Raw genomic sequence first — 52,520 nt, 5'->3', positions numbered from 1 at the left:
TCCTGGAGACCTGACCGAAACGACTTGAATGCCCCCAACAGGGGTAGTACGTCCGCCGTGGGATCCACCGTCACCGTCCCCCAGACGCGCACGATGAGCGGAGACGAGCTCTCCGCCGACGACGCGTGGGAGACCCTGCGCAAATACGGCGTGTGGCACTTCGCGCGCGACTCGCTGATCAGGTTCAGGTACGGCGACGGCATGAGCCACTCCCGGGCCCTCGCCTTCCAGATCTGCCTGGCCATCATCCCCGGCGCCATCGCGCTGGTCGGTCTGAGCGCCGTGACCGACCAGGAGGAGCTGGGCCGGGTGCTGGAGCTCACGCTGCGGGCCCTGGCGCCCGGAGACGGCGGTGAGGCCGTCGCACAGGCGCTGGAGGGCGGCAACCGCACCAGGGACGAGCTGGCGCTCTGGCTGGGTCTGGGGACCACGCTGGCGGCCCTGACGACGGCCATGGCGCAGTTCGAGCGCGGGGCGAACCGGATCTACGGCGTCGAGCGCGACCGGCCCTTCCACCGCAAGTACGCCAGGGCCGCCGTCCTCGCGCTGACCGCCGGGGTCTGCATGATCACCGGGTTCACGGTCCTGGTCGGCGGCGGCGAGCTGGGCGACGCCATGGCCGAGGTGTTCGGCTGGGGTTCGGGCGCCCGTCAGGCGTTCGGGTTCGCCCGCTGGCCGCTCGGCTTCCTGCTGGCGCTGGCCTCCACGGTGATCATGTTCAGGGCGTCGCCCCGGCGCAGGCAGCCCGGCCACACGTGGCTGGCCGTGGGCGCGCTGGCGGCGCTCGGATTATGGATCCTCTTCACGCTGGCCCTGGCCCTCTACACCGAGTACAACGGCACGTTCGGCAACACGTACGGGCCGCTGACCGCCGTCATGGCGCTGCTGCTGTGGTCGTTCCTCAGCTCGATCGCGCTCTTCCTGGGGCTGGCGTTCGCCGCGCAGCTCGAGGCCTGCCGGGCCGGCTGCCTCGCGCCCGCGCACCCCGACTCGGGGCCGACCGCCGAGGAGGAGCGCGAACCCCTGGTGGGCGACGTCGGGTCCGCCGTCTTCGCCGCCGTCCGAGGGCTGTTCGGCAGGCGCCTTCCGGTGCGTGACCCCGAACCGGACAAGCAGGACGATCACCAGCACACCTGATCCGATTGACATGCAACCGCACGGCTGCCTATGGTCGAACATGCAGCCGAACGGCTGCATGAAGGATGGCGGTAGATGGACGAGGTGTTCAAGGCGCTGGCCGACGCCAGCCGCCGCAGGCTGCTGGACGGTCTCAACGCCCGCAACGGGCAGACCCTGCGCGAGCTGTGCGCCGGGCTCGACATGGCCAGGCAGTCGGTCAGCAAGCATCTGGCCGTCCTGGAGGCGGCCAACCTGGTGACCACGGTGTGGCGTGGCCGGGAGAAGCTGCACTATCTCAACGCCGTGCCGATCAACGCCATCGCCGACCGCTGGATCAACCGCTACGACCGCAGGCGGGCCGGCGCCCTGGCCGACCTGAAGACGGCACTGGAGGAGACCCCCATGACCGATTTCGTGTACACGACGTACATCAGGACCACCCCCGACCGCCTCTGGGAGGCGCTGACCGACCCCGCCTGGACCAAGCGCTACTGGGGGGTCGAGCTCGAGTCCGACTGGAAGGCCGGCTCGACGGTGACGTGGAGGCAGTTCGGGGTCACGGTCGAGGACCCGGAGCAGGTCGTGCTCGAGTCGGAGCCCGGCCGCCGCCTGGTCTACACCTGGCACACCTTCACGCCGGAGTTCGGCGAGTCGGTCGGATGGAGCGCCGAGCGGCTCGCCGAGCTGGCGGGGGAGCCCAGGTCGACCGTCACCTTCGACATCGAGCAGGTCGGGGCGATGGTCAAGCTGACCGTCGTGCACGGCGGGTTCGTGCCGGACAGCGCCGTGCGGGCGGCGGTCAGCGAGGGCTGGCCCGCACTGCTGTCCAACCTCAAGACCCTGCTGGAGACCGGCGAGACGCTGCCGGAACAGGAAGGTCAGTAGACCAGGGCCTGGGCCCCCTCGGCGACCGCCTCCTCGACGAACGCCGGCGCTCCGGCGATGCGGACACCGTCGATGAGATCGTCCACGGTGATGCTCCTGCGGGCCGCGCACTGCGTGCAGAGCGTCACGCGGCCGGCCGCCAGGACGGCGTCGAGCAGGTCGGTGAGCGGCGCGGCGTGCGGCAGGCCGAACTCCTTGGCCCGCCCCGGCAGCGCGAACCACGACGCCTCGCCGGTCAGCCACAGGGAAACGGGTACGCCGCTCGCGAGCGCGGCGGCCGCGACCGTGAAAGCCTGGTTGCAGCGCTCGGGGGCGTCGGCCCCGGCGGTCACCTTGATCACCAGTGATCGTGCCATGTCCGCCACCCTAACCCCCCGGCAGGCCCGGCCCCACTAGTCTTTGACACCATGGAAGAACCTGAGGTGCACCCCGACCTGGAACACATCTCGTTCCTGCTGGGGCGGTGGGAAGGCGCCGGCGTGGGCGGCTACCCGACGATCGAGAGCTTCAACTTCGGCCAGGAGATCGAGTTCGGGCACAACGGCAAGCCGTTCCTGAGCTACGTCAGCCGCACCTGGCTGCTCGACGACGCGGGAGACCGGGTCAAGCCGCTGGCCGTGGAGTCGGGATACTGGCGGGCGCAGCCGGACCGGCAGATCGAGGTCGTGCTCTCGCATCCGACCGGGGTCGTCGAGATCTACATCGGCGAGGTCGTCTTCCACAAGATCGAACTACGCACCGACGTGGTGGCGCGCACCGCCTCGGCCAAGGAGTACACCGCGGGCCACCGGCTCTACGGCCTGGTCAACGGCAACCTCATGTGGGCCTACGAGATGGCGGCCGTCGGCTACCCGCTCACCGACCATATGTCGGCGGAGCTGAAGAAGGTAGCTTGAGCCGATATGAGCACGCCTTTCACCGCTGACGCCATCGAGGCGATCAAGCGCCACATGAACGACGACCACTCCGAAGACGCGCTGATCATCGTGCGAGGGCTGGGCGACCGGCCCGAGGCGCGGAGCGCCGTGACGAGCGACGTGGACGCCGAGGCCATGGAGTTCACCGTGGACGGCGCCGAGCGCGTGCGGGTGCCCTGGGGCGAGACGTTGACCGAGCGGGCGCAGGTGCGCAAGGCCGTCGTGCGGCTCTATCAGGAGGCGTGCGAAAAGCTGGGCATCGAGGCCAGAGGACCGCACTAGGGAATTGAAAAGGGCCCCAGGCAACACTCCGCCTGCCGTGCAGGCGGGCCGGATGGACCAAGGCCGGGATGTGGATCCCGCCCTCCGGCTGCCAGGGGCCCCGGTGGTTGCCTCGTTTTCGCTGAACGTGCACGAGACAACAGTCCGCGACGTTAGCGGACAACCACCTCGCTAGCCCGACTATGACTATCCATTATTCGGACCACCTCCTTTCCGCGTACCCAAGAAGCTATGCGCTCGTCCTCGAGATGGGCAAGTGAATATCACCGCGCCGTAGACTCGGGGCATGACGGAGACGCAGTGGCATGAAGAACTCCGCGCCAAGGGCTACCGGGTCACCCCGCAGCGCCAGCTCGTCCTCGAAGCGGTCAAGGAGCTGGAGCACGCCACTCCCGAGGAGATCTGCGTCAAGGTGCGGGAGACGGCGCGCGGGGTCAACATCTCGACGGTCTACCGCACGCTGGAGCTGCTCGAAGAGCTCGGCATGGTGACCCACACCCATCTGGGGCACGGCGCGCCGACCTACCACCTGGCCTCCGAGGCCGACCACGTCCACCTGGTGTGCCGGGGTTGCGACGAGGTGATCGAGGTCCGCCCCGAGCTGGCGGAAGGGCTGGTCAGAGGGCTCGACGAGGAGCTGGGCTTCATGGCGGACGTGCACCACCTGACCGTCTTCGGACGTTGTCGCAACTGCCGATAGCCTGGAAGGCATGCGTAGCCCTCTGCTCGACCTCCCAGGCGCCGTCCCGGCGGACGGCCCGGACTCCGACGTAGCCGCGCACTACGGCGACCTGTTCGCCGAGCAGCGCGCGCTGGCCAAGGGAGAGGCGGTCGTCGACCGCAGCAACCGCGAGGTCATCCGCATCTCCGGCGCCGACCGGCTGAAATGGCTCAACGACCTGACCTCGCAAAAACTCGACTCGCTGCGGCCCGGCGAGTGGACGCAGACGCTCGACCTCGACCTGCAGGGCCGCGTGCTGCACCACCTGACGCTGGTCGACGACGGCGAGAGCATGCTGGCCCACGTCGAGCCCGGCACCGCGCAGAGCCTGGTCGACTATCTCGACCGCATGCGGTTCATGCTGCGCGTGGAGGTGTCGCGGGTCGACGACCTGGCCGTGCTGTCCACGGCCGGCGAAGACTTCCTGGTGCCGCGGGCCGAGCTGGGCGATCACCTGGGCAAGCCGCTGGCGGGGCTGTGGGCCTACGAAGCGCTGCGGATCGAGGCCCACCGGCCGCGGCTCGGCTTCGAGACCGACCACAAGACGATCCCCCACGAGGTGGGCTGGATCGGCGCGGCCGTTCACCTGAGCAAGGGGTGCTACCGCGGGCAGGAGACGGTGGCCCGGGTGCACAACCTGGGGCATCCCCCGCGCCGCCTGGTGTTCCTGCACCTCGACGGCAGCGTCGACACGCTGCCTCCGCACGGCGCGCCGGTGATCTTCGAAAGCCAGGAGATCGGCGTCGTCGGCTCGGCCGCCCGCCACCACGAGCTCGGCCCGATCGCGCTGGCCGTGATCAAGCGCACGGTGCCGGTGGACGCGTCGCTGCTGGCCGGCGGGGTGGCCGCCGCCCAGGAGGTCGTCGTGCCGCCCGACGCGGGCCGCAACGTCACCATCGACCCGACGCTGCGCCGGCGCATCCGCTAGTCACGTCTCCAGGACGAGTGTGATCGGGCCGTCGTTGACGAGTGACACCTTCATGTCGGCCCCGAACACGCCCGTCTCCACATGCGCGCCCAGCGCCCTCAGCTCCTCGACCACGGCCTCCACGAGGGGTTCGGCGACCGGGCCCGGGGCCGCGGCCTGCCAGGTGGGCCGGCGGCCCTTGCGGGCGTCCCCGTACAGGGTGAACTGACTGATCACCAGGAGCGGCGCGGACACGTCGGAGCAGGACTTCTCTCCGTGCAGGATCCGCAGGCCCCACAGCTTGGCGGCGAGCTTGGCGGCCTCGGCGCGTGTGTCCGGGTGCGTCACGCCCACCAGGACGAGCAGGCCGGGCTCGGTGATCGACCCGACCGTGCGCCCCTCGACCTCGACCGAGGCGGAACTGACTCTCTGTACGACTGCTCGCATGACACACCATTCTGGACCAGCGCAAACCCTTCATACACTCAGGTGAAAGGGGAAATGAGATGTCGATGATCGTAGAAGTCGTCCGATCCGGGTTCGTGGAGTCCACGCATCAGGCCCGCGTGCTGACCGTGGACGCCGCGGGGCGCCCGGTGGAGACCAGGGGCGCGGTGCACGTACCGGCCTCGCCACGGTCGTCGATGAAGCCGCTGCAGGCGCTCGGGATGCTGCGCGCCGGGTTGCGCCTGGAGGACGAGCTGCTCGCGCTGGCCTGCGCCTCCCACTCCGGTGAGCCGTTCCACGTCGACGGCGTCAGGAAGATCCTGGCGGGGGCGGGGCTGGAGGAGTCGGCGCTGCTGTGTCCCGAGGACTATCCGTTCGACCGGGCGGCGACCGAGTGCGGGCGGGTCTACATGAACTGCTCGGGCAAACACGCCGCCATGGTGGCCACGTGCGTGGTCAACGACTGGCCCTTGGCGACGTACCTGGAGCCGGCGCATCCGCTGCAGCGGGCGATCAGGCAGACGGTGGAGGAGCTGACCGGCGAGCGGGTGGCCGCCTCCGGCGTGGACGGGTGCGGGGCGCCGCTGTTCTTCGTGTCGATGCTGGGCGTGACCAAGGCGTTCCGGGCCTTCCCGATGTCGTCCGCGGACTCCTACGAGCGCAAGATCTTCGACGCCATGAGCACCTACCCCGAGTGGACGTCGGGCACCGAGCGGGCCGAGGCCAAGCTCATGCGCGCGCTCCCCGGGCTGATGCTGAAGGCGGGGGCGGAGGCGTTCGACGCGTTCGCGTTCGAGGACGGGCGCGCGGGCACCGTCAAGATCGAGGACGGCTCGATGCGCGCCCGCGTCCCCGCCACGGTGGCGGCGCTGCGCTCGGTCGGCCTGGACGCGCCCGAGCTGGCCGAGCTGGCCGCCCCGCCGGTGCTCGGCGGCGGGCGGCCCGTCGGGGAGCTGAGGATCCGCTAGAGCGTGCGGAACTGGCGGCTGGCGGAGATGGCTCCGGAGGTCGTCGTGGTGAACGTGCGCATCGACCCCGCGAACTTCGACAGGTCCCACTCCGCCGGCCCGTGGTACCAGTACAGGTTGTCGCTCTGGTGGCCGTTGCCCGTGACCGAGGCCACCACGCGCGACCAGTGCTCGACCCCGTCGAAGATCACGGCGTAGGGCAGGTAGCGGGAGAACAGCTCCACCCGGTGCTGCTCGGGCACCTCGCCCAGCTCACCGGAGAACAGGTACTGGCGAAAGCCCATCGTGTGCGCCAGCGCCGCCGAGCCCTTGGCGGTCTTGGCCGGCATGTACTGGCCGCCGACCGCCAGCGCGGCGCCCGCGATGACCAGGGCCAGGCCCAGCAGCCCGTACGTGGTGAACCAGGCCAGCGCCACGGTGGCCAGCAGCCCGGCGCCGATGAGCACCACGCCGATCGTGGTCCACCTGGTGCGCTCGGTGTCCGGGCGGCGGGCGAACCAGCCCTGCCGGACCACGTCGGCGTAGAGCGCGTCGCGCACCTTGCCCAGGTGGCTGGCGAACGAGCCGGAGAGCTGCGACAGCAGCACCGCGTCCCGGCCGTCGAAGATGGCGTCGTAGAGGGCGCGCTCGTACGGCAGGAGCGTGTTGACGGGCGCGCTCGGCAGCCTGACCAGCATCCAGTCGGGCGCGTCGTACGTCTGCCGGGACTGCTCGTCGATGCGCAGGTAGCCGCGGACCGCGAGGTCCACGATCGTGGCGGTCACGTCGACCACGTCGGCCTGCTCGTCCACCAGCGTGCCGATCTGGCCGGGCCGCACCCCGTCGGGCGGGGAGAAGTGACCGTTCTGCACCGGATCGACCGCGCCGCTCTCGTGACCCGCGACCCGGGCGTCACGGCCGCGCGTCCAGTAGAGCAGGACGATGCCGCCGAGCAGCAGCACCAGCAGGCCGGCCAGGGCGCCGCCGGTGACGGTGTCGAGGGTGAACGCGGCGGCCAGCGAGAAGCGTTTCTCCAGGATCGGCTTGCCGCCGCTCGATCCCTTCGGGTAGCCGACGACGACGGTCAGGGCCTGGCCGGAGGAGATGTTCTCCTGCTCGAAGTCGGCCTGGGTGGCCGAATGGTCCATCGAGGCCGAGGTGCAGCCGATGGCGGAGGTGAGTTCGCCCGCGAAGCAGGACAGGTTCTGCACCTGGCCGGGGCCGTTGACCTTGACCGTGGCCTTGGTGACCTGCTGGTTCCAGCCGTTCACCGCGAACCAGCGCAGCTCCTCGACGCCGCCGGAGGTCGTCACCGCGCCCTTGACGTCGTACTCGACCGTGCCGTCGCCCTTCACGGTGAGGACGTCGCCCGCGAGGGTGCCGCCCTTGACGTTCGAGATCTGGTAGACGCGGTCGTTGGCGTCGTCGTAGCGCGTCCTGGTGATGAACGTCCGTTTGAGCTCCCCGGACGAGCCGCCGATCTTCTCGACCACGTGGAGGGTGCCGTCCTTGCCGAGGGTCATCGTCACGTCGTCCGTGATCCCGGCCCCCGCTGCCAGCGCGGGGCCGGCGGTCAACGTCAGAGCGGTGGCCCCTAGAGCGGCCATCGTGAGTCTGAAACCCATCATGGCGGCAAATCGTAGCGGTTTGTCACAGCGTGATGCTGGTCGCCGCTCGCTGGACGCTCTCCGGGGCGGCACCCTGGCCGGGGTTCTCGAACGCGAGCGCCTGGTTCGCGGCGACGAACGGGCGCAGGCGCTCCTCGTAGCGGCCGAACGCCGTCTCCGGGTCCCTGTTGAGCTCCTCCGCCAGCACGTACGCCCCCACCATGGCCAGGCTCGTCCCCTGCCCCGACAGCGGCGAGGCGCAGTAGCCCGCGTCGCCCACCAGCGCCACCCGGCCCGTGGACCAGCGCTCCATCTTGACCTGGGCCATGGAGTCGAAGTAGAAGTCGTCGGCCTTCCACATGGCCTCCAGCAGCCTGGGAGCCTCGTAGACCGCGGAGCAGTGCCGCTCGATGAGACGCCTCTGCTGTTCGAGGTCGCGATAGTCGTATTCGATCACGCCGGCCCTGAAGCCCAGGTTGACCCGCATCACGCTGGTGTCGCGGTCGCTGAAGAGCGCGCCGCCCGCCTCGCCCTCGGTGAACCAGGTCTGCCAGTGGTCGAGGCCGAGGAAGTTGTCGGCGCTGTAGATGGAGACGTACGTGCCCATGTGGTGCAGGAACCGCTCCTCGGGCCCGAAGGCCAGCCGCCGCACGTTGGAGTGCAGGCCGTCGGCGCCGACGATGACGTCGTAGCGGCCCTGGCGTCCGCTCTCGAACGTGACGTGGCCGTCCTGGGTGAGGGTGGCGATCGAGTCGTCGTACAGGTATGCGGCGTCCGAGGCGCCGATGAGAACGCCGTTGAGGTCGTCGCGCATGATCTCGACGTCGGGGCCGTCGAACCGGCCGCCGCTGAGCGTGGCCTCCTCGTCGCGCATGAGCTCGTTGCCCGCGGTGTCCACCATCGACATGCCGCGCATGGTCGTCCGCAGCTCCCTGATCCGGTCGAGCACGCCCATGCGCGCCGCCACGGTCAGCGCCGCGCCCCTGATGTCGATGGCCTGGCCGCCCTTGCGCGGCGCCGGCGCCCGCTCGACGAGCGTGACGTCGTGCCCACCCCGACGCAGCCAGTGGGCCAGGACGGGACCGCCGACGCTCGCTCCGGAGACGAGAACCTTCACGATGTGCTCCCTGCTTGTTGACGTTGTACGCAGAGCTGAATGTACGTTGTACATACAGCAGACAGCAAGGCTATGATGACAGGATCTGTACTAGTACAGGGGAGTGGTGATGAGTTCGAGCGCGCGCATCGTGGCCGACATCAGGCAGCGCATCGCGGACGGCCGGCTACGGCCGGGGGAGCGGGTGCCCTCCACCCGGCAGCTCGCCCGAGACTGGGGCGTCGCCCTGGCCACGGCCGCCAAGGCGCTGACGCTGCTGGCACAGGAGGGCGTCGTGGTCGCCGAGCCGCGCGTGGGCACGATCGTGGCGGAGACGCGCGGGGGCAGGGCGGTGCGGCGGCCGGGCGCGTCCGAGGGCGACCTGACGCGCGAGCGCATCGTGCGCACGGCCATCGAGATCGCCGACGCCGAGGGGCTGCCGGAGCTGACCATGCGCGGCATCGCGAGCCGGCTGGGCGTGGCGACCATGTCCCTCTACCGGCGGGTGGGCGGCAAGGACGACCTGGTCATGCTCATGGTCGACGCCGTGTTCGCCCGGTTCCCGCTGCCCGCCGGCCCGCCGCCCGGCTGGCGGGCCAGGCTGGAGGCGTCGGCGCGCGTGCAGTGGGCCGCCTACCGCGCCCATCCGTGGCTGGCCGGGGTCACCCCGCTGACCAGGCCGCTGCCCGTGCCCGGCCTGCTCCAGCACACCGAGTTCGTCATGGAGGCCCTGCAGAGCACCAGGCTCGAGGCCGAGACCAAGCTGTACGTGCAGATCCTCGTCTACAGCTACGTGCAGGGCGTGGCCGCCCACATCGACATGGAACGGCAGGCCAGGGCGGCCACCGGGCTCACGGACGAGGAGTGGCTGAGCCGGCAGGAGGAGCTCATGGGGGCGGTCACCCGGTCGAGCCCCGCCTTCCGCCGGCTCCTGGAGGAGCTGGGGGACTTCGATCTGGACCTCGACCGGCTCTTCGAGTTCGGCCTGGGTCCGTTGCTGGACGGTCTCACCCGGATGATCGAACCCGGCTAGGCCCCGGGTCGCGGGAGTGTCAGTCGGAGATCTGGATGCGCAGGCGGCGGAAGCCCCGGCCCTTGCTCTCGATCTTGGCGACCTTGATGCGGCCGATCTGCTTGGTGGAGGCCACGTGGGTGCCGCCGTCAGCCTGGGTGTCGAGGCCGACGATGTCGACGATGCGCACCTCCTGGACGCTCTCCGGCACCAGGTTGGTGGCCGTGCGGACGATGTCGGGGATGGCGAACGCCTCCGGCCGGGGCAGCACCCGTACGTCGATGCGCCGGTCGGCGGCGATCTCGGCGTTGCAGGCGTCTTCCACGGTCTCCTTGAACCCCGCGGGCACCTCGGGCAGGTCGAAGTCCATGCGCGCGCTGAGCTCGTCCATGTTGCCGCCGGTGACGAGGCAGCCGTAGTCCCTGAACACGACCCCGCACAGCACGTGCAGCCCCGAGTGCGTGCGCATGAGCGCCGAGCGCCGCGCGTCGGCCACCGCCGCCTCTACCACGGTGCCGACCGGCGGGATCGGGTCGCCCTCCGCCGGGATGAGAACGAGGTCGTCGCCCTTGCGCACTCCCGCGATGCGGGTTTCGACACCTTGCCAGATCAGGACTCCGTGATCCGCCGGCTGGCCGCCACCGCCCGGATAGAATGCCGACCGGCTCAGCACGATCCCTTCGGGCGTGGCGTCCAGGACGACGGCTTCGAACTCGCGCAGGTTCTGGTCCGACAGTTCCAATCGCTGCGTGCGTCCGTGGAGGTCGTGAGTCATATCGGCAGCCTAGTGCCCCGGGGTGTTCATGCGTGGCCCGATGAATCGTCCGCGAATCGCCCCGGTTATCGCGATTTTGGGGATTTTCTACGCAATATCGGGATGCGCTGCCGACGGGCCGGAAAAACCCCGCGCCGCCGTGAGCGCCAAGCCGGAAGCCACGCGCGTCGCCGTGAACTCCAAGCCGGCGGCGCCGGTGATGATGTTCGTGGGCGACAGCTTCACCGTCGGGTCGGGGCCGGTGCCGACGTGGCAGACGTACGCGTCGGAGACCGCGCGCCTGCTGGGCTGGCAGCCGGTCATCGCGGGCGCGGGCGGCACCGGCTTTCTCAGCAAGGGGCGCGTGGGGCGGACGTTCCAGCGTTCCTTCGAGGTGGAGCTGGCCTGGCGCCCGGCCCCCGACCTGCTGGTCATCTCCGGCGGCCACAACGACCGCCGCTGGAGCACCGCACACGTACGCCAGGCCGCCCAGCGCCTGCTGGCCGAGGTGCGCGCCCATTGGCCGGGCACCAAGGTCGTCATGGTGGGCCCGATCTGGCTGGAGGGCGCGCCCGCGAAGGCGTATCGGGTGCGCGACGCGCTGGCGGAGGCGGCCGGCGGAGTGGGCGTGCCGTTCCTCGACCCCATGAGCGAGCGCTGGCCCGCGGAGGCGATCCTGCCCGACGGCGTGCATCCCACGCACGCCGGGCACGAGCGCATCGCCACCTGGCTGGCGGCCGAGCTGTCGTGATCTCTACCAGGGGCCGTAGGGGCCGCTGTTACCCCGGCCGCCCATGCCCTTGACGGCCGGCTTGACGTCCACGATGTAGATCGTGGCCGCCACGACCGCCGCGATGGAGAACAGGCCGAGACCGATGCCCATGAAGTCGGCGCCGCCGACGAGCATGAAAGTGATGAGGTAGCTGTAAGCCCCCGCAGCGGAGAACAGCGTGGCCAAGCCGAGGATCAGCAGCCAAAGGTTCTTCTGCAGTTTGCCCGCCGAGACGAACGCGTCGGCCGGCACCCGGATGGCGTGCACCAGGGCGTAGACCGACATGCCGAAGATGACGGCGGCCAGCACCAGGAAGAGAAGGTTGAAGAGACCGTTGATCATGTTCATGTTGTTGGCTCCGCCCAACGCCGCGATGAAACGGCTTCAGCCTAATAGGCGCCCCCGACAGGCGGGCAACCTCGATGGGAAAGGCCCGCCTCCCGATGGGAGACGGGCCCAGTCGTCAGGTCAGGCCTTGGGCTTGGTGGTGCGGGGCTTCTTGACCGGCTCGACGGGCTCGGCGACGGGCGGCTCGGCGGCCACCGACACCTCTTCGAGCTCGAGCGCGGCCTCACCGCTCGCCTTGCTGACGACCTTGCGGCCGCGCGTCGCGAAGTCCTCGTAGACCTCGGTGGCCTTCAGGGTGATCTGGTCGGCGTACACGCGGGCCTTCTCCGGAAACTCCCGGGCGATGCCCTCGGCCTTGTCGGCGTATTCGCGGGCCTTGACCGGCAGGTCCTTGGCCAGGTCGTAACGGCGCGTCTGCAGCCGCTGAAGCTGCTCGGGCAGCTCACGCAGCTTCTCGACGGCGAAGTCGCCGACACCCGCCACAGCGTAGAACGGCTTGGACTCGGTGAGCTTCTTTACCTCGGTGGCCAGCGTCATGGGTTAACCTTCCTTGGTTTCGTGGGTGACGTCGCCGTTGCGTGAGGTCGTCGCATAGGGCTCAAGTGCGGCGAGAAACTCCTCGGGCAGCGGCTCGTCGTCCGAATCGGAGTCGTGCCGGGGGCGAGCGTTCTGGGAGGTCTGCTCGTCTTCGGCGCGCTTCTCCTTGCGAAAAGATTCGTAGATGTCGATCAGCACCTGGCGTTGCCGTTCGCTCAGAAGTGCGTCGGCCCTGATCGCGGTGATCACGTCGCTCGGCGGCTCGCGGTCCTCGATGAGGCCCGCCTGCACATAGAGCGCTTGCGAGGAGATGCGCAGACCTTTGGCGATCTGGTTGAGGATCTCCGCGCTCGGCTTACGCAGGCCGCGCTCGATCTGGCTGAGGTAGGGGTTGGAGACCCCCGCCGCCGCGGCGAGCTGGCGCAGCGAGATCTTCGCCTGCTGCCGCTGGTCGCGGATGTATTCGCCGATCGAGCCGACTTTGGGTAGTGCCATGCCTCATAGTCTGCCCTGCGGTGCTTGCAATTGCAAACGCGGTGATTAACTTTTGCAAGCGTTAGAGCTGGATGACCCACAGGAAGGGCGCGGAGGTGAGCAACGTCACAGAGAGCGTGATGAATCCGTAGCGCACCGACGTGGCCAGCTCGGGATCCGGCTTGATCAGGCGGTTCACCCTGGCCATGACGTTGTGGGCATGCACGCCCAGCATGCCGTGCGGGGTCGGCATGGCCCCCGCGGTGCCGAACCGCAGCAGCGCCGTGGCCAGCCTGCGCGGTGAGCAGTAGCGCCGGGCCCGGTCGTCGGCGGCCATCTCGATCAGCAGCTCCACCTGCGCCTGCGCGTCCGCGACCACCCTCGACCAGGGCAGTGCCCTGCGCAGCGCGGCGAACGGCAGCAGCACCAGGTCATGGCGCTCGCGTACGTGCGCCGCCTCGTGTGCCAGCACGGCCGCCAGCTCGTCCTCGGACAGGAGCTTGAGCGCGCCCTCGCTGACCACGACCTGCGAGCGCAGCCCCGGGACGCAGTAGGCCGCGGCGCTGGGATGGGCCAGCACCCGCACACCCGGCACGCCGGGGTTGTCGTGCGAGATCAGCGCGAGCAGCATGCGGTGCCGCCTGCGCGCCCGCAGCGCCTGCACGCCCGCGGTGAGCAGCACCGCGACCAGCACGGCCAGCGCGGTGAGCCCCGCGATGAGGGCCAGCACGTGCAGCGGGTCCCAGGCCTGGGCGGGGGTCTCGCCCTGCGCGAACGCGATCAGCCCGGGCAGCACGCCGGCGCCGTAGGGCTGGACGGCGTAGGCGAGCATCGCGCCGGTGGTGGCCAGCCCCCACGTCACGCCGAGGGACTGCCAGAGAATGATGGCCAGCCGGGGGGCGCGAGAGGTCCACCGGGCCGTGGTGAAACGCCAGGAGCCGACCGCGCACGCCGTGGCGAGCGCTGCCAGCGCCGCTGCCGTGATCACTCTTCCTCCAGCTCCGTGAGGGCTCGGCGCAGGATCTCCGCCTCGGGCCCGGAAACGGCCTGGGCGAAGCGGGCGAGGGCGGCCGAGCGGTCACCCGTCAGGTCCAACGCCTCAAGCATAAGCTCGGCGATGTACGCGTCACGGCTTTCCGCCGGTTGATACCTCCACGCGCGGCCGTCGCGGGTGCGCTGGAGGAAGCCCTTGCGGGTGAGGCGGTCGAGGACGGTCATGACCGTGGTGGGGGCAAGATCGCGGTCGGCTATCAGCCTGCCGACCTCGCGGGCGGTCAGCGCACTGCTCTCCGCCCAGAGGATGTCCATGATGCTGCGCTCAAGCTCGCCAAGACCCTTCACGTCATTCAGGGTAGCTCTACAACGCGTCGAGCTGGCAAACGGGTCCGGTCGGCGCCCGTGTCGCGGTGCTTGCCAGGGGCCCCGGTCGCTGGGACGGTCGGTGACATGGAGATCACGCTTGTCCAGGGAGACATCACCGAGCAGCGGGCCGACGCCATCGTCAACGCCGCCAACTCCTCCCTGATGGGCGGCGGCGGTGTGGACGGCGCCATCCACCGCCGGGGCGGGCCCGAGATCCTCGAGGAGTGCAGGAAGCTGCGCGCCTCCCGATACGGCAAGGGTCTCCGGACCGGTCAGGCCGTGGCCACGACGGCCGGCCGGCTGGCCGCGCGCTGGGTGATCCACACGGTCGGCCCCGTCCACGCGAGGTCGGAGGACCGCTCCGCGCTCCTGGCCTCCTGCTACCGGGAGTCGCTGCGGGTCGCCGACGAGCTGGGGGCCACGTCGGTGGCCTTCCCCGCGATCTCGGCCGGCATCTACGGCTGGCCCGTGGACGACGCCGCCCGCATCGCCGTGGAGACGGTGCGGGCGGCGGAGACGAACGTGGCGGACGTCCGGTTCGTGCTGCTCGACGGCGCGGCCTACGCCGCGTTCGAGGCGCGCCTGTGAGTCAGGGCGCCCACGGCGGCGCCACCGCCCACGTCACGTCCTGGTCGTAGCCGGCGGGGGAGTCGAAGGCGTGCGAGCCGCTCGGCACCGCGATGTGGACGGCCTCCGCGTAGTGCCGGACGGCGTGGTTCGAGATGTTGTACGACGCCAGCGTCACCCCCGTGCCCCCCGCCCGCGGCGGCTGGGCGCAGAAGGTGGCGTCCTGGTCGAACAGCGCCGTCCCGTCGCGCGCGTCCTTGCGTACCCGGAAGTCGGCGTGCCGCAGGTAGTGCCCGGAGAAGTTGCGCGACTCGAACGAGTAGCAGCTCCCGTCGGCCAGCCCCCGCCGGACGAAGAAGGTGGCGTCCAGCTTGAGCCCCTGCGCACTGGCCGCGGTCACCACGTCCGTGCGCGCCGGCGAGTCCTGGTGCCGCAGGTAGCGGTCGGTGAAGCCCGGCGTGGTCACCCGCAGCGACTGGGCCGCGCCCACCGTCAGGTCGGCGCCGCTGCGCCACCACGGCGTGGCCGGCAGCCAGGTGACGTCCGCGGCGAACGAGGCGGCCGTGTCCCAGGCGTTCGGGCCGCCGCTGCGCGCGATGTGGACGGCCTCCCCGTAGTGACGCAGGAAGTGCCCCGGCTGGTTGAGCGACTCCAGCGACACGCCTGTGCCCGCCTGCGCGGCGCGGGTGCAGAACGTGGCGTCCTGGTCGAACAGGGCCGTCCCGTCGCGGGCGTCCTTGCGCACCCGGTAGGCGGAGTGACGCAGGAAGTGGCCCGGGAAGTTGCGGGACTCGAAGGAGAGGCAGGCGGCGTCGGCCAGGCCCTGGCGTACCCAGAAGGTGGCGTCCTGCCTGAGGGTGTCCGCGCCGGCCGCGGTGACCACGTCCGTGCGGGCCAGGCCGTCCTGGTGGCGCAGGAAGCGGTCGGTGTGGCCGGAGGTGGTGACGCGGAGCGAGACCAGGCCGCCCGCCGTCAGGCCGGTGGCGGATTGGACGACCGAGCGGTTGACGGCCCGTACGCGGTCGGCGTTCATCTTCATGACCCTGCGGTCGTACGTCCACAGGCCGTTGACCTCGTTCTCGACGTCCGTCGGCTGGGTGTAGACGGAGGCCGACAGGCCGTTGTTCACGATCAGGGGCTTGAGCTGCTCGTTGATCGAGACGTACCGGTTGGTGAGGGCGGTCGGGTCGGGGGTCATCTCGTACGCGAAGCCGGTGCCCGGCCACTGGTGCCCGGGGCTGAGCAGGCCGAGGCCGCCGAACTCGCCGAGCACGGCCACCCGGGTCGCGCTGGGCCGCTGCGGGGTGCCGGGGCCGACGTAGATGTGGTCGTCCACCACGTCGCCGTTGCCGCCGTCGAAGCCGCAGCAGTTGGAGCCCGAGTTGTTGTTCACCAGGCGGGTCGGGTCCCAGCTCTTGACCAGGTCGGCGATGCGGGCGGGGTCGTACTCGCCCCAGCCCTCGTTGAACGGCACCCACTGCACGATCGAGGTGATCCCGCGCAGGTGGTCGACCACGCGGCGCAGCTCGCTCTCGAAGTTGGCCCGGTCGGCGGCCGAGGGGGTCGTCCCGGTGCGCATCGAGGGCATGTCCTGCCAGACCATGAGTCCGAGGCGGTCGGCCCAGTAGTACCAGCGGGCGGGCTCGACCTTGACGTGCTTGCGGACGGTGTTGAAGCCGAGCGCCTTCTGCTGCTCCAGGTCGAAGCGCAGGGCCGCGTCGGTGGGGGCGGTGGAGATGCCGTCGGGCCAGTAGCCCTGGTCGAGCGTGCCGAGCTGGAAGACGAACCTGCCGTTGAGCGTCGGGCGCAGGACGCCGCCGACCACGGCCTTGCCCACCGAACGCATCCCGAAATATCCGGTCACGACGTCGCCGCCGCCGGTTCCGGTCAGCGTGACCCTGAGGTCGTACAGGAAGGGGTCGTCGGGGGTCCACAACCGCGCGTTCGGCACCGGCACCCGCAGGTGCGCGCCGATCGCGCCGGTCGCGGTGCCGACCACGGTCCCGCCCGTCATGACCTCGGCCCGTACCTGCTGCCCCGACGCGCCCGCCGCCTGCACGACGAGGTCGAGCTGCCCGGCCGCCACGTCGGGCACGGTGTCCAGGCGCGTGACGCTCGCGGCGTTGACCGGCTCCATCCACACGGTCTGCCAGATGCCGGAGTGCGCGGTGTAGAAGATGCCGCCCGGTGAGCGGCGCTGCTTGCCGATGGGGGCGCCGGTGGTGTCCACGGGGGCGTACACGCCGACGATGAGCTCGTTGGAGCCGGCGCGCAGAGCCGGGGTGACGTCGAAGCCGAAGGGGTCGTAGCCGCCGGTGTGGGCGCCGACCGAGACGCCGTTCACCCAGACCCGGCTCTCCCAGCTCACCGCGCCGAAGTTGAGCCGCACCCGGCGGCCCGACCAGGTGTCCGGCACGGTGAACGTCCTGCGGTACCACATGCGGTCCTCGTGCCGCTGGACGCGCGACAGCCCCGACTCGATCGGGTACGGCACCAGCACCTGCTCGGCCAGGTTCTGCCCCACCGGCGGGGTGGTGATGGCCCCGGTCCCGGCGAACTGCCACAGGCCGTTGAGGTTCTGCCATTCCTGGCGGACGAGCTGCGGACGCGGGTACTCCGGCAGCGCGTTGGCCGGTGTCACCTCGGCGGTCCATGGAGTGGTGAGCGGGGGCGCGGCCAGCGCCTCCTGCACGGGTAAGGCGACGACTGCTCCTGAGAGGACGACCACCGCGACCATGCGGCGGGCCCAGCCTGAGAACCTGCTCATTTCGGCTCCTTGACGAGGACCGTGCTGACTCCCCCGACCGAACTTGAACGATTTAGAGCGCACTGTGACCATATAACGGAGATCACCTGTGCGAAATAGACCATTTATGAGGGATCTACGGCCGACCACGGCAGGGTCAGCTCGCCCAGCCGCCACCTGCCGGAACCGCCCAGCGGCGGGTGCGCAGGCACCGGCCAGGAGCTCGCCAGAGCCTGTACGGCGGCCAGCCATCGCTGCCGCCGCCCATGGACCCCATAAGGGGCACTGACCGCCCACGCACGGTCGAAGTCGGTCAAGAACGCATGAATGCGCTCACCCGGCACGTTCCGATGGATGAGCGTCTTCGGCAGCCGGTCCGCCAGGTCGGAAGGCCGCTCGAAGGCCGCGAAACGCGCCGAGAACGTGATGGTCAGGGGTCCTTCCGGCGAAAGCCCCACCCAGACCGCCCGCCGCCCGTTCTCGGACGAGGTGCCCTCGACCAGGACGCCGCCGGGGGCCAGGCGCTTCGTGAGCGCCTCCCAGTAACGCCAGGCGTCCTTCTCCTCGTACTGCCGCAGCACGTTGAAGGCGCGGATCAGGGCCGGCGGGCGGGGGACGGGCAGCTCGAAGCCGCCGAGCCGGAAGCTCAGCCCCTCCCGCTCGTACGGCTTCGCCACCGCCACCCGGGCCGGGTCGATCTCGATGCCCACCACCTCGACCCCGGGCGCCACCCGGCGCAACCGGGTGAACAGCTCCAGCGTCGTGGTGTGCGAGGCGCCGTACCCGAGGTCCACCACGAGCGGCCGCTCGGCGCGGCGCAGCGCGGGCCCGTGGACGGCCGCGATCCAGCGGTCGCACCGCCGCAGGCGGTTGTGGCCCGTCGTCCCCCGGGTGATCGCCCCGACCGGTTTAGCCACTTACGCGATGCACCTTGTGCTGCGCGGCCTGGGCACGGGGGCGGATGACGAGGCGGTCGACGTTCACGTGGGCGGGACGGGTCACGCACCAGGCGATCGCGTCGGCCACGTCGTCGGAGGTCAGCGGCCCTGGCACGCCCTCGTACACGCGGGCCGCGGCCGCCTCGTCGCCCCTGAACCGGGTCACCGCGAAGCCCTCGCTCCGCACCATGCCGGGCGCGATCTCGACCACGCGCACCGGCTGCCCGACGAGCTCCAGGCGGAGCGTCTCGGTCATCGAGCTCTGGGCGTGCTTGGCCGCGCAGTAGCCGCCCCCGCCCTCGTACGAGGTCAGTCCCGCCGTCGAGGTCAGCATCACCAGCACGCCGTCGCCCGACTCGACGAGTTTGGGGATCAGCGCCTGGGTCATGCGGAGAGAACCGAGCACATTCGTGTCGTACATCCGCTGCCAGTCATCCAGCCCCCCGTCCGCGACCGATTCCATACCGAGCGCTCCGCCGGCGTTGTTGACCAGGACGTCGCAGCGCTCGAGAGAGGAGGCCAGCGCGTCGACCGACTCCTGAGAGGTCACGTCCAGCGTGACCGGCCTGATCGAGGACACCTCCGCGGCCAGTTTGTCCAGCCGGTCGCGGCGCCGGGCCCCCGCCACGACCTCGAAACCCTCGGCGGCGAGCCGACGCGCGGTCGCCTCCCCGATCCCACTGCTCGCACCGGTCACCACAGCCGTTTTCCGCATGCCCCTCATCCTGCCAGGAGGTGATTGAGGCGGTCGTGTACCCCCAGTTGTGACTGCATGTCGGGAATGTCGAAAAATTCCTGATGGTTATAACCCGCTTGGAGGTGGTGTCGAGTGAGGCGACGACGGGTCAACCGGGTCGCGACCATCAGCATGCACACGTCACCGCTGGACCAGCCCGGTACGGGCGACGCCGGCGGCATGAACGTGTACATCGTCGAGTCGGCCAAACGGCTGGCTCAACTCGGGGTGGAGGTGGAGATCTTCACCCGGGCCACCGCCCGTGACCTGCCACCCGTGGCCGAGCTCGCCCCCGGCGTCCTCGTACGGCACCTGACGGCCGGCCCGTACGAGGAGATGGACAGGGGCGAGCTGCTCGGCCAGCTCTGCGCGTTCCTGTCGGAGGTGCTGCGCACCGAGGCCATGTACGAACCGGGCCGCTACGACGTCATCCACTCCCACTACTGGCTGTCCGGCCAGGTCGGCTGGCTGGCCAAGGAGCGCTGGGGCGTGCCGCTCGTGCACACCATGCACACCATGGCCAAGGTCAAGAACCTGCTGCTCGCCCAGGGCGACAAGCCCGAGCCCAAGGCCCGCGTGGTCGGCGAGGAGCAGGTCGTCGAGATCGCCGACCGTCTCGTGGCCAACACCGCCGACGAGGCCCGCGAGCTCATCGACCTGTACGGCGCCCCCGAGCAGCGCGTCGCCGTCGTCAACCCCGGCGTCAACCTCACCGTCTTCCAGCCCGCCTCACAGGGCGCGGCCCGGCACCGCCTCGGCCTGCCGCAGGACGCGCACGTCCTGCTGTTCGTCGGCCGCATCCAGCCGCTCAAGGCCCCCGACGTGCTGCTGCGCGCCGCCTCCCGGATGCTCATCGACGACCCGTCCCTGCGCGGCCGGCTCGTGGTCGCGTGCGTCGGCGGCCCCTCGGGCAACGGTCTGGCCAGGCCCTCCATCCTCACCGAACTGGCCGCCGAACTCGGCATCTCCGACGTGGTACGCCTCGTGCCGCCCGCTCCCCAGCAGGAACTGGCCGACTGGTACCGGGCCGCCTCCGTCACCGTCGTCCCCTCCTACAACGAGTCGTTCGGGCTGGTCGCCCTGGAGTCGCAGGCGTGCGGCACGCCGGTGGCCGCCGCCGCCGTGGGCGGGCTGCGCACCGCCGTACGGGATGGGGTGTCGGGCCTGCTCGTCGACGGCCACGACCCGGCCGACTGGGCGCAGGCGCTGCGCCGCTTCACCATCTCGCCGCGCTGGCGCGACCAGCTCTCACGAGACGCCCGTACGCACGCGGCCGCGTTCGGCTGGCAGTCCACGGCCTCGAACCTGATGGACGTGTACGCCGCCGCCGTCGCGAACCTGCACAAGATCCCCGTAGCCCTCAACTTCTGACCCGACCTTTGTTCTACCGGCCTTCTATCCTGGTCCGCATGCGCGATGTCGTGGAAGCCGCACTCAAGGCCGCGGACGTCACCTATGACGAGCCGCGGCCAGGTGCGTTCCTGGTCAAACTGCCCGGACAGCACAAGCTCGCCACCATGACCTGGCTGATCGTGGGGGAGCGGGTGCTGCACGTCGAGGCGTTCTTCTGCCGCCAGCCCGACGAGAACCACACCGAGTTCTACCGCTGGCTGCTGGGCAAGAACGGCTCGATGTACGGGGTGCACTTCTCGCTCGACCCCGTCGGCGACGTTTACCTGGTGGGGCGGGTTCCCCTGGCGGCGATCACGGCGGAGGAGGTCGATCGGCTGCTGGGGTGCGTGCTGACGTACTCGGACGACTGGTTCGACCGGGCGCTGGAGCTGGGCTTCGCCTCCTCCATCAGGCGGGAGTGGGAGTGGCGCGCCAGGCGCGGCGAGTCCCTCGCCAACCTCCAGGCCTTCGCCCGCTTCGCCGACCCCGACCGCTGAGTCACCCCGCCACCTCCTCCCCTGAGGCCTTCTCGCAAACCATAGGATTGGCCGCATGGCGACTTTGGTGCTGCTAAGACACGGCGAGAGCGACTGGAACGCGAAGGGCCTGTTCACCGGCTGGGTGGACGTGAGCCTCTCGGCCAAGGGCGAAGACGAGGCCCGCCGAGGCGGCAAGCTCCTCCAGGAGACCGGACTGCGCCCGGACGTCGTCCACACCAGCCTCCTGAACAGGGCCATCCAGACGGCCAACCTGGCGCTCGGGGAGGCCGACCTCCTCTGGCTCCCGGTGAAGCGGAGCTGGCGCCTCAACGAGCGCCACTACGGCGCCCTTCAGGGCAAGAACAAGGCGCAGACCCGGGAGGAGTTCGGCGAGGAGCAGTTCATGCTCTGGCGCCGCTCCTACGACGTCCCCCCGCCCCCGATCGCCGACGACGACGAATACTCCCAGGCCGGCGACCCCCGCTACGCCCTGCTCCCGTCCGAGCTCATGCCCCGGACGGAGTGCCTGAAGGACGTCGTGGACCGCATGCTGCCCTACTGGTACGACGAGATCGTCCCCGACCTGGCCGCCGGCCGCACGGTCCTGGTGGCGGCCCACGGCAACTCCCTCCGCGCCCTGGTCAAGCACCTCGACGGCATCAGCGACGAGAAGATCGCCGGCCTGAACATCCCCACGGGCATCCCCCTGGTGTACGAACTCGACGCGGACTACCACCCGACGGTGCGCGGGGGCCGATACCTGGACCCCGACGCCGCCAAGGCCGCCATCGAAGCCGTGGCCAACCAGGGCCGCTGACCTCGGAGGCCGACTCCGCGCCCGGGGAGTGGGGCAAGCTCCACACCCCGGCCCGTCCTGCGGTGACGCCTCACTCCGGATCCGGCAGGTGCATCGACGCGAGCCTGGCCGGGTCGCTCACGGCCGCGATGCCGACGATCCGGCCGTCCACGACGGTGAACGCGATGACCGAGAGCGGGCTGCCGTCCGCACGCCAGGACACGATCCCGGGAAGGCCGTCGACGAGCACCGCCCGCCCCTGCGTGCCCGCGCCGGCGGGCAGTCGCGAGCCGGCGGCGACCTTGGTGGCGCCGAGGACGACGACCGGACCGTCGGGGGTGTCGATGGTCAGCTTCACCTCGGGGTCGAGCACGCGCAGCAACCCTTCGAAGTCGCCGTGCCGAGCCGCCGCCAGAAAGGCCTGGACCACCTCACGCTGCTCCCGTGTGGGTGCCGCCGGCCGCTCGGTCGCCCGCACCTTCCTGCGGGCGCGGCTGGCGAGCATCTTGGTGGCGTCGGTGGACTTTCCGAGGATCCGGCCGATCTCGTCGAACGGCACCGCGAACAGGTCGTGCAGCACGAACGCCAGCCGCTCGCTCGGTCCGAGCGACTCCAGGACGGCCATGAGCGCGAGCCCGACCGAGTCGGCGAGCGCCACGTCGTCCTCCGGCACAGGGTTGTCGTCGACCGTCACGACGAGTTCGGGCAGCCGGTCGTCGTAGGACGCCTCGGGGCGGGCCTGGCGTGATCGCAGGACGTCGAGGCTGATCCGGCCGACCACCGTGGTCAGCCAGCCGGCGAGGTTGTGGATGGTCGCCGTGTCCTGCCGGGAGAGCCGCAGCCAGGTCTCCTGGACCGCGTCCTCGGCGTCGGCGTGCGATCCGAGCATGCGGTAGGCGACCGCGCGCAGCCGGTCGCGCTGCGCCTCGAACGCCTCCCCCACCGGGTCCGCCGGGCTGGTGTCGGACATGTTGTTACCTTCCTCGGATCCGCTCCGTCATCGGTCATGACGGGCCCGGACGGGCACAGGTAACCGATGAAGGAGCATGACCGATGGAAGCACGTATGAAGAGCAGGGCGAACCCCGACGTGGTGACGGCGATCCAGCACCTCTACAAGGCGATTCACGCAGGTGGCGTCGACCCGCTCGTCCTCGGGCTGGTCCACCTGCGCGCCAGCCAGATCAACGGCTGCAGCCCGTGTGTCTTCGCCGGGATCGCGGCGGCCAAGAAGCAAGGAGAGACCGACGAACGGCTGCACAACGTGGTCACCTGGCGCGAGACGCCGTTCTACACCGAGGCGGAGCGAGCCGCGCTCGCGCTGACCGAGGCCGCCACCCGGATCCAGGACGGCGCGCCAGGCGTGACCGACGAGATCTGGGACGCGGCCGCCGCCCACTTCGACGAGGAGCAGTTGTCCGCGATCAACCTGGAGATCGCGCTGACCAATTTCTTCAACCGGATCAACCGTACGATCCGGGAGCAGGCCGGCAAGACCTGGTAGGCCGGGCGGGGCGTCATCCCCGAATCACGTAGCCGAAGCCCGCGAATTTCGCCAGATGTGCGGTGGCGACGCTTGAGCTGGGCGAAGGCCTTCCTCCGCCCAGCTCGGTAACCGGTCTGTCCGCAGACGATGTTAGGGCCACGGCGAAGGGCTCTTCACACATTCAGCGGATCCGGGACCGCTGTGGAGCACTAATTCCTACGCGGCGGCCAGCTCTTCCACTGAGGCGGCTGATTGGTGTCCTCGATGAACCGCTTGGCCTTGTCCACACAGTCAGGACAGATCGGCTCATCGACCGACCTGGCCACAGCTTCGGGCTTGGCCGGGCGCAGTGTGCCCAGGACCGTGAATCCCGGTGGAAGCCGGGTTTCAGGATCGATCAGCACCGTCTCGACCTCTTTCGGGTCGTAGCTGAAGGTGCGCTTGCACGTGTGGCACCGGCCCGTCGTCTGCGCGTGTTCGTCCGCCATCGGCCCTCCCATCGGCCCTCCCATCGGCACCGTACCGGCCCTCAGCATCGCGCATCCCGGACGGCTTCTCACTTCCGGACTTGCTGGCGTGGCGGCCCTTCGGGGCCGGGGAGCGCGAGGGGCCGGAAGGCCCCTCGCCGGGGGTGTGGGGGCGTGCCCCACAGGACACAGCCTGGGTCCGGGCCGTTGAGCCGAGGACACGCGATGTCAGGCCGGGCGGGCTCCGGTGACCAGGTAGACGACGTCCTGGGCCACTCGCACCGCGTGATCCGCGTACCGCTCGTAATACCGGCCCACCAGCGTGATGTCGATCGCCGGCTCCACCCCGTGCTGCCAGTCCTTGGCCAGGATGTTCCGGAACAGCCTCCTGTGCAGCCGGTCCATCGCGTCGTCGTCCTGCTCGAGTTCGAGCGCCGACTCCACATCCCGCGAGGCCACGCAACTCCCGGCCTTGGTGACCAGGTTCTCCGCGATCTGGCCCATCTCCAGGATGGTCGAGCGCAACTCCGGCGGGATCGCCGAGTCCGGGTGGCGCAGGCGGGCCACCTTGGCGACGTGGACGGCCAGGTCGCCCATGCGTTCCAGGTCGGTGCCCATGCGCAGCGCCGTGATGACCATTCGCAGGTCCACCGCGACCGGCTGCTGCCGGGCCATCAGTTCGAAGATGGACGCCTCGATGTCGGCGAAGGTGGCGTTCACTTCCTCGTCCCGGGAAATGACACTCTCGGCGAGCCCGAGGTCGGAGTCGAGGAGGGCCGTGGTGGCACGGGAGATGGCCGAGCGGACAAGCCTCGTCATCTCGACCAGCTTGTCGGTCAGCAAATCAAGTTCTTCATGGTACGCGTCGCGCATGCCGTCACCGTACGTGCCGCTCGATGAACGAACCCCTACTGCCAGATGAACTTTCCAGGAAAGGGTCGTTCATCCCCTGATGAGAGGGTCTGTCCCTGGGAAAACGCCGCCTACCATCGGAGGCATGAGTGAGATGGCCATGAGCTTCGCGGCCCTGGCCGGGTTCGTCGTGGGCGCCCTGGCGGTCCTGTTCTACCGCAATCAGATCGAGGCTCCGAGCCGGACCGGTGCGACCGACAGCGTCGAGACCGGTGCCGCCCTGCCTCAGGGCGTGGCGTCCGTGCTGGCCGTGCTGCCTTCGTCCGCCGTGGTGCTCGACGCCCATGACCGCGTCCTGCGCGCCAGTTCGGCCGCGCGGGCGTTCGGGCTGGTCAAGGGTGACCGCCTGATGGCCGCGGAGCTGCTCGCCCTGGCCCGGCAGGTGCGCCGCGACGGTGAGATCCGTGAGAGCGAGATCGACGTCGCCGGGCACAAGTTCGGCCAGGAGACCACGAACTTCGCCGTACGCGTGGCGCCCCTGGGCTCCTACGGCCAGGTGCTGGTGCTGGCCGAGGACCAGACCGAGCGGCGCAGGGTCGAGGCCGTGCGCCGCGACTTCGTCGCCAACGTCAGCCACGAGCTGAAGACCCCGGTGGGCGCCATGAGCCTGCTGGCCGAGACCATTCAGGACGCCGCCGACGACCCCGAGGCCGTCAGCCGTTTCGCCGGGCGTATGCAGCACGAGGCCGCCCGGCTCAACTACCTCATCCAGGACCTGATCACGCTCAGCCGGATCCAGGGCGCCGAGCCCATCCCGACGCCGGGCCAGGTCTCCATCGACGAGTCCATTCACGACGCCATCGACCACTGCAACACCAAGGCCGCCGCCAAGGACATCACGCTCGTCTCGGGCGGCACGGAGGGCCTGCGTGTCTGGGGTGACGACGAACTGCTCGTCACCGCCCTGCGCAACCTGATCGACAACGCCGTCGCCTACAGTCCCGAGCACACGCGGGTGGTCGTCAGCGTGCGGCCGGCGGGTGACTCCGTCGAGATCAGCGTCAGCGATCAGGGCATCGGCATTCCCGAGGAGTCGCTGGAGCGCATCTTCGAGCGCTTCTTCCGCGTCGACGCCGCCAGATCGCGGGCGACCGGCGGCACCGGGCTCGGCCTTGCCATCGTCAAGCACGTCGCCGCGGCCCACGCCGGCGAGGTGTCAGTCTGGAGCAAGGAAGGGTCCGGCTCCACCTTCACGCTCCGCCTGCCCGCCTTCGGCGGCACGGCGGTGGCAGTACCACCCTCGATTCCCTTGGAGGCAGCCCAATGACGCGTGTACTTGTCGTGGAGGACGAGGAGTCCTTCTCCGACGCCCTGTCCTACATGCTGCGCAAGGAGGGCTTCGAGGTGTCGGTCGCGGCGACCGGGCCCGAGGCGCTCGACACCTTCGACCGCAACGGCGCCGACCTGGTGCTGCTCGACCTGATGCTGCCCGGCCTGCCGGGCACGGAGGTGTGCCGCTCGCTCAGGCAGCGTTCCAAGGTGCCGGTCATCATGCTGACCGCCAAGGACAGTGAGATCGACAAGGTCGTGGGCCTCGAGCTGGGCGCCGACGACTACGTCACCAAGCCCTTCTCCTCCCGGGAGCTGGTGGCCCGCATCCGCGCCGTACTGCGCCGCCAGGGCGACGTCGTGGAAGAACTGGAGACGGCCGTGCTGGCCGTCGGCCCGGTGCGCATGGACGTCGACAGACACGTCGTCGCCGTACGCGGTGAGCAGGTGCAGCTCCCCCTGAAGGAGTTCGAGCTGCTGGAGGTGCTGCTCCGCAACGCCGGCCGGGTCCTGACCCGCGGCCAGCTCATCGACCGCGTCTGGGGCGCCGACTACGTGGGCGACACCAAGACGCTGGACGTCCACGTCAAGCGCCTGCGCGCCAAGATCGAGGCCGACCCCTCCAACCCCCGCTGCATCCTGACCGTGCGCGGCCTGGGCTACAAGTTCGACGCGACCGAAGACTGAAAAACCCTTGTTCCGGTACGGGAGCCGTACCGGAACAAGGGTTTTCTGGGTCAGTGGCCCTCTTCGGCGGGGGTGGAGGGCGTCGGGGTGGGCGTGGGGGCCGCGGTGGCGCCCGGGGCCGCGGGGTATTCCTGATATTCGCGGCTGCGCGTGACCACAGGCACGTTCATGGACACGACACCCGCGTTGGCGAACTGGAGATCCAACTTGATGGTCTCGCCGCCCCTGAGGCTCCTGGAGAGCGCCTCGAGCATGATCTGCGGGGTGGGCTTGCCGGTGTTGACGAGCTGGTTGCTCGGGAGCTGGATGGGCGCCGTGATCTTCGCGGTGGCGAAGGTGCCGGCGGAGACGGCCTGGAGGGTGTCGGGGGCGCCTGCGGTGTTCAGGATGTTCAGGTAGACGGGGGCCGAGCCGCGCCAGGCGAGCTGTGCGCCGGAGTCGGGGCCGAGGATGAACGCCTGCGGGATGTGAATGCCGCTCTTGTTGCCGTATGCACCCTTATCGATCAACACTTGCGCCTCGTTGGGCGCGTACGGCTTGTTGGTGGTGGCGTCGAATCCGGCCCCGCAGCCCGCCAGCACGGGGGCGGCCAAGAACGCGGCGGCTACGACAATCCAGCGACGGCTGGTCACGGGCGGGTACTCCTTGGTCTTGCGCAGGTCTCGCGCGTGCGTGATGTGCAGCGCCCACCATATCCACCCCAATGCAAGGTCATATCCGCACCCCCGCAGGTCATTCGCTATGTCCGCAAATGCGATTCATAGAGTTGAGCACTTGTCAAGCCCCAATATGCGGCCTTGACCTGCAGTTATGAGGATTTCACTGTTCCGGGAGGCTGTGGATGCGTGGTACCCTGGAGTACAGCGGAAGGGGTACTTGTCACATGACTTTCCAGGTCGGCGACACTGTCGTCTACCCCCACCATGGGGCTGCTCGGATCGAAGCAATCACGAAGCGATCCATCAAGGGTGAGGAAAAGACCTACCTGGTGCTCAAGGTCGACAAGGGCGACCTTACCGTCCAGGTGCCAGCTGAAAACGCAGAACTCGTCGGTGTGCGCGATGTTGTCGGTCAGGAAGGCCTTGAGCGGGTTTTCGACGTCCTTCGGATGCCGCACACGGAAGAGCCGACCAACTGGTCTCGTCGCTACAAGGCCAATCTGGAGAAGCTCGCGTCCGGCGATGTGAACAAGGTCGCCGAGGTTGTTCGGGACCTGTGGCGGAGGGACCGCGAGCGCGGCCTGTCCGCCGGCGAGAAGCGCATGCTCGCCAAGGCGCGCCAGATCCTGGTCAGCGAGTTGGCTTTGGCCGAGAAGACCAATGAGGACAAGGCTGAGGCCCTTCTCGACGAGGTCCTCAACTCCTGAACACGAATCTTCCACGGGTGGGCGTCGGAATCGACGTCCACCCGTTCGCTTCGGCCGACTCCGGCCGTGAGCTCAACCTCGCGGGCCTGCACTGGCCGGAGGAGATCGGGCTCGAAGGTCACTCCGACGGCGACGCCGCCGCGCACGCGGCCTGCGACGCGTTGCTGTCCGCGGCCGGGCTCGGTGATCTGGGCGGGTTGTTCGGCACCGCCGACCCCAGATGGGCGGGCGCCTCGGGCACCGCGCTGCTCGAGGAGACCGCGCGCCAGGTGCGGGCCGCGGGCTTCGAGATCGGCAACGTGGCCGTCCAGGTGGTCGGCAACCGGCCCAAGCTGGCGCCACGCCGTACGGAGGCCGAGAAGGCGCTCAGCGCCGCCGTGGGCGCGCCTGTGAGCGTGTCCGCCACCACCACCGACGGACTGGGCCTGACGGGCCGCGGAGAGGGCGTCGCGGCCATCGCGACCGCCCTGGTGGTCAACCTTTCCTGAGCACCGGGCGTCTGTATTGAGGGACGCGTGAGGGTGTCCCGGCGGGTCGTCGCCTAGCCCGCCGAGTTCGGAGGCGGCGGTTCGTCACTGGCGCGGTACGAGCCGCCGCCTTCTCATGGGTAGTTTGCCTGTTCAGAGGGTATGTGTCCCGATGACATGTGAACGTCTCGGGGGGAGCTACACATGATCGGCGCGATTGTTTCCGCGGTAGTCATCGGCGCCATCGTCGGTGCGCTTGCCCGGCTGATGGTGCCCGGCAGGCAGAACATGTCCATCGGCCTCACCCTCATCGTCGGCATCGTGGCCGCCCTGATCGGCACGCTGATCGCGCACGCGTTCGGCTGGGCCGACACCAAAGGGATCGACTGGCTCGAACACATACTCCAGCTCGCGCTGGCCGTCATCGGCGTGCTCCTGGTCACCCGAATGGGTATGGGGCGCCGCGGGCACGGCGGGCACACTGACAGAACAACGACCTAACCTGCTCGTTCGTAATTTCGGCGCATAAATGCCGTAGATCGGGTAGCGAGCAACCCCGTGAGGATGAACCGCTCACCCTCACGGGGAGGTTTCATATCATGACCATCGAATCCATCCTGGGCGCCATCGTCATCGGCGCCGTGATCGGCGCCCTCGGTCGACTGCTGCTGCCTGGTAGACAGGCCATCGGGTGGATCCTCACCATCGTCGTCGGCATCATCGCCGCCCTGGTGGGCACGCTGCTCGCGCAGGTCCTCGGTGTGGAGACGACGCCCGGCATCGACTGGATCGAACTGGTGATGCAGGTGGTGCTCGCGATCGTCGGTGTCGGCCTGGTCGCCGGGCTGCGCCGCGGTCACCGTGTATAGCGGCATCGACGTCGAGCCGGTGCGCGGGTGAAGGACCCCGATCCGCGTCATCGAGCCAGGCGGGACACACGAGGCCCGCCCGGGAATCACCCGGGCGGGCCTTCTTCAGTCCTCAGGCGGGCGTGGGGTGCTGCGCAGGCGGCCCGCGGGAGCCGGCGTGCCGTCGTCGATCACCGGGTGCGGGGCGGTGTCCTCGAGCTCTTCCCGGCGTTCTTCCGCGTCGGCCGTCTCGGGTCCGTGCCCGGGGTCGGGGATCCCGGGCGTGTCGTCGTCCTCGACGACGGGATGCGGCTGGGTGTCCTCGTCCTCGTCCTTGCTCCCGGAACGCGGGTGGACCAGGACATCGGTCGGCTTGACCCGGTCGCCCCAGCGGACCGGCCGCGTCTGCGCCGCCGGCTCTTCCTCTTCTTCCTCCTCCTGCACGGGCCACTCGGACACGCGCGCCGAGACCGGCGGGGTCTCAGGAGCGGCGGTGGGGCCGACCACCGGGGTGGGCTCCAGGACGGGCACGGGCGCCTCCGTGACGAGCGGGGGCGGTGTCTCGGCCTGGCGCGGAGTCTCGGGCTGGGGCTGGGACTGGGACTGGGGCTCGGGCAGGGGCCGATGGAACGGCACCAGGTCCTGTTCCTCCTCGTCGCCGGTGCGACGGGAGTCACGGTGGGCCTGCACGTGCTTGATCAGCAGTAACCACAGCCACAGCGCCAGGGCCAGCATGACCCAGGGCGCCAGGGCCACGCCCACCGCCGTCGGACGCACGTCGAAGGTGAAGCGCACCGCCGTGGCCACGTTGACCGCCGCCGCGGCGACGATGAGCAGGACCAGCACGAAGGCGGCCTGCACGCGCACCAGCATCCTGGCCGAGCGCAGCAGCAGCACGCCGACCAGCGCGACCACCAGGAGCGCGTCGAAGGCCGCCGGATAGAGGAAGGCGAGATCCTGCCTGCCCTCGCCGGTGATGGCCAGCGCGCGCAGGTCGTCGAAGGAGAGCGCGCAGGCGGCCCCGGTGAGGGCGGCGACCGCGAGCCCCGCCAGGGCGATGCCCAGGCGACGGAGCGTAGAGGGGGGAGTCACGTCCATGGCGGTTTCGAGCCTACAGAAGAATGGTCATCAAGACCGATCGAGGGAGAGCCCAGATGGCCGAGCTGACGGAAGAAGTCCGCAATCTACTGGACGCGCCGAATTACGCGACGGTGACGAGCCTCAACCCCGACGGCGGGCCGCAGTCGTCCGTCGTGTGGGTCCGCACGGACGGCGACGACGTCCTGTTCTCGACCGTGCGCGGACGCAGGAAGCCGCGGAACTTCGAGCGTGACCCGCGGGCGAGCCTGCTGGTCATCGACCCCGCCGACCCGTACCGGTACGTGGAAGTACGCGGCCGCGTCACCCTGACGCCCGACCCCGAGGGCGCGCTCATCGAGGAGCTGTCGCAGAAGTACCGGGGGCAGCCATGGGAGGACAAGCCGGGCGTCGAGCGGCTGATCGTACGGATTTCCCCCGACAGGGTCCACTTGCGGGGCTGATTTATCGACCTGATGACGGCCCTGAGGCGTTAGCCTTGCCTTCGTGAGCCTGCACATCTACGACACCAGCGCGCGCGCCATCCGTGAATTCGTTCCGGTCGAAGCCGGCCGGGCGTCGATTTACCTGTGTGGGGCAACCGTGCAGGCTCCTCCGCATATCGGGCATATCCGCTCGGGCGTGAACTTCGACGTGCTCCGGCGCTGGATGGCGCGATCCGGTTACGACGTGACGTTCTGCCGCAACGTCACCGACATCGACGACAAGATCATCAGGGTGGCGGCCGCGGACGGCGTGCCCTGGTTCGTCGTGGCCGAGCGCAACCAGCGGGCCTTCACGTGGGCCTACGACACGCTGGGCTGCCTGCCGCCGACCGTCGAGCCGCGCGCCACCGGGCACGTGCCCGAGATGATCACGCTGATGGAGCGGCTGATCGAGCGCGGGCACGCCTACGCGTCCGGCGGCGACGTCTACTTCGACGTCCCCTCCTACGCCGACCGCTACGGCTCGCTGTCCAACCAGAAGCCGGAGAACATGCGGGGCGCCGGCGACACCGACGACGAGTCCTGCAAGCGCGACCCCCGCGACTTCGCCCTGTGGAAGGGCGAGAAGCCGGGCGAGCCGACCTGGCCGACCCCCTGGGGCCCCGGGCGTCCCGGCTGGCACCTGGAGTGCTCGGCCATGGCGACCAAATACCTGGGGCCGGCGTTCGACATCCACGGCGGCGGGATCGACCTGATCTTCCCGCACCACGAGAACGAGATCGCCCAGTCGCAGGCCGCGGGCGACGGGTTCGCGCACTACTGGATGCACAACGGCATGCTCAAGATCGGCGCCGAGAAGATGAGCAAGTCGCTCGGCAACTCGCTGCTGATCCCCGAGATGGTGCAGAAGGTCCGGCCCGTCGAGCTGCGCTACTACCTGGCGGCGCCCCACTACCGCTCCTCCATCGACTACTCGGAGGAGGCGCTGCTGGAGGCCGCCGCGGCCTACCAGCGGATCGAGGGCTTCGTGACGCGGGCCGCCGAGGTCATCCACGACGTCGACGCCGACGCGCCGCTGCCGCAGGCGTTCGCCGACGCCCTCGACGACGACCTGGGCACGCCGCAGGCGCTGGCGGTCGTCCACGAGGTCGTCCGCGAGGGGAACGTGGCGCTGTCGCGCGGTGACAAGGAGGCCGTGGCGCGGCTGCTGGCCGAGACCCAGAACATGCTCGACGTCCTGGGCCTCGACCCGCGCTCACCGCAGTGGCGTGGCGCCGGGTCCGACCTGTCTCCCGTCGTCGACGCGCTGGTGGCGGTGGCGCTTGAGCAGCGCAAGGCGGCCCGGGAGCGCAAGGACTACGCGGCGGCCGACGCCATCCGAGACCAGCTCACCGCCGCCGGGATCACGGTCGAGGACACCCCGCATGGGGCTCGGTGGGAGCTGAGCCGCTAGCGGATCCGGGTGAGATCGATGACCACGAACTGGTCGCCGAGCCGATAGACCACTGTCGGCACCTCGGTGACGCCCAGTTGGACGGCGGTCATCTGGCCCTTGGCGTCGGGGCGCAGGCCCAGGTCGCCGGACTTGCCGGTGGTGAGGTCGACCAGCGTCTGCACACGGGTGGGCCCGGTCAGCAGAGCGGTCGTGAAGCGGTCGAGCGCGACGCCCGAGATGCCCGGCTGGCCGAGGCCGCGTTCCTGCGAGCCGTCGCGCAGCCGGTAGAACGGTGAGTCGTCGGCCCGCAGGCCCGCGCAGGTGGTCACGCCGCATCGGACCAACTGCTCACCAGGATGGACGACGGCCCTGCTCGTCTCGCCTGTCTCGGCGTTGAGCAACTCCTCGAAGGCGGGCTCGTCGCCCTGCGTGTGCTCGCCGGGCGTGCCCACCCAGGGCCAGCGCAGGATGTGGTGCCGGTCGGCGCCCGCGACGGGGGTCACGCCGCCGCCCGCCAGAGGGACGGTGAACACGCCGCCGCCGGTGAGGGAGAAGGCCAGCTTGTCGCCTGTCACCGCCGTCTGGTCGGTGGAGCCCGCTATGGGGTCGTCGGTGGTGATGGCCCTGGGCTGTCCGCCTTCGAGCGGCGCCGACCAGAATCGGGTGCTTCTCTTCTCGATCGTCGTCCAGATGACCTGTCCAGCGCCCACCGTGTAGCCCGAGGCGTACACGCCCTTGGGGGTGCGGATGTCGGTGATCTTGCGGATCTGGCGGGTTTCGAGGTCGTAGGCGTAGAGCGCGCCGGCCTTCTCGAAGCTCTCCCAGGTCTCCACGAGGAGCGTGCGGTCGTCGACGAACATGATGGGCCTGGGCTTGCGGCCGGCCAGCAGCTTCGCCGGGATCTTCCACACCGCGTCCGGCCAGACCTTCTCCACGGGGTCGGGTGCGGTGGTGGCCGGGGGGTTCACGGCTATCTGGGGCCGGTCTTCGCCGAGATCGCGTACCGCGGCCGTGACGCCGCCCGCGACGACGGCCACGGCCAGCGCGGTGGCGACGGCGAGCGTCCGCGTGCGGCGCCGCCTGGAGGTGCGCGCGATGTGCGCGGAGAAATGGCTCGGCGCCCGCGGCGCGCTCTCGGCGGCGCGGCCGATGACCCGGCCGAGGTCGTCTTCCAGTTCCTTGGTCATGGGGCGCTCCTCTTGGCGGGGGTACGGCGGGCGGCGATCGCGGAACGGAGCTTGGCCAGGCCCAGGGAGGCGTGGCTGCGTACCGTGCCTTGAGAGATGCCGAGGAGGTCGGCGATCTCGGCGTCGGAGAGCTGCTCGTAGAAGCGGAGCACGAGGACGGCGCGCTGTTTGCGCGGCAGCCCTTCGAGGGCCCGCCAGAGTCCCTGGTCGGCGTCGGAGGGCAGGACGTCGTGGAGGGGCGTCTCGGGCAGCGCCCAGGCCAGGCGTTCACGGCGGCGGCGGCGCCAGATGCTGATGTGGAGCCGGGCCATGATGACCTTGGTGTAGCGCTCCGGGTCCTCTTTGCTGCGTACCCTCTCCCATGATCGGTGCAGCCTGACCAGGGCTTCCTGGGTCAGGTCCGCCGCGTCGTGCGGGTTGCCGCTGAGCGCGTAGCCGTACCGGAGTAGTGCGTTGGCCCGCTCGGCGACGAACTCCGCGAAGCGGGAGTCGTCATCCACTTGTCATTCGCCTTTCCGTGGTCGGTCATGCCAGAGACGGGCTCGGAGGGAGATTTGTTGAACCACCCTGACATTTCTGGACGGGCGTGTTTTGAAGCGAGGTGGGGCGATGTGTTCCCGCCCTGCGGGCGGCGGCTTCGGACGGCCGGTGTGGCCGTTCCCGGGCCCGCTTTCCGAAATACGGGAGGTTGGTGGAGTGGGCTGAGGTGTGTGGTGGCCCGAGTACTCTTGTTGGCATGGCAGCAGGCGGTAGGGCATCGGGCAGGCCCGCGAAGAAAAAGGGCCCGGCCAAGGGCACCGGGGGTCAGGTCCGCCGGTCGCTCGAGGGCAGAGGCGCGACTCCGCCTGCCGAAATGCGGCACTGGTACAAGGACAAGGCCCGCAGCGAGCGCATCGCCCGTGAAGACCGTGGCGACGGGCGGCGCAGCGGCCCCGCGAGGCCGCAGCGGCGCTCGGAGGACGCACCCGAATACATCGGTGGCCGCAACCCCGTGCTCGAGGCGCTGCTGGCGGGGGTGCCGGCCAACGCGCTCTACGTCGCCCAGCGCATCGACAACGACGACCGCGTACGCGACTCCATCAAGACCGCGGCCGAGCGCGGCATCGCCCTGCTCGAGGTCTCCCGCGACAAGCTCGACCGCCTGACCGAAGGCGCCGTCCACCAGGGCATCGCGCTGCAGATCCCGGCGTACGAATACGCCCACCCGTCGGAGCTGGTGGCGCTCGCCGAAGACGCCGCCGAAGTCCCCCTGATCGTGGCCCTCGACTCGGTCACCGACCCCCGCAACCTGGGCGCCATCGCCCGCTCGGCCACCGCCTTCGGCGCCCACGGCCTGCTCATCCCCTCCCGCCGCTCGGCCGGAGTCACCGGAGGAGCCTGGAAGACCTCCGCCGGCACCCTGGCCAACCTTCGCGTGGGCCGCGCCTCCAACCTGACGGCCGCGCTCCGGGAATACCGCGAGGCCGGCCTGTTCGTGATCGGCCTGGACGGCTCGGGCGACACCGACATCGCCGATGTGGAGCTGCTGTCGGAGCCGCTGGTGGTGGTCGTGGGCTCGGAGGGCAAGGGGCTCTCGCGGCTGGTGCGGGAGCACTGCGACGTGGTGGCCCGCATCCCGATGCAGGCGGCGGCTGAGTCGCTCAATGCTGGTGTGGCGGCTGGGGTGGCGTTGTATGAGGTCGCTCGTCACAGGCGCCTCTAGCGTCTACACTGGTAGGCCGTGCCGACGTAGCTCAATCGGCAGAGCATCTGTCTTGTAAACAGAAGGTCAGGGGTTCGATTCCCCTCGTCGGCTCTGCAACAGAAGGCCCCTGAACAGGCATTACGCCGTCAGGGGCCTTCTGCTTTCCGGTCTTCGGCCGGTGTCTTCGGCGTCTTCGGGAGCCACCGGGGGCTGTTTCCCCAGGAGAGCGGTGGAGATGGGCTCCGTTGTCGCGCGCCGGTCGCTTTCGAGTAGGTGACCGTAGACGTCCTTGGTGATCGCAATGCCGGCGTGGCCGAGGGCTTCTGACACGACGTGGAGGGGAGTGCCCTGGGCGAGCATGAGCGACGTGCCGGAACGGCGAAACTCGTGCGGATGCCAATGGCCGAGTCGCCTTCTTGGCCAGGCGGGAGAACGGGTGCGAGAACGTGTCCGGGTTCGGACGGGTCGCCGAAAGCGGTTGGGAATATCAGACCGTGCTCTGTCCAGTCCTCGCCTGCTTTGAGACGCTCCTGGTTGTGGGCGGCCCTTGTGGCGCTTGATCGCCCCGACTCTCGCACGGCATCGATCATCGAGGCGAAGCTCGGCTCGCGGATGATGATCAGCTCGGAGTACCAGAAGTGCCGTCCGCCGAAGTGCTCGCGCGTACCCTTCCAGCGGTCCATGACTCTGCCGACGACATCGAGGGTCATGAAGACTGCAACAGAGGCACACAACGGCGCACGTCCACACCCGACCAGCAGCGGGGCACGTCATCCGCCCGTGGCGTCCTCGGCCTCCCAGCGCAGCAGGTCGCCCGGCTGGCACTCGAGTACCACGCAGAGCGCGGCGAGCGTCGTGAAGCGCACCGCCTTAGCGCGGCCATTCTTGAGTACCGCCAGGTTGGCGGGCGTGATCCCTACGCGCTCCGCGAGGTCGCCCACGGACATCTTCCGCCTGGCCAGCATCACGTCGATGTCGACGACGATCGGCATCAGATCACCTCGTCCAACTCGGCCTGCATCTGCACCGCTTCGACGTCGCGCGCGACGGCCTGGGCGAGCAGCATCCGCAGCACGAGCACGATGAGCGCGACCCCCAGGATGGCCAGGCCAATCCCGCCCATGATGACGGTGACGCCCGGGTCGTCCCGCTGGCCCGGCGCATTGAGGGCCGTGACCGCGAACCACAGGAGGGCAGCCGCCACGATCGCGCCGATCACGGCGTCCACGTACCGGAAGGCGGCGTGGGAGAACACGGTTCCGCGTCGCACCATCGTCACCAGCCGCCACACGCTGACCATGGCGACCTGACCCGTCACCATGCCGAGGATCGTGATCACGCGCAGCGGGGTCAGCGCGAGCGACCCGTCCTCCGGGTCGCTCCCGCTGGCCAACACCCACACCATCAATGCCTGTACGAACACGGTGCCGGTGAGCACCACCACGAGCACGGCGCGAAGCGCACGCACTGCCAGCTTTCCCATGGCTCATCCTTCCATCGAGTTGCGATGAAAACCTATTGAATTTCGATAGGTTAAGCAAGGGCGGGGCGGAGGGTTGGCGGCGGTTTCGCACGGCAGCGGGGCGCTGTCGCCCCTCCCATGGCATGGGCGTTCGCGCGAACCGTCTTGATCTTGCCGAAGTCGACGGCAACCTCCTGCTGTTCAAGCCCCGACGTTTGCCAAGGCTCCCGTCGGCGCGGATGGTTGCCAAAGGTCGGCTTGAACAGGGAGGGGCCGGCCACACACGGCGCGCATCCGATGCGAGGCGCAGGTGTGATCACCACTGTTTGGTGGCCATGAGCCGACGGTGCCGGCAGGCCACCAAATGGTGGTGGCGGGGGCCCGCCGCGACAGCGGGCAGGGGGCGAGGTTGGGAGTTACAGGTCGATGGGGGTGTTGCAGCGTGACAGCCGCCCCATGACGACGGGTGCGGCACAGGAGCGACTCCCTGTACAAGCCGCCATTGGGTGCGCGTGCCCGTTGCGTGCCCGATGGGACGGTGATCAAGGGGAAGTCACGATGACTCGTGGGCAGGGCCGCATGGCCTTTGACCAGAGCCGGAGCATGTCAGCGGATCATGAGCCGAACTCTTCCAAACTGGTGGTGTGCGTTCCGGCTAAGCAGACACTCCACTGTTGAGAATCAACACCCTGGTGGATCTCCTCCGACTGCGTGGAGTGCATCGATGTACCCGCCACCGACGTCGACCGCTTGATGTCCGTCGTCTTGTGCGCGGAGCACGTGAGCGCCCAGTCCGCCGCCGGTCCGATCTCCTGGAGACGCAGTCGCTTCTTCCGATTGATCCCGCGAGCACGACCGATGTAACAGACGTGTAGGTCGATCCTCTCGATGCAGACGGCCATGGGTCTTGGCCCGGTCTACCGTTTTCCCGGTAGGCCGGGCCGTTCAAGGCAGACGTGAGGAGAGCCGTTTGGACTCGAAGACGCCGGCCCACTACGGCCGGCTGGTGGATGAGACGCTGACCGTGCCGTTATGCGTCACCTGGATGGTGAACATGCCTGCCACGGAGGCGCTTGCGGCGGTGGGAGGGCGAGAAGAGAGCTGGGGCGGGCGGACGTGCAAGGAGACGGTGCAGGCCGCCAATGATGCTCTGCCCATGCACCCGGGCGTGGCGCTGGCCGGGGCGCTGGGGGAGTGGACCGTGCTGGTCGAGCCGAACGGCTTCCGGCCTGCCTGAGGCGCTGGCGGCCTGGGCGGAGCTCTGGGATCAGGACGATCCCCGCGTGGCCGGGGTGGAGTTCCGCGACGGCGTCCTCCGGCGGATAGTGCTGGGTGAGCACCCCGAGCGGCTCGGCCGGCGGGGCGGTGGCCAGTTCGCCGATGAGGGGAGCGTCGCGGCCCTCGGCAAGGAGGCGGTCGCGGACGCCGCGTACACCGAGCGGGGGTGAGGCGGACCAGCGGGAGGTCGGGCTCGGCGAGGGCGGTGCGCAGGCGTTCGACCGCGTCCGGTGGCAGGGGCTGGTCGTCGTGGTCGAGGTCACTCGCGTAGAGGGGGTCGGCGGGCCCGCGGGCGAGCTCCACGGCCCCAGAGCTCGGACAGGACCTCGAACATGCGCCCCAGGTCCCGGGTGGCCTCGCGGCACCAGAGATCACGCAGGTGCTCTTCCTCCTGGCCGAGAACGAAATACTCCTGGCAGGCCAGACACACCGTCCCTTCGAGCCGGACCATCGGCATCTCGTCCGGCCCGTACATGGAGTTGAGCACGTCCGGCAGGTCTCGTCGAAGATCTCGGCCAGGAGGGGCTCGGGCCGCCATGTTGCGACGGGCACCGTGACCACCCGCCCCCGCTCCGGCAGCACCTCGAACGTGCGCCGCCACAGCGCTCCGGCTCGCGCAGCAGGGGTGCGGCCTTGGCCACGCGGAAGAGCCGGCCCTTGCTGGTGCGGGTCAGGCGCAGCTTCTCTGCCCAGGCGAGCAGCAGGTTGAGCTGCGGCAGATCGGTGGCGCGGCGGACGCACAGCCGTCCTTGCCCACCCAAGCGACCAGGGTGATGAGATGCTGGACGGTCCGGCTGCGCGCGGTAGCCTCCGTCAGCTCGGACGCGGTCCGAGTTCTGTGCGGCCTTCTGGCAGAGCGAAATTCATTGCAATTCAGAAGGCCAATCGGCTTGCTTGGTCGGGCGTAATTCTGACGGTGAATCTAGTAATGCTTGTCGAGGGTTGATTGTCTATGTACTATCGCTTTCGTAGATCCTTGGCGGCGCCAGGATCGCCTGGGATTTCGTATTCGGAGGTGTTCCGTGGGGTCGAGGATCAAGGTGAAGAAGGTGCTTGTCGTCGCGGCGATCATTGGTGCCGCTATCGCACTCGCGAGCCCGGCCCATGCAATAGGTGAAGAGTCCGGTGGAGGTCCGGTTTCCACCAACGGGTTCACGTGGTCCAATTAGCTGCCGTGCTCATTCCGGAGAAGCCGGTCTGACGTAGGTGACGGTGGTGACGTACACCTGCCGGCCGGCGAAAATCTCCGTCAGGACGGTGTGTGGTGGGGGAGGATCGTTGGATATTCGGCTTTCGTCGTCGCGTGGCGCTTGGAATTCGGCAGGCTGTGGAAGCGTATCCAGTGGTCTCGCTCATAGCGCAGTTCGTAGCCGACGGGCGGGCAGTGCGGCCATTGGGAGTGCCATAAGGCGGACAGTTCTGGCAGGGCCGGGTTCGGGAGTTCGCGTGCGGGCACGCGTGTCAGCGTAGGCCGGCGGAGAGTTCCCTCACGTGGGTAGCGAGGGAACTCCGGGCTGAGACGGCGGGTACGCGTTCAGCCGGGCGCGGTTATTCGCTCACCTTGGTTTCCACGGTTTCCGGGTCCGGGGCCTTGATGGAGACCTTGGCGCCCCAGCCGGTGAAGCGACTGTCGATGGTGACGGTCTTGCCGGCCAACTCGCGGTTGGCCAGGACGCCCGTGGCCGCGTACGAACTCTTGACCCGGTTCACGAGGCCCGCCGGCGTGAGCGTCAGCGTGTAGGAGACCTTTGTGTCGTTGTTCATGCGCAAGGGGATCGAGGCGCCGAACCAGGGGGAGACCTTTTCGAGCTCCTTGAAAGTGATCCTGCCGGTGAGGGTGCTCCCGGACAGCCGGCCCTTTTTGATCAGTGTGGCTAACGTCTTCGGCTCGGCGGGGTTGATGACCTGGCCGTAGAAGCCGCCGGCGCCGCCCAGCAGGCCGTTGGTACGGAACCAGGTCTTGCCCGAAGGGAGGCGGTCTGTCCACATGCCGCCCGAGGTGTAGCTGACCTTGCCGACGCTGATGGTTCGTTCGTCCTCGGAGGCGGGTGACTTGGTGCTGATGTCCGAGGCGGCGATGCCCTTGGCGTTGAACTGGAACGCTCCTTTGCGGGACTGCAGCTTGGCCTTTCCGCCGCCCGAGACCGTGGTGGTCTCGGTGAAACGTACGCCGTGGCCGGAGGTGAGCTTGCCCTTGAGGGCCTGGACGGGGTTCTTGGGGGCGGCCGCCTGGGCGGGGGTGGTGGCCACCAGCAGGGCGGTGCCGCAGGCCGCCAGGGCCGTGATCGTTTTTTTCATAGGCCTGATCATGCCGGAATCGGGCTGCGGCTGCGGCGGCCGGTGGCAGAGCGCTCTCTGGGGAGGCGGGAAAGGGACGGGCGGGCTTTCTGCGATTTCAGGAGAGCGCTCTCTTGACAGCGATACGCAGGTTGCCGGAAGGTTTCGGTAAACTCACACCCGTGGAACCGATGAGGTAACCCACATGATCCGCACCCCCCGTTTCCGTACGCTCCTCGCCGCCGGCGTCGCTCTCGCCGCGTTACTCGTCCCCCTGTCCGCCAACGCCGCCCCCGCTCCCGGCCCGCTGGTCTGGTCCGATGAGTTCAACGGCGGCGCCGGCGGCGCCGTCGATCAGTCGAAGTGGCGCTTCGACATCGGCGGCAGCGGCTGGGGCAACAACGAGCAGCAGTACTACACCAACAGCACCCGCAACGCCGCCATGGACGGCGCCGGCAACCTGGTCATCACCGCCCGCCGGGAGAACCCGTCCAACTTCCAGTGCCACTACGGCACCTGCCAGTACACCTCCGCCCGACTCCTCACCGCCGCCACCTTCACCCGGGCCTACGGGCGGTTCGAGGCGCGCATGAAACTGCCCCGTGGCCAGGGGATCTGGCCGGCCTTCTGGATGCTGGGCAACGACATCGGCTCGGTCGGCTGGCCCAACAGCGGCGAGATCGACATCATGGAGAACATCGGCCGCGAGCCCAGCACCGTGCACGGCACCCTGCACGGGCCCGGCTACTCCGGCGCGGGCGGCATCGGGGCCGGCTACTCGATCGGCGGGGCGTTCGCCGACGCGTTCCACACCTTCGCCGTGGACTGGTCGCCGAACCTGATCGTCTGGTACGTCGACGGCACCGAGTATCAGCGCCGCACCCCGGCCGACCTGGGCGGCAACCGGTGGGTCTTCGACCATCCGTTCTTCATGATCATGAACGTGGCGGTCGGCGGGTACTGGCCCGGCTACCCCGACGCCTCCACCACGTTCCCCCAGACGCTGACCGTCGACTACGTGCGCGTTTACGCCCCGCCCACGGGTGGTTCGGGCGGTCAGATCACCGGTTATGGCGGTAAGTGCGTGGATGTGGCCGGGGCCAACGCCGCCAACGGCACGGCCGTCCAGCTCTACGACTGCAACGGCACCACCGCGCAGAGCTGGGCGTGGAACGGTGACGGGTCGGTGCGCGCGCTGGGCAAGTGCATGGACGTCGCCGGCGGCTCCACCGCCAACGGCGCGCAGGTGCAACTGTACGACTGCAACGGCTCCGGCGCCCAGCAGTGGACCTACAACTCCGGTACGGGACAGATCGTCAACCCACAGGCCAACAAGTGCCTGGACGCGACCGGTGTCAGCTCGGCCAACGGCACCAGGTTGCAGATCTGGGACTGTTCGGGCGGCGCCAACCAGCGGTGGACCCGCGCCTGAATTCACGCCGAAGGCTCCTTCCTGATGGGGGGAGCCTTTTGCGTACGTGCTGAGAGAGCGCGTTCTCGGGCGGGGAATTCGGGACGCGGGAAGGTGCCCGCTCCGGCAAGGCTCCGATCGCCCGCGAGGGCGGGGAACCGCCCGTGCCGATCGGCCAAGTACCGCCGGTGACCGGTTGAGGTCAGGAGCTCATGCGGGGACCAGTTCGTGCAGCGTGTGCGGTGTGTAGACCTTCGTGCCCTCCGGCAGGTCGGCCGGAGGGTTCATCCCGATGTACGTCGTGTGCCCGGCCGACGACTCCTTCGCCCGCATCAGGCCGGTCAGGTAGCGGACGCTCAGGAAGTCGCGTCCGACGATCGAGCGCACCAGCAGGGAGGTCGTCACGCGGTGGCCTTCGACCTGGTTGAAGGAGGGATGTCCCTTCAGGTAGAGATGCAGCCACTTCACCCGCCACGCGCCGTCGTCGCCACGGAGGAAGACGAGCGGCAGGGAGACCCGGCCGGAGCCGCGCAGGTCGGACTTCATGCGCACGGTACGCGGCTCGAACGGCCGGCCCTCCTGCTCGACGTCCCTGGTCATGTATCCGAAGAACGCCTCGGCCGCCTCGTCGAACCGCTCCCCGGCGTAGATGCTCACCTGGGGGATGATGATCGGCAGGGTCGCGTCGGCGAGGCGGATGTCGACGAACTCCGACGCGCCCTGGGCGGCGTCCACGAGATCGCCTGAATACGTGGCGAAGCCGTTGACGTTGTTCGTCCACGAGATGTGCTTCGGGTCGCCGTACGACGCGTCGAGCATGAGAGCGGACAGGTCGTAGTCCGTGGTCCGCTCGGCCTGGCGCCAGTGGACGAAGAACCTGAGCAGCTCGCCGTCCACCGCCGACAGCGAGCCGCGCGGCAGCATGCCGAGCCCGGGGGCGAGGGCCTTGCCGGACAGGGGCAGGGCGACGTCGAGCACGTCGGGGTCGACGATCAGCGTGCCGGGGTCGGGCAGGCGGCGGGTGATCTCCTCGTCCAGGGTGGCCAGCGCCTGTGCCAGGACCTCCTGGTCGAGCGGGGAGCGCAGGTCGGGGGCCGCCCACGCCCTGCTGTCGCGGTTGGTGAACACGCGGTCGCCGGTGGCGGCACGCCGGTTCTGCAGGTGTTCGCGCAGCGACAGCAGGACCCGGCCGGACGCGTTCGCCGCCGCCCGCTCCGCGGCGTCCAGCACGGCGGGGCCGCCGGTCCGCAGCAGGTGGTCCAGGCGGCGGAGCAGGGCGCCGGGCGTGTGCTCCAGCAGCTTGACGGCATCGCCGGTACGGCCCTGCGCCAGCGCGGTCTCGACCCGGCTGCCGAAGCCGGCGGCCTTGCGCGTGCCCCTGGCGACCTCGAAGACCTGGATGGCGCCGGGGAAGCGGGCGTACTCGTGGGGGTGCAGCCGCTCGCCGAGCCGCTTCCACTGCTCCCGATGCCGCGGTACGTCGCCCAGCTTGGCCGGGGCGGCGGTCACCGTCTCGTCCAGGGCCCGCAGGAGGGCCCGGCGCTCGGCGCGGCCGAACGAGCGGAACCTGGTGGGCGTGGCCAGCGTAACGTCGCCGTCGGAGCAGGCGCAGGCGAGCCGGAGCACGTCGGTCACGGTGTCCACGAGCGGCGGCCGGCCGGCGGCCAGTCGTGCCTCGTTCACGATGGCCCGGTTCTCACGTACGGGAATGCGCTCGGGCTGCTCATCCGCGCAGTAGGCGGCCAGCACGCGCAACGCCGCCAGATCCTCGGCCGCCGGCGGCACCTCGGCCCCGGCCAGCGAGAAGTACAGCTCCCGCGCCTCCGACGCCAGGCTTCCGCCCAGCTCCAGCACCGTCACCCGGTCCGCGGCCAGCGGGACCAGCTCGGCGTGCGCGGCCAGCAGGTCGGTGTAGGCGTGCGGGTAACGGCCGTAGCCCGGCAGGCTCAGCAGGTTGAGCGTCGGCGCCCGCACACCCTCGGCCGCCACCGGGTCGAGCAGCGCCTCACGCAGCAGGCCGGCCCAGAACTCCAGGGTGTCGGGCACGTTCCTGGGGAAGTCGATGAAGTACACGTTGTGCCGTACGTGGTCGCCGACCAGCTCGCGGACGGTGGCCAGGACCCGTACGCCGAGGTCCAGCACACTGGCGCCGGGGAGCCGGGCCAGGCGGGCGAGCAGGGCGGGCGAGCACGTGAAGCCGACGCTCAGCAGCGCGGCGTCGAGCTGCCGGGCGGCCACCTCGCCCCAGCCCGCGGCCTCGTCGGCCGGGCCGTCGATGGGCACGCGCAGCCGGCGGGCGATGACCAGGCTCTCCAGAGTGTCCACGACCGCACCATAGTGGTGGAACGTGCCTGTCCGCTGCTTAAGTGATCATCTGGCCTGAGTAGGGGCGGTTAAAGCTCGCCGAGTTCGCCCAGCGGCTTCGTCCAGTGGTCGCGCTCGTATCGCCCACCCCCGCCGGCGGGGGTCGTGGCGATGTGCATGATGTCGTTGAAGGTCTTGAACGCCTGGTCGTCACCCGGCTGCATCTTGCAGTGGTGGATGCGCTGATACCAGTATTGCTGCTCCTCCTCGATCCGGGGGAGGAGCTCGGCACGGGTCAGGGTTCGGGCTTCCTCGATCGTGAGCCGCTTGAAGCTCGGCATGGGTCCATTGTGGCGCGCTCGCCACGCTCAGGGTAGGTCTCGTGCGCACACCGCCGCCCGGCGGATGACGGGGCGCCGGGCGCGACGGCGTCAGGCTCGGCCTCGGCCCTGGCGCCCGGGTCGATCGACGGGCGGGCGCTGGAGGGCATCCACCCTCTGCGGCCGATGGTCCTAAGCACCGCGTACCGCGCAGAGCAGCCGGTTGTTCCCCCGCTGCCACAACGTGCCGATCTCCGAGAAGCCCGCCTCCCGCAGCGCCTCCACGTGGTGGGACAGCAGGTGGGACTCGGAGCCGCGATGGTCGGCGCCCGCCGTGCTGCGGGCCGCGTTGAGCTCGGCGAGGCCGGGGTCGGCGGCGATCGCGTCCCACCACGTCCGCCAGTCCTCCGGGCGGTTCGTGCCGAAGGTCCGTTCGGTCTGCCGGTCGTGCACCGCGTGCTCGAGGCGCGACAGGGCGGGCGCGGTGTCGTCGGTGTCCATGTGGTCGCCGTTGAGCAGCAGGCCGCCGGGGCGGAGCACACCGGCCAGCTCCGTGTAGATCTCCTTCAGGTCCGGCTCGGAGATCCAGTGCAGCGCCGTCGTGCTGACCGCGGCGTCGGCGGGGCGGTCGAGGCCGAGCGTTCGCGTCCAGCCGCTCCTGCGCAGGTCCGCGGCCACGAACGTCAGCTCCGGGTACGCCGCCCGCCCCAACCCCAGCAGCAGCGGATCGGCGTCCACCGAGATCACCGTGGCCCCGGGCAGCCGCTCCAGCAGGCGCGCCGACAACGAACCGGGCCCGCAACCCAGGTCGATGACCAGCGGGTCGGGCCGGCCCAGCGCCTCCACGGCGTCGATGAGGGCGGTGAAGCGCTCCTCGCGGTCGGGCAGGTAGCCCTCCTGCTGGCGGTCCCAGCGCGCGATCCACTCCAGTGCGGCATCGTGAGTGAGCACGAACATCTCCTTGTAACTGTCATCTAAGATTTGGACAGTCACAATGTAGAACGCGAAGGTGTAACTGGTCAAGTGGATTACAACAGTCACACGGACGGCGTGGTCAGGGTGGCGGTGGCACTCGTCAACGAGCTGACCCCGGGTGAGCGGCATGGGCGCGACTTCCCGGCGCCTGAGCACGCCGGGGCGGCCGCCGGTGCCGGGCTGCGGGCCGTCTATCCGGCGTACCGGGAGGTCACCGAGGCGGAGGGGGCGGAGCTGGCGCGGGTGGCCGCCCGGCTGCGCGAGGTCTTCACGGCCGTCGCCGACGGCGACATCGACGCCGCGGCCCTGCGGGTGAACGCGCTCCTGGAGGAGACCCACGCCCGGCCGATGCTCGAACGGCACGACGGCGAGCCGTGGCACCTGCACTTCCACGGCAGCGGCGGCACCCTGGCGGGTGACTGGGCGGCGAGCTGCGCCACCGGGCTGGCGATCGTGCTGGGCAGCGAGTTCAGCGACCGCCTCGGCGTCTGTACGGCTCCGCACTGCGACCGCGTCTACGTGGACGTCTCCCGCAACGGCACCCGCAGGTTCTGCTCCACGGCCTGCCAGAACCGCGTCAAGACGGCGGCCTTCCGCGCCCGAAGCAAGGAATGAAGCCCCAGGCCGGCGCGGGATGAGGCTCAGGTCGGCGAGCGGCGAGGCTCAGGCCGGCGCGACCTGGGCGCGGAGTGAGGCTCAGGTCAGTTGGCGGATCGGGGCCTCTGCGAGGTAGGCGTCGATGTCCTCCACGGCCTCGCGGAAGTAGGTGCCGTAGTTGAGCTCCGTCACATAACCCAGGTGCGGCGTGGCCAGCACGTTGGGCAGCGTACGGAACGGGTGATCGGCCGGCAGCGGCTCGGTCTCGAACACGTCGAGCCCGGCCCCCGCGATCCGCCCCGCCCGCAGCGCCGACACCAGCGCGTCCTGGTCGACGATCGCCGCCCGCGAGGTGTTGACCAGGTAGGCGGTGGGCTTCATCAGCGCCAGCTCCCGCTCCCCGACGAGCCCACGGGTCCGCTCGCTCAGCACGAGGTGGACGGAGACGACGTCGGAGGCCGCCAGCAGCGCCTCCTTGCCGGGAGCCGGTCGCGCGCCGCAGGACTCCGCCCGCTCCTTCGTCAGGTTCTGGCTCCAGGCCACGACGTCCATGCCGAACGCCCGTCCGACCGCCGCCACTCTGGACCCGAGCTTGCCCAGGCCGAGGAGCCCGAGCGTGCGGCCGTGCAGGTCGGAGCCGATCGTGCTCTGCCAGGGGCCGCCCGCGCGCAGGGCCGTGGCCTCGGGCAGCAAATGGCGGGTGAGGCCGAGGATCAGCGCCCAGGTCAGCTCGACCGGCGGCGCCGAGTCGCTGGCGGTGCCGCAGACCGTGACCCCGTGCTCCCGCGCCGCGGCCAGGTCGATGGCCGCGTTGCGCATGCCGGAGGTGATGAGCAGGCGCAGGTTGGGCAGCCGCGCGAACAGCCTGGCGGTGAACGGCGTGCGCTCGCGCATGATGACCACGATCTCGCAGTCGTGGATCGCCGCCACGAGATCGTCCTGGCCGGTGAAGTGCTCGCGGTGGCTCGTCGCCCGCACCCGGGACCAGTCGGCCAGCCCGAGGGCCACGCCCTGATAGTCGTCCAGTACGGCGCATCGCAGCATGACCAGGAATCCTACGCCGTGCCCATAGGACATCCAGAAAGCGCACTTACCGAAGGGCGGCTTTCCCCTTACTTCCCGAACCGGTTCCCGGGCGCAGCCGTGCGAAGGGTGTCCTGAAGTCCAATGGGAGAGGAATCATCCCATGCGCAGACAGCTGGCAGCGGCGACTCTCGCCACAGCCGCCACCCTCACGGTGATCGTCGCGCTCCCCACGCCGGCGGGCGCCACCACCACCGCCTCCGACGTGCACCGCGTCAGGTTGAACGGCAGGCAGGAAGTGCCGGGACCGGGCGACCGCGACGGCTTCGGCACGTTCGCCTACCAGGTACGGCACGGGCGGCTGTGCTACTTCCTCGCCGCGAAGAAGATCAGGCCCGCGACCCTGGCCCACATCCACAAGGGCAGGAAGGGGGTGGCCGGCCCGGTCGTGATCATGCTGAACGCCCCGACGAAGGGCTTCGCGCGCGGGTGCGTCAAGGCGGTCAGGCACCAGAACGTCAAGAACGCCGCCACCACCCTCACCAGGGCCGAGCTGCGGGCCATCGTGAGGTGGCCGCACCGGTACTACGTCAACGTCCACAACAAGAGGTTCCCGGCCGGCGCGATCCGCGGCCAGCTCGGGTGAGTGGTCCCCCTGCTCCAGCTCCCCGGCGCGACCGGGGAGCTGGAGCCCGTTCATTCGGCGGCCAGGCGTTCCGCCTCCGCGTGCAGCGCCAGGACCAGGATCAGCTCCACGTGGAGTTCGTCCAGATCGGGCACGACGTCCAGGACGCGCATATCGGGCCTCCTTCACCATAGGACGCCCCAATTGCCCCAAAGGTTCACGCATGAATCAGCGGAGGCTTACGCGCTCAGGTTTCGCTCTTGAACCGCTCCCAGGCGGATTGGCGGGTCATGCCGAGTGAGGCGCCGATGCGTTCCCAGCTCACGTCCTTGGTGCGCAGGTGTCCCACCCAGTCCCGCAGGTTGTCGTCGACCTGGGCCTGCACGGCGGCGATCTTCGGGAGGTGTTCGAGGATCTGCTCTTCCGACATGGTCTCCCACGTGGGAAGGCGGGGTTCGGTGGAGGCGGCGAGTCGTTCCTGCTCGAGGATCTCGTTGCACAGCCCGATGCACTGGTCGCAAATATGCACTCCGGGGCCGGCGATCACTTTGCTCACGTCCGTGCTCTTCTTGTGGCAGAAGGAGCAGCGGATCTTGTCTTTCCAGTCAGGCATGGCCTGACGGTACTCGCGTCAGGCGGCACCTGACAACCCCGAGCGCCGATCCCGTTCCATCTGGGCCCGCAGGATGTCCTGCCGCTCCTCGTTGATCTTGCGGGTGATCGCCAGGTAGGAGTTGAGCACCTTGCAGTACAGGGTGCGCGCCTGTTCGAGTTGTTCGCGCAGGGCGGTGATGCGTTCGGCGTCGCCGTGCTGCTCCGCCTCGGCCAGCAGCGCGCGGGCCTCGTCCACGATCTCCTCGGACCGCAACCTCGTGCGTCGCAGGACCGCGGAGCACTCGTACAGCTCTGTCAGTCGCGCCGAGGAGACGATGAACTCAGCAGTGTGGACGGCTGTTCCGTCAGCCGTGCCCCTGCGGAGATCCGATCCCATTTCCCGCCACCTCCCGGTCAAGGTTGCCTAACTGTAGACGCGTGACCCTCGCGTGCGGATCACTGGGCGCTCCTGGGAGTGCCTCAATGCTCCCCGCGGTGAGGTTTCTTCCCCCGGGTGGGAAAACCTCCTCCCTGAAACTCATTCGGTGTCGACTGAATGCGGTATTTGGCGGTTGTGCAGCCGCTTATTAGTCGAATGCCGTTATTCTCCGGTCTTCATAAATGGAGAGGACGAAGACCTCCGATCAGCCCTCGCGGAGACCGCCGCTCGTCACATACTGAAACGGAATGACAGCGCAACGTGACTCTGAAGTGGTGGCGGTGGTGGCGATGTCCGCGACAGGGAGCGACGACGACGCGGTTGACGTCAGTGTCGTGATCCCGGTGCACAACTGCCGGGCCTACCTGGACAGGTGCCTCACGTCGGCGCTCGTGCAGCGGGTCAAGAAGGAGATCGTGGTCGTCGACGACGGCTCCACGGACGGAAGCGCCGAGCTCCTCGACCTGTACGCGGCCTACCACAAGGCCAGCGTCAAGGTCATCCACATCGAGCGCAGCGGCGGCGCCGGACGCCCCCGCAACGTCGGCATCGAGCACGCCACCGGCCGGTACGTCTTCTTCTGCGACGCCGACGACCACCTCGGCCCCGAGGCGCTGGAACGCATGGTCGCCATGGCCGACAGGAACGACTCCGACATCGTCCTGGGCAAGATCGTGGGCCACGGCCGGCGCGCGCCCATGTCGATGTTCCAGCAGGGCGCCGACCGGGTGGAGCTCGGCGACAGCACCGTCTACAACAGCCTGAGCTGCTTCAAGCTGTTCAGGCGCGACCTGCTGGAGCGCCACCGCATCAGGTTCGGCGAGGGGATCATGGTCGGCGAGGACATCCTGTTCACCGTCCACGCCTACTGCCACGCCAAGGGCATCTCGGTGGTCGCCGACTACGAGTGCTACCACCTCGTGTCCAGGCCCGACGGCAGCAGCATCATGCAGCAGGCCGGCAGCAGGGACCCGCTGGCCTGGCTCGCCATGATCAGGGAGCCGATCCGAGTCATGACCAGGCACGTCGAGCCCGGCCCGCTCCGCGACCACCTGCTGCGCAGGCACTTCAGGCTCGACGTGTTCGCGCAGCTCGGGGCCGTGTTCCTGGAGAGCGACGACGTCCGGCGCAAGGACATCGCGCGGGAGGTGGCCGCGCTCTGCGACGAGTGGTACACCCCCGGCGTGCACGAGCGGCTCAACACCATCGACCGGCAGCGGGCGACCGCCCTGGACGACATCGACCGCCTGGTGCGCCTGGCCCGCATCGAGGGCGCCACCGTACGACGCCGGCTGACCGGGCTGCGCTGGGACGGCGACCACCTGGTGGTGACGGGTGCCGCCCGGCTGCACGGCATCACCAGGGACGACGGCCTCGCGGTGGTGCTGCGGGCCCGGCACGACCCGTGCACCGAGCTGGTCGTGCCCGCCGAGCGGAAGGGCGGCGAGTTCACCGTGCGGGTGGACGTGGCCGCGCTCGGCTCCGGCATCTGGGACCTGCGGGTGGCGGTCGAGATCGAGGGCGTCATCCGGCTCGGCCGCCTCGGCGCGGACCGCGACAGCGGCCTCACCCGGCCCCAGCCCCGGCTGATCGGCGGCGTGGTGGCCCTGCCGTACTTCACCAGGGACAACGGCAACCTGAGCATCGACAGGGGCGGGCACGTGGTCGCGGTGCCCGGCGCGGCCAGGGCGATCAGGACCAGGTGGGCGATGGGGCACCGGCTGCTCATCGACGGTGAGATCACGGTCGTCGGCACCGCCCCGGCGGCCTCGGCGATCAAGCAGATCGTGTGGCGGGAGCGGCGTTCCGGCTGTGAGCGGAACGAGCGGGTGGTGGCGCTGCCCGGAGGCGGCTTCGCGGCCAGGCCCGCCGTGGGGCGGCTGGCGCCCGGCACCTGGGACGCCTACCTGGAGCTGGACCTGGGCGGGCCGCCCGCGCGGTTCAGGATCGAGACGGACGCCCAGACGGTCACGGTCCCGAGCAAGTGGTGGGGGGCGGCCCTGATGCGGAGCGTGCGGCCGTACGCGACGTCGGGCAAGGGGCGGCTGAGCGCGGTCGTGCGGCGGCTCTCCGCCGAGACCATCATCAAAAGGATCTTGCGGTAATTGCCATCTATGTGCAGGTGCAAGACGATGTCCTAAAGTAGGGATGTTTGTTTCGTCCTCTTCCGGAGGCTGCCGTGCACGTACCCGATGGCTTTTTCAACGCAGTGACCTCGATATCAGCCGGAGTGGTGGCGGCCGCGGGCGTCGCGGTCTGTCTGCGTGGAGCACGGCGTGAGCTCGACGACCGGACCGCCCCCATGGCGGGGCTCGTCGCCGCGTTCATCTTCGCCGTCCAGATGCTCAACTTCCCCGTCGCCGCCGGCACCAGCGGCCACCTGCTGGGCGGCGCGCTGGCCGCGATACTCGTCGGGCCTTATACCGGCGTGCTCTGTATGGCCGTGGTCCTGCTGGTGCAGAGCGTCTTCTTCGCCGACGGCGGGCTGACGGCGCTCGGCATCAACATCACGATCATGGGCATCGTCACCGTGCTCGTCGGCTGGGGCGTCTTCCGGCTGGTGGCGGGCCTGGCCAGGGGCAAGGTCGCGGTGGCGGCGTTCCTGGCGGCGCTGGTCTCGGTGCCGGCCTCCGCGCTCGTCTTCACGCTGCTGTTCTGGATCGGCGGCACCGCGCCGATCGAGGTGGGCACGGTGGCCGCCGCGATGGGCGGCGTGCACCTGCTGATCGGCATCGGCGAGGCGCTGATCACGGCGGTGACCGTCGGCGCGGTCCTGGCCGTCCGGCCCGACCTCGTCTACGGCGCCCGCGGCTTCACCAGGCCGCTGGTCCTGCGCGGCGCCGAGGGCGAGAGCACGACCGTGGGCGAGCCCCGGCCGGTCGCCACCGGCGGCGCGCTCAAGCCGTTCCTGCTCGGCGGCGTCGGCGTGACGCTGGTGCTGGCCGGGCTCGTGTCCTTCTTCGCCTCCTCCTCGCCCGACGGGCTGGAGGCGGTGGCCGAGAACGAGGGCTTCATCGAGCAGGCGAGCGACCACATGTTCGGGCGGTGGGCCCTGGCAGACTACGGTGACGTGGGCGGGATCCCCGTCGGCGTGGCCGGGATCGTCGGCGTCGGGCTCGTCCTGCTGATCGCCGGCGCCGTGGGGTTCGCCGCGCGGAGCCGGAACAAGATCAAGGTGTGAGACGTGGGCGCGGGGCATCACCATCAGCTCTACCGGCCGGGCGACTCGGTCGTGCATCGGCTGCCGCCGCAGTGCAAGCTGCTGGCGGTCCTCGCCTTCGCGCTCGTGGTGGTGGCCACCCCGCGTGAGCGGTTCTGGGCGTTCGCGGCGTACGCGGCGCTGCTGGGCTGCGTCGCGGTGGCGGCCAGGGTACCGGTGACGTACATCCTGCGGCGGATGGTGATCGAGGTGCCGTTCGTGCTGTTCGCGTTCCTCATCCCGGTCATCGGGCTGGGGGAGCGGACCACGGTGCTGGGGCTCTCGCTGAGCGTGCCCGGCCTCTGGGCGGCCTGGAACATCCTGGCCAAGGCCACGCTCGGGGTGGTCGCCTCGATCCTGCTGGCGGCCACCACGGAGCCCCGGGTGATCCTCATCGGGGCGCAGCGGCTGCGGCTGCCGAGCCTGCTGGTGCAGATCGCGATGTTCATGTTGCGGTACCTGGACGTGATCATGGATGAGATGCGGCGGATGCGGGTGGCGCGGGAGTCTCGTGGGTTCGAAGCACGAAATTTCCGGCATATTCCGGTGATCGCCCGCTCCGCCGGGGCGCTGTTCATCCGCTCGTACGAGCGGGGCGAGCGCGTGCATCTCGCGATGCTGAGCCGGGGGTATACAGGTCAGATCCCCATAATTCAGGATATTTCGGCATCCGTACGACAATGGGGCATCGCTCTCGCCCTGCCCGCCGTGGCACTCGCAGTAATGGGACTGACGTGGTGAACTCTCTCGAAGTCAAGCAGCTCGCCTACGCCTACCCCGACGGCACGCAGGCGCTCTTCGGCGTGGACCTCTCGGTGGCCCGGGGCGAGCGCGTGGCCCTGCTC

64 protein-coding genes and 1 tRNA gene (2 of these 65 cut by a window edge) are annotated in these 52,520 nt (G+C 69.6%); 34 read left to right on the top strand and 31 right to left on the bottom strand.

Annotated features, from left to right (window positions below):
- From AB0I15_RS25230 to AB0I15_RS25220, 3 genes are all read left to right on the top strand, one after another.
- Positions 1-14, top strand: the end of a protein-coding gene (locus AB0I15_RS25230; protein ID WP_358100073.1) for a glutamine amidotransferase. The gene continues 700 nt to the left of window position 1, outside the view; only the last 14 of its 714 coding nucleotides appear in the window; its start codon lies off the left edge, out of view; its stop codon occupies positions 12-14.
- Between the two features lie 43 nt (positions 15-57).
- Positions 58-1,137 carry a YihY/virulence factor BrkB family protein gene (locus AB0I15_RS25225; protein ID WP_358100070.1) on the top strand — a complete coding sequence of 360 codons (1,080 nt, stop codon included), beginning with the start codon at positions 58-60 and terminating at the stop codon, positions 1,135-1,137.
- A gap of 75 nt (positions 1,138-1,212) precedes the next feature.
- Entirely contained in the window at positions 1,213-2,004 is a 792-nt protein-coding gene (locus AB0I15_RS25220) for an SRPBCC domain-containing protein (RefSeq protein WP_358100067.1), read from the top strand.
- Here AB0I15_RS25220 and AB0I15_RS25215 read toward each other — a convergent pair.
- Positions 1,998-2,360: a DsrE family protein gene (locus tag AB0I15_RS25215; RefSeq protein WP_358100064.1), complete on the bottom strand. Its 363-nt coding sequence runs from the start codon at positions 2,358-2,360 to the stop codon at positions 1,998-2,000. The genes AB0I15_RS25220 and AB0I15_RS25215 overlap by 7 nt on opposite strands.
- A 51-nt stretch (positions 2,361-2,411) precedes the next feature.
- Here AB0I15_RS25215 and AB0I15_RS25210 point away from each other — a divergent pair, with 51 nt between their 5' ends.
- From AB0I15_RS25210 to AB0I15_RS25195, 4 genes are all read left to right on the top strand, one after another.
- Positions 2,412-2,900, top strand: a complete 489-nt coding sequence (locus AB0I15_RS25210; protein ID WP_358100061.1) for an FABP family protein — start codon at positions 2,412-2,414, stop codon at positions 2,898-2,900.
- A 6-nt stretch (positions 2,901-2,906) separates the two neighbouring features.
- Positions 2,907-3,203 (top strand): DUF2470 domain-containing protein, encoded by a 297-nt coding sequence (locus AB0I15_RS25205; protein WP_358100059.1) that lies wholly within the window; start codon positions 2,907-2,909, stop codon positions 3,201-3,203.
- A 286-nt stretch (positions 3,204-3,489) separates the two neighbouring features.
- Positions 3,490-3,903 carry a Fur family transcriptional regulator gene (locus AB0I15_RS25200; protein WP_358100055.1) on the top strand — a complete coding sequence of 138 codons (414 nt, stop codon included), beginning with the start codon at positions 3,490-3,492 and terminating at the stop codon, positions 3,901-3,903.
- 10 nt (positions 3,904-3,913) lie between these two features.
- A complete protein-coding gene (locus AB0I15_RS25195; protein WP_358100052.1) occupies positions 3,914-4,852 on the top strand; it encodes a folate-binding protein in 939 nt (312 codons plus the stop codon).
- Here the strand turns inward: AB0I15_RS25195 and dtd are convergent, their stop codons facing one another.
- Positions 4,853-5,278, bottom strand: coding sequence for a D-aminoacyl-tRNA deacylase (gene dtd, locus AB0I15_RS25190; RefSeq protein ID WP_358100049.1), 426 nt, complete (start codon positions 5,276-5,278; stop codon positions 4,853-4,855).
- A gap of 65 nt (positions 5,279-5,343) precedes the next feature.
- Here dtd and AB0I15_RS25185 point away from each other — a divergent pair, with 65 nt between their 5' ends.
- Positions 5,344-6,246 (top strand): asparaginase, encoded by a 903-nt coding sequence (locus AB0I15_RS25185; RefSeq protein ID WP_358100046.1) that lies wholly within the window; start codon positions 5,344-5,346, stop codon positions 6,244-6,246.
- Here AB0I15_RS25185 and AB0I15_RS25180 read toward each other — a convergent pair.
- Both AB0I15_RS25180 and AB0I15_RS25175 read right to left on the bottom strand, forming a co-directional pair.
- A complete protein-coding gene (locus tag AB0I15_RS25180) occupies positions 6,243-7,853 on the bottom strand; it encodes a DUF2207 domain-containing protein (protein ID WP_358100044.1) in 1,611 nt (536 codons plus the stop codon). The genes AB0I15_RS25185 and AB0I15_RS25180 overlap by 4 nt on opposite strands.
- Positions 7,854-7,875: 22 nt before the next feature.
- Positions 7,876-8,949, bottom strand: a complete 1,074-nt coding sequence (locus AB0I15_RS25175) for an FAD-dependent monooxygenase (RefSeq protein ID WP_358100041.1) — start codon at positions 8,947-8,949, stop codon at positions 7,876-7,878.
- Positions 8,950-9,058: 109 nt separating this feature from the next.
- On the opposite strand from AB0I15_RS25175, the gene AB0I15_RS25170 reads away from it, so the two are divergent.
- Complete coding sequence (locus AB0I15_RS25170; protein ID WP_358100038.1) at positions 9,059-9,961, top strand: TetR/AcrR family transcriptional regulator C-terminal domain-containing protein; 903 nt, start codon at positions 9,059-9,061, stop codon at positions 9,959-9,961.
- A 19-nt stretch (positions 9,962-9,980) separates the two neighbouring features.
- Here the strand turns inward: AB0I15_RS25170 and AB0I15_RS25165 are convergent, their stop codons facing one another.
- Positions 9,981-10,715 (bottom strand): alanyl-tRNA editing protein, encoded by a 735-nt coding sequence (locus AB0I15_RS25165; protein ID WP_358100036.1) that lies wholly within the window; start codon positions 10,713-10,715, stop codon positions 9,981-9,983.
- A 172-nt stretch (positions 10,716-10,887) separates the two neighbouring features.
- Here AB0I15_RS25165 and AB0I15_RS25160 point away from each other — a divergent pair, with 172 nt between their 5' ends.
- Positions 10,888-11,445 carry an SGNH/GDSL hydrolase family protein gene (locus AB0I15_RS25160; RefSeq protein ID WP_358100033.1) on the top strand — a complete coding sequence of 186 codons (558 nt, stop codon included), beginning with the start codon at positions 10,888-10,890 and terminating at the stop codon, positions 11,443-11,445.
- Positions 11,446-11,448: 3 nt separating this feature from the next.
- Here the strand turns inward: AB0I15_RS25160 and AB0I15_RS25155 are convergent, their stop codons facing one another.
- The 5 genes from AB0I15_RS25155 to AB0I15_RS25135 form a co-directional block, all read right to left on the bottom strand.
- Positions 11,449-11,814: a DUF2516 family protein gene (locus AB0I15_RS25155; protein ID WP_358100030.1), complete on the bottom strand. Its 366-nt coding sequence runs from the start codon at positions 11,812-11,814 to the stop codon at positions 11,449-11,451.
- Positions 11,815-11,934: 120 nt separating this feature from the next.
- A complete protein-coding gene (locus AB0I15_RS25150; RefSeq protein WP_358100027.1) occupies positions 11,935-12,351 on the bottom strand; it encodes a hypothetical protein in 417 nt (138 codons plus the stop codon).
- Between the two features lie 3 nt (positions 12,352-12,354).
- Positions 12,355-12,846 carry a helix-turn-helix transcriptional regulator gene (locus AB0I15_RS25145; protein ID WP_358100024.1) on the bottom strand — a complete coding sequence of 164 codons (492 nt, stop codon included), beginning with the start codon at positions 12,844-12,846 and terminating at the stop codon, positions 12,355-12,357.
- Positions 12,847-12,907: 61 nt separating this feature from the next.
- Positions 12,908-13,813, bottom strand: coding sequence for a M56 family metallopeptidase (locus AB0I15_RS25140; RefSeq protein WP_358100021.1), 906 nt, complete (start codon positions 13,811-13,813; stop codon positions 12,908-12,910).
- On the bottom strand, positions 13,810-14,166 hold the full coding sequence (locus AB0I15_RS25135; protein ID WP_103961548.1) for a BlaI/MecI/CopY family transcriptional regulator: 357 nt from the start codon (positions 14,164-14,166) through the stop codon (positions 13,810-13,812). Before AB0I15_RS25135 ends, AB0I15_RS25140 begins: the two co-directional genes overlap by 4 nt.
- A gap of 105 nt (positions 14,167-14,271) precedes the next feature.
- Here AB0I15_RS25135 and AB0I15_RS25130 point away from each other — a divergent pair, with 105 nt between their 5' ends.
- A complete protein-coding gene (locus AB0I15_RS25130; protein ID WP_358100018.1) occupies positions 14,272-14,775 on the top strand; it encodes an O-acetyl-ADP-ribose deacetylase in 504 nt (167 codons plus the stop codon).
- 1 nt (position 14,776) lies between these two features.
- On the opposite strand, the gene AB0I15_RS25125 is transcribed toward AB0I15_RS25130, so the two are convergent.
- The 3 genes from AB0I15_RS25125 to AB0I15_RS25115 form a co-directional block, all read right to left on the bottom strand.
- Positions 14,777-17,521: an AbfB domain-containing protein gene (locus AB0I15_RS25125; protein WP_358100015.1), complete on the bottom strand. Its 2,745-nt coding sequence runs from the start codon at positions 17,519-17,521 to the stop codon at positions 14,777-14,779.
- A gap of 104 nt (positions 17,522-17,625) precedes the next feature.
- Complete coding sequence (locus AB0I15_RS25120; protein ID WP_358100012.1) at positions 17,626-18,417, bottom strand: class I SAM-dependent methyltransferase; 792 nt, start codon at positions 18,415-18,417, stop codon at positions 17,626-17,628.
- Positions 18,410-19,153, bottom strand: coding sequence for an SDR family NAD(P)-dependent oxidoreductase (locus tag AB0I15_RS25115; protein ID WP_358100009.1), 744 nt, complete (start codon positions 19,151-19,153; stop codon positions 18,410-18,412). The genes AB0I15_RS25120 and AB0I15_RS25115 overlap by 8 nt, the downstream gene beginning before the upstream one ends.
- A gap of 153 nt (positions 19,154-19,306) precedes the next feature.
- Here AB0I15_RS25115 and mshA point away from each other — a divergent pair, with 153 nt between their 5' ends.
- The 3 genes from mshA to AB0I15_RS25100 are packed head-to-tail and all read left to right on the top strand — an operon-like array spanning position 19,307 to position 21,862.
- On the top strand, positions 19,307-20,545 hold the full coding sequence (gene mshA, locus AB0I15_RS25110; RefSeq protein WP_358100343.1) for a D-inositol-3-phosphate glycosyltransferase: 1,239 nt from the start codon (positions 19,307-19,309) through the stop codon (positions 20,543-20,545).
- Positions 20,546-20,583: 38 nt separating this feature from the next.
- Positions 20,584-21,063 (top strand): YbjN domain-containing protein, encoded by a 480-nt coding sequence (locus tag AB0I15_RS25105; RefSeq protein WP_358100006.1) that lies wholly within the window; start codon positions 20,584-20,586, stop codon positions 21,061-21,063.
- A gap of 55 nt (positions 21,064-21,118) precedes the next feature.
- On the top strand, positions 21,119-21,862 hold the full coding sequence (locus AB0I15_RS25100) for a phosphoglyceromutase (protein ID WP_358100003.1): 744 nt from the start codon (positions 21,119-21,121) through the stop codon (positions 21,860-21,862).
- A 70-nt stretch (positions 21,863-21,932) separates the two neighbouring features.
- Here AB0I15_RS25100 and AB0I15_RS25095 read toward each other — a convergent pair whose 3' ends face one another.
- On the bottom strand, positions 21,933-22,811 hold the full coding sequence (locus tag AB0I15_RS25095) for a sigma-70 family RNA polymerase sigma factor (protein ID WP_358100000.1): 879 nt from the start codon (positions 22,809-22,811) through the stop codon (positions 21,933-21,935).
- Positions 22,812-22,894: 83 nt separating this feature from the next.
- Here AB0I15_RS25095 and AB0I15_RS25090 point away from each other — a divergent pair, with 83 nt between their 5' ends.
- Positions 22,895-23,344, top strand: a complete 450-nt coding sequence (locus AB0I15_RS25090) for a carboxymuconolactone decarboxylase family protein (RefSeq protein ID WP_358099997.1) — start codon at positions 22,895-22,897, stop codon at positions 23,342-23,344.
- Between the two features lie 191 nt (positions 23,345-23,535).
- On the opposite strand, the gene AB0I15_RS25085 is transcribed toward AB0I15_RS25090, so the two are convergent.
- Positions 23,536-23,814, bottom strand: a complete 279-nt coding sequence (locus AB0I15_RS25085) for a hypothetical protein (protein ID WP_358099994.1) — start codon at positions 23,812-23,814, stop codon at positions 23,536-23,538.
- 207 nt (positions 23,815-24,021) lie between these two features.
- A complete protein-coding gene (gene phoU / locus AB0I15_RS25080; protein WP_358099991.1) occupies positions 24,022-24,666 on the bottom strand; it encodes a phosphate signaling complex protein PhoU in 645 nt (214 codons plus the stop codon).
- A gap of 124 nt (positions 24,667-24,790) precedes the next feature.
- Between phoU and AB0I15_RS25075 the strand changes: the two genes are divergently transcribed.
- On the top strand, positions 24,791-25,972 hold the full coding sequence (locus tag AB0I15_RS25075) for an ATP-binding protein (RefSeq protein WP_358099988.1): 1,182 nt from the start codon (positions 24,791-24,793) through the stop codon (positions 25,970-25,972).
- Positions 25,969-26,661, top strand: a complete 693-nt coding sequence (locus tag AB0I15_RS25070; RefSeq protein WP_358099985.1) for a response regulator transcription factor — start codon at positions 25,969-25,971, stop codon at positions 26,659-26,661. Before AB0I15_RS25075 ends, AB0I15_RS25070 begins: the two co-directional genes overlap by 4 nt.
- Before the next feature lie 50 nt (positions 26,662-26,711).
- Here AB0I15_RS25070 and AB0I15_RS25065 read toward each other — a convergent pair whose 3' ends face one another.
- Complete coding sequence (locus tag AB0I15_RS25065; RefSeq protein ID WP_358099982.1) at positions 26,712-27,365, bottom strand: copper chaperone PCu(A)C; 654 nt, start codon at positions 27,363-27,365, stop codon at positions 26,712-26,714.
- A 179-nt stretch (positions 27,366-27,544) separates the two neighbouring features.
- On the opposite strand from AB0I15_RS25065, the gene AB0I15_RS25060 reads away from it, so the two are divergent.
- The 4 genes from AB0I15_RS25060 to AB0I15_RS25045 all read left to right on the top strand — a co-directional run bounded on the left by AB0I15_RS25060 (position 27,545) and on the right by AB0I15_RS25045 (position 29,363).
- Positions 27,545-28,027: a CarD family transcriptional regulator gene (locus AB0I15_RS25060; RefSeq protein WP_043624891.1), complete on the top strand. Its 483-nt coding sequence runs from the start codon at positions 27,545-27,547 to the stop codon at positions 28,025-28,027.
- Between the two features lie 17 nt (positions 28,028-28,044).
- On the top strand, positions 28,045-28,515 hold the full coding sequence (gene ispF / locus AB0I15_RS25055) for a 2-C-methyl-D-erythritol 2,4-cyclodiphosphate synthase (protein ID WP_358099979.1): 471 nt from the start codon (positions 28,045-28,047) through the stop codon (positions 28,513-28,515).
- Positions 28,516-28,698: 183 nt separating this feature from the next.
- Positions 28,699-28,995 carry a GlsB/YeaQ/YmgE family stress response membrane protein gene (locus AB0I15_RS25050; RefSeq protein ID WP_358099976.1) on the top strand — a complete coding sequence of 99 codons (297 nt, stop codon included), beginning with the start codon at positions 28,699-28,701 and terminating at the stop codon, positions 28,993-28,995.
- 98 nt (positions 28,996-29,093) lie between these two features.
- Positions 29,094-29,363, top strand: a complete 270-nt coding sequence (locus AB0I15_RS25045) for a GlsB/YeaQ/YmgE family stress response membrane protein (protein WP_358099973.1) — start codon at positions 29,094-29,096, stop codon at positions 29,361-29,363.
- 105 nt (positions 29,364-29,468) lie between these two features.
- On the opposite strand, the gene AB0I15_RS25040 is transcribed toward AB0I15_RS25045, so the two are convergent.
- On the bottom strand, positions 29,469-30,440 hold the full coding sequence (locus AB0I15_RS25040; protein WP_358099970.1) for a DUF2637 domain-containing protein: 972 nt from the start codon (positions 30,438-30,440) through the stop codon (positions 29,469-29,471).
- Positions 30,441-30,496: 56 nt separating this feature from the next.
- On the opposite strand from AB0I15_RS25040, the gene AB0I15_RS25035 reads away from it, so the two are divergent.
- Both AB0I15_RS25035 and cysS read left to right on the top strand, forming a co-directional pair.
- On the top strand, positions 30,497-30,883 hold the full coding sequence (locus tag AB0I15_RS25035) for a PPOX class F420-dependent oxidoreductase (protein WP_358099967.1): 387 nt from the start codon (positions 30,497-30,499) through the stop codon (positions 30,881-30,883).
- 43 nt (positions 30,884-30,926) lie between these two features.
- Positions 30,927-32,318 (top strand): cysteine--tRNA ligase, encoded by a 1,392-nt coding sequence (gene cysS, locus AB0I15_RS25030; protein ID WP_358099964.1) that lies wholly within the window; start codon positions 30,927-30,929, stop codon positions 32,316-32,318.
- Here the strand turns inward: cysS and AB0I15_RS25025 are convergent.
- The gene (locus AB0I15_RS25025) at positions 32,315-33,487 is read right to left on the bottom strand and encodes a hypothetical protein (RefSeq protein ID WP_358099961.1); all 1,173 of its coding nucleotides are present in this window, start codon (positions 33,485-33,487) and stop codon (positions 32,315-32,317) included. The two genes, cysS and AB0I15_RS25025, sit on opposite strands and share 4 nt — an antisense overlap.
- Positions 33,484-33,987, bottom strand: a complete 504-nt coding sequence (locus AB0I15_RS25020) for a SigE family RNA polymerase sigma factor (RefSeq protein ID WP_358099959.1) — start codon at positions 33,985-33,987, stop codon at positions 33,484-33,486. Before AB0I15_RS25020 ends, AB0I15_RS25025 begins: the two co-directional genes overlap by 4 nt.
- A gap of 236 nt (positions 33,988-34,223) precedes the next feature.
- Between AB0I15_RS25020 and rlmB the strand changes: the two genes are divergently transcribed.
- The gene (rlmB, locus tag AB0I15_RS25015) at positions 34,224-35,189 is read left to right on the top strand and encodes a 23S rRNA (guanosine(2251)-2'-O)-methyltransferase RlmB (RefSeq protein WP_358099956.1); all 966 of its coding nucleotides are present in this window, start codon (positions 34,224-34,226) and stop codon (positions 35,187-35,189) included.
- A gap of 20 nt (positions 35,190-35,209) precedes the next feature.
- Positions 35,210-35,282, top strand: a tRNA-Thr gene (locus AB0I15_RS25010).
- 27 nt (positions 35,283-35,309) lie between these two features.
- Here the strand turns inward: AB0I15_RS25010 and AB0I15_RS25005 are convergent.
- From AB0I15_RS25005 to AB0I15_RS24995, 3 genes are read right to left on the bottom strand one after another with little or no spacing between them, the layout of a single operon-like run.
- A complete protein-coding gene (locus AB0I15_RS25005; protein ID WP_358099953.1) occupies positions 35,310-35,945 on the bottom strand; it encodes a tyrosine-type recombinase/integrase in 636 nt (211 codons plus the stop codon).
- Complete coding sequence (locus tag AB0I15_RS25000; RefSeq protein ID WP_358099950.1) at positions 35,942-36,163, bottom strand: helix-turn-helix transcriptional regulator; 222 nt, start codon at positions 36,161-36,163, stop codon at positions 35,942-35,944. Before AB0I15_RS25000 ends, AB0I15_RS25005 begins: the two co-directional genes overlap by 4 nt.
- Positions 36,163-36,654 (bottom strand): DUF2975 domain-containing protein, encoded by a 492-nt coding sequence (locus AB0I15_RS24995; protein ID WP_358099948.1) that lies wholly within the window; start codon positions 36,652-36,654, stop codon positions 36,163-36,165. Before AB0I15_RS24995 ends, AB0I15_RS25000 begins: the two co-directional genes overlap by 1 nt.
- Before the next feature lie 949 nt (positions 36,655-37,603).
- Between AB0I15_RS24995 and AB0I15_RS24990 the strand changes: the two genes are divergently transcribed.
- Complete coding sequence (locus tag AB0I15_RS24990) at positions 37,604-37,870, top strand: hypothetical protein (protein ID WP_358099945.1); 267 nt, start codon at positions 37,604-37,606, stop codon at positions 37,868-37,870.
- Positions 37,871-37,916: 46 nt separating this feature from the next.
- Positions 37,917-38,081: a hypothetical protein gene (locus tag AB0I15_RS24985; protein WP_358099943.1), complete on the top strand. Its 165-nt coding sequence runs from the start codon at positions 37,917-37,919 to the stop codon at positions 38,079-38,081.
- Positions 38,082-38,170: 89 nt separating this feature from the next.
- Here the strand turns inward: AB0I15_RS24985 and AB0I15_RS24980 are convergent, their stop codons facing one another.
- On the bottom strand, positions 38,171-38,449 hold the full coding sequence (locus AB0I15_RS24980) for a hypothetical protein (RefSeq protein ID WP_358099940.1): 279 nt from the start codon (positions 38,447-38,449) through the stop codon (positions 38,171-38,173).
- A gap of 1,010 nt (positions 38,450-39,459) precedes the next feature.
- Positions 39,460-40,209 (bottom strand): hypothetical protein, encoded by a 750-nt coding sequence (locus tag AB0I15_RS24975; protein ID WP_358099938.1) that lies wholly within the window; start codon positions 40,207-40,209, stop codon positions 39,460-39,462.
- Between the two features lie 184 nt (positions 40,210-40,393).
- On the opposite strand from AB0I15_RS24975, the gene AB0I15_RS24970 reads away from it, so the two are divergent.
- A complete protein-coding gene (locus tag AB0I15_RS24970) occupies positions 40,394-41,620 on the top strand; it encodes a lectin (RefSeq protein WP_358099936.1) in 1,227 nt (408 codons plus the stop codon).
- Positions 41,621-41,809: 189 nt separating this feature from the next.
- Here AB0I15_RS24970 and AB0I15_RS24965 read toward each other — a convergent pair whose 3' ends face one another.
- The 3 genes from AB0I15_RS24965 to AB0I15_RS24955 all read right to left on the bottom strand — a co-directional run bounded on the left by AB0I15_RS24965 (position 41,810) and on the right by AB0I15_RS24955 (position 45,174).
- The gene (locus AB0I15_RS24965) at positions 41,810-43,924 is read right to left on the bottom strand and encodes a hypothetical protein (RefSeq protein WP_358099933.1); all 2,115 of its coding nucleotides are present in this window, start codon (positions 43,922-43,924) and stop codon (positions 41,810-41,812) included.
- 68 nt (positions 43,925-43,992) lie between these two features.
- Positions 43,993-44,244 (bottom strand): hypothetical protein, encoded by a 252-nt coding sequence (locus tag AB0I15_RS24960; RefSeq protein WP_358099931.1) that lies wholly within the window; start codon positions 44,242-44,244, stop codon positions 43,993-43,995.
- Positions 44,245-44,415: 171 nt separating this feature from the next.
- Entirely contained in the window at positions 44,416-45,174 is a 759-nt protein-coding gene (locus AB0I15_RS24955) for a class I SAM-dependent methyltransferase (RefSeq protein ID WP_358099928.1), read from the bottom strand.
- 72 nt (positions 45,175-45,246) lie between these two features.
- Here AB0I15_RS24955 and AB0I15_RS24950 point away from each other — a divergent pair, with 72 nt between their 5' ends.
- Entirely contained in the window at positions 45,247-45,813 is a 567-nt protein-coding gene (locus tag AB0I15_RS24950; RefSeq protein WP_358099925.1) for a CGNR zinc finger domain-containing protein, read from the top strand.
- A gap of 81 nt (positions 45,814-45,894) precedes the next feature.
- Here AB0I15_RS24950 and AB0I15_RS24945 read toward each other — a convergent pair whose 3' ends face one another.
- Positions 45,895-46,839, bottom strand: a complete 945-nt coding sequence (locus tag AB0I15_RS24945; RefSeq protein WP_358099923.1) for a D-2-hydroxyacid dehydrogenase family protein — start codon at positions 46,837-46,839, stop codon at positions 45,895-45,897.
- A gap of 142 nt (positions 46,840-46,981) precedes the next feature.
- On the opposite strand from AB0I15_RS24945, the gene AB0I15_RS24940 reads away from it, so the two are divergent.
- Positions 46,982-47,464, top strand: coding sequence for a CHRD domain-containing protein (locus tag AB0I15_RS24940; RefSeq protein ID WP_358099920.1), 483 nt, complete (start codon positions 46,982-46,984; stop codon positions 47,462-47,464).
- Positions 47,465-47,690: 226 nt separating this feature from the next.
- On the opposite strand, the gene AB0I15_RS24935 is transcribed toward AB0I15_RS24940, so the two are convergent.
- Positions 47,691-48,056: a ClpX C4-type zinc finger protein gene (locus tag AB0I15_RS24935; RefSeq protein ID WP_358099917.1), complete on the bottom strand. Its 366-nt coding sequence runs from the start codon at positions 48,054-48,056 to the stop codon at positions 47,691-47,693.
- Between the two features lie 18 nt (positions 48,057-48,074).
- Entirely contained in the window at positions 48,075-48,434 is a 360-nt protein-coding gene (locus AB0I15_RS24930) for a hypothetical protein (protein ID WP_358099914.1), read from the bottom strand.
- 290 nt (positions 48,435-48,724) lie between these two features.
- Here AB0I15_RS24930 and AB0I15_RS24925 point away from each other — a divergent pair, with 290 nt between their 5' ends.
- The 4 genes from AB0I15_RS24925 to AB0I15_RS24910 all read left to right on the top strand — a co-directional run.
- The gene (locus AB0I15_RS24925) at positions 48,725-50,581 is read left to right on the top strand and encodes a glycosyltransferase family 2 protein (RefSeq protein WP_358099911.1); all 1,857 of its coding nucleotides are present in this window, start codon (positions 48,725-48,727) and stop codon (positions 50,579-50,581) included.
- Positions 50,582-50,655: 74 nt separating this feature from the next.
- Positions 50,656-51,657: an energy-coupling factor ABC transporter permease gene (locus tag AB0I15_RS24920; protein ID WP_358099908.1), complete on the top strand. Its 1,002-nt coding sequence runs from the start codon at positions 50,656-50,658 to the stop codon at positions 51,655-51,657.
- A gap of 3 nt (positions 51,658-51,660) precedes the next feature.
- A complete protein-coding gene (gene cbiQ / locus AB0I15_RS24915) occupies positions 51,661-52,416 on the top strand; it encodes a cobalt ECF transporter T component CbiQ (RefSeq protein WP_358099904.1) in 756 nt (251 codons plus the stop codon).
- On the top strand, positions 52,413-52,520 hold the 5' portion of the coding sequence (locus AB0I15_RS24910) for an ABC transporter ATP-binding protein (RefSeq protein WP_358099901.1). Its footprint extends 627 nt past the window's final position; the window shows 108 of its 735 coding nt (coding positions 1-108); it begins with the start codon at positions 52,413-52,415; its stop codon lies beyond the right edge, outside the window. The genes cbiQ and AB0I15_RS24910 overlap by 4 nt, the downstream gene beginning before the upstream one ends.

Origin of the sequence: Nonomuraea sp. NPDC050643 (genome assembly GCF_040654715.1) — a bacterium.
Lineage (GTDB): Bacteria > Actinomycetota > Actinomycetes > Streptosporangiales > Streptosporangiaceae > Nonomuraea.
The sequence above is the reverse complement of the archived record's forward strand: the minus strand, read 5'-3'. Positions and strand labels throughout refer to the sequence as shown.

Excerpts from the sequence above, each read along its gene's own strand:
- AB0I15_RS25220 (WP_358100067.1), top strand. The coding sequence starts at position 1,213 with ATGGACGAGGTGTTCAAGGCGCTGGCCGACGCCAGCCGCCGCAGGCTG.
- AB0I15_RS25215 (WP_358100064.1), bottom strand. The coding sequence starts at position 2,360 with ATGGCACGATCACTGGTGATCAAGGTGACCGCCGGGGCCGACGCCCCC.
- AB0I15_RS25210 (WP_358100061.1), top strand. The coding sequence starts at position 2,412 with ATGGAAGAACCTGAGGTGCACCCCGACCTGGAACACATCTCGTTCCTG.
- AB0I15_RS25205 (WP_358100059.1), top strand. The coding sequence starts at position 2,907 with ATGAGCACGCCTTTCACCGCTGACGCCATCGAGGCGATCAAGCGCCAC.
- AB0I15_RS25200 (WP_358100055.1), top strand. The coding sequence starts at position 3,490 with ATGACGGAGACGCAGTGGCATGAAGAACTCCGCGCCAAGGGCTACCGG.
- AB0I15_RS25195 (WP_358100052.1), top strand. The coding sequence starts at position 3,914 with ATGCGTAGCCCTCTGCTCGACCTCCCAGGCGCCGTCCCGGCGGACGGC.
- dtd (WP_358100049.1), bottom strand. The coding sequence starts at position 5,278 with ATGCGAGCAGTCGTACAGAGAGTCAGTTCCGCCTCGGTCGAGGTCGAG.
- AB0I15_RS25185 (WP_358100046.1), top strand. The coding sequence starts at position 5,344 with ATGATCGTAGAAGTCGTCCGATCCGGGTTCGTGGAGTCCACGCATCAG.
- AB0I15_RS25180 (WP_358100044.1), bottom strand. The coding sequence starts at position 7,853 with ATGATGGGTTTCAGACTCACGATGGCCGCTCTAGGGGCCACCGCTCTG.
- AB0I15_RS25170 (WP_358100038.1), top strand. The coding sequence starts at position 9,059 with ATGAGTTCGAGCGCGCGCATCGTGGCCGACATCAGGCAGCGCATCGCG.
- AB0I15_RS25165 (WP_358100036.1), bottom strand. The coding sequence starts at position 10,715 with ATGACTCACGACCTCCACGGACGCACGCAGCGATTGGAACTGTCGGAC.
- AB0I15_RS25155 (WP_358100030.1), bottom strand. The coding sequence starts at position 11,814 with ATGAACATGATCAACGGTCTCTTCAACCTTCTCTTCCTGGTGCTGGCC.
- AB0I15_RS25150 (WP_358100027.1), bottom strand. The coding sequence starts at position 12,351 with ATGACGCTGGCCACCGAGGTAAAGAAGCTCACCGAGTCCAAGCCGTTC.
- AB0I15_RS25145 (WP_358100024.1), bottom strand. The coding sequence starts at position 12,846 with ATGGCACTACCCAAAGTCGGCTCGATCGGCGAATACATCCGCGACCAG.
- AB0I15_RS25130 (WP_358100018.1), top strand. The coding sequence starts at position 14,272 with ATGGAGATCACGCTTGTCCAGGGAGACATCACCGAGCAGCGGGCCGAC.
- AB0I15_RS25125 (WP_358100015.1), bottom strand. The coding sequence starts at position 17,521 with ATGAGCAGGTTCTCAGGCTGGGCCCGCCGCATGGTCGCGGTGGTCGTC.
- AB0I15_RS25115 (WP_358100009.1), bottom strand. The coding sequence starts at position 19,153 with ATGCGGAAAACGGCTGTGGTGACCGGTGCGAGCAGTGGGATCGGGGAG.
- mshA (WP_358100343.1), top strand. The coding sequence starts at position 19,307 with ATGCACACGTCACCGCTGGACCAGCCCGGTACGGGCGACGCCGGCGGC.
- AB0I15_RS25105 (WP_358100006.1), top strand. The coding sequence starts at position 20,584 with ATGCGCGATGTCGTGGAAGCCGCACTCAAGGCCGCGGACGTCACCTAT.
- AB0I15_RS25100 (WP_358100003.1), top strand. The coding sequence starts at position 21,119 with ATGGCGACTTTGGTGCTGCTAAGACACGGCGAGAGCGACTGGAACGCG.
- AB0I15_RS25095 (WP_358100000.1), bottom strand. The coding sequence starts at position 22,811 with ATGTCCGACACCAGCCCGGCGGACCCGGTGGGGGAGGCGTTCGAGGCG.
- AB0I15_RS25090 (WP_358099997.1), top strand. The coding sequence starts at position 22,895 with ATGGAAGCACGTATGAAGAGCAGGGCGAACCCCGACGTGGTGACGGCG.
- AB0I15_RS25085 (WP_358099994.1), bottom strand. The coding sequence starts at position 23,814 with ATGGCGGACGAACACGCGCAGACGACGGGCCGGTGCCACACGTGCAAG.
- phoU (WP_358099991.1), bottom strand. The coding sequence starts at position 24,666 with ATGCGCGACGCGTACCATGAAGAACTTGATTTGCTGACCGACAAGCTG.
- AB0I15_RS25075 (WP_358099988.1), top strand. The coding sequence starts at position 24,791 with ATGAGTGAGATGGCCATGAGCTTCGCGGCCCTGGCCGGGTTCGTCGTG.
- AB0I15_RS25070 (WP_358099985.1), top strand. The coding sequence starts at position 25,969 with ATGACGCGTGTACTTGTCGTGGAGGACGAGGAGTCCTTCTCCGACGCC.
- AB0I15_RS25060 (WP_043624891.1), top strand. The coding sequence starts at position 27,545 with ATGACTTTCCAGGTCGGCGACACTGTCGTCTACCCCCACCATGGGGCT.
- AB0I15_RS25050 (WP_358099976.1), top strand. The coding sequence starts at position 28,699 with ATGATCGGCGCGATTGTTTCCGCGGTAGTCATCGGCGCCATCGTCGGT.
- AB0I15_RS25045 (WP_358099973.1), top strand. The coding sequence starts at position 29,094 with ATGACCATCGAATCCATCCTGGGCGCCATCGTCATCGGCGCCGTGATC.
- AB0I15_RS25040 (WP_358099970.1), bottom strand. The coding sequence starts at position 30,440 with ATGGACGTGACTCCCCCCTCTACGCTCCGTCGCCTGGGCATCGCCCTG.
- AB0I15_RS25035 (WP_358099967.1), top strand. The coding sequence starts at position 30,497 with ATGGCCGAGCTGACGGAAGAAGTCCGCAATCTACTGGACGCGCCGAAT.
- AB0I15_RS25025 (WP_358099961.1), bottom strand. The coding sequence starts at position 33,487 with ATGACCAAGGAACTGGAAGACGACCTCGGCCGGGTCATCGGCCGCGCC.
- rlmB (WP_358099956.1), top strand. The coding sequence starts at position 34,224 with ATGGCAGCAGGCGGTAGGGCATCGGGCAGGCCCGCGAAGAAAAAGGGC.
- AB0I15_RS25005 (WP_358099953.1), bottom strand. The coding sequence starts at position 35,945 with ATGACGTGCCCCGCTGCTGGTCGGGTGTGGACGTGCGCCGTTGTGTGC.
- AB0I15_RS25000 (WP_358099950.1), bottom strand. The coding sequence starts at position 36,163 with ATGCCGATCGTCGTCGACATCGACGTGATGCTGGCCAGGCGGAAGATG.
- AB0I15_RS24995 (WP_358099948.1), bottom strand. The coding sequence starts at position 36,654 with ATGGGAAAGCTGGCAGTGCGTGCGCTTCGCGCCGTGCTCGTGGTGGTG.
- AB0I15_RS24980 (WP_358099940.1), bottom strand. The coding sequence starts at position 38,449 with ATGGCGGCCCGAGCCCCTCCTGGCCGAGATCTTCGACGAGACCTGCCG.
- AB0I15_RS24975 (WP_358099938.1), bottom strand. The coding sequence starts at position 40,209 with ATGAAAAAAACGATCACGGCCCTGGCGGCCTGCGGCACCGCCCTGCTG.
- AB0I15_RS24970 (WP_358099936.1), top strand. The coding sequence starts at position 40,394 with ATGATCCGCACCCCCCGTTTCCGTACGCTCCTCGCCGCCGGCGTCGCT.
- AB0I15_RS24960 (WP_358099931.1), bottom strand. The coding sequence starts at position 44,244 with ATGCCGAGCTTCAAGCGGCTCACGATCGAGGAAGCCCGAACCCTGACC.
- AB0I15_RS24945 (WP_358099923.1), bottom strand. The coding sequence starts at position 46,839 with ATGCTGCGATGCGCCGTACTGGACGACTATCAGGGCGTGGCCCTCGGG.
- AB0I15_RS24940 (WP_358099920.1), top strand. The coding sequence starts at position 46,982 with ATGCGCAGACAGCTGGCAGCGGCGACTCTCGCCACAGCCGCCACCCTC.
- AB0I15_RS24935 (WP_358099917.1), bottom strand. The coding sequence starts at position 48,056 with ATGCCTGACTGGAAAGACAAGATCCGCTGCTCCTTCTGCCACAAGAAG.
- AB0I15_RS24930 (WP_358099914.1), bottom strand. The coding sequence starts at position 48,434 with ATGGGATCGGATCTCCGCAGGGGCACGGCTGACGGAACAGCCGTCCAC.
- AB0I15_RS24925 (WP_358099911.1), top strand. The coding sequence starts at position 48,725 with ATGACAGCGCAACGTGACTCTGAAGTGGTGGCGGTGGTGGCGATGTCC.